Source organism: Nocardia sp. NPDC058518, from assembly GCF_042719655.1.
GTDB lineage: Bacteria > Actinomycetota > Actinomycetes > Mycobacteriales > Mycobacteriaceae > Nocardia.
The window spans coordinates 251051-308721 of record NZ_JBHXNJ010000005.1 but is presented as its reverse complement, the minus strand read 5'-3'; the positions used below and the strand labels follow the sequence as shown (position 1 = coordinate 308721).

Below are 57671 nucleotides of genomic sequence, written 5' to 3'. Positions count from 1 at the left end.
AGCGCCGACTAGACGCCGCAGGCCTACCCTTCTCCGTGCTCAACGCGGGGATATCCGGGAACCGGATCACACGCCATGGCGCCATCCCGCAATACGGTCCGAGCGCACTCGACCGTGTCCAGCGCGACGTTGTCGACAAGCCTGGCGTCAGCGACGTCATCGTCCTCGAAGGTATCAACGACCTCGGGATACCAGTCGGTGTCAGCTACGACGAATTGGTCGACGGCTACACCGCCCTCATCGATCGTTTGCACAGTGCCGGGCTTCGAGTCCACCTCGGCACGATCACGCCGACGAGCAACGCGTTACTCGACGGCGTTCTCACCTTCCCACCAGCAGAGCCGGTGCGACAGCGCGTCAACGAATGGATTCGGGGACAACACCTTTCAGACAGCGTCATCGACTTCGATGCCGCACTACGCGACCCCGGCAATCCTTCGAACCTCAACCCGCGGTACGCCGGCCCCGACAACCTGCATCCGAACACTGCCGGATACCAGGAGATGGCGCAGACAATCGATCTGAACATCTTCCGCCGCAACTGCTGATCGAGAACGTCGACAGCGCGATGAGCGATTGACACCAAGCGCCAAGCGATCGGCCGTCTGTCGCTACGAGAATCGCTGGCTCGCCGGCCCGAGCGCCGCCGTCGGTCAGGCCAGCATTTTGGGCACGAGCTGGGGTGCCGGCTGCGCGAGGCTGGACCGCCGACGTCGGCAGCCTCCAACAGGCAACCGATGCCGCCGCCGCACACTTCGGCCGCATCGACGTGGTCATCGCCAACGCGGGCATCGGGACAATGGCTCCGCTGTCCACCCTCGACCCCGCCGCCTTCGAGCGCGTCATCGACATCAACCTCACCGGTGTCTGGCGCACTTTCCGGGCCGCGCTCCCGTACGTCAAAGCGCAGAAGGGCTACCTACTCGCCGTCTCCTCGATGGCCGCGTTCGTGCACTCTCCACTGCAAGGCCCCTACACCGCGAGCAAAGCTGGTGTGTGGGCGCTGGCCGACTCGACCCGCCTCGAGCTCCGCCATCTCGGCGTCGGTGTCGGCAGTGCGCACCCCACCTTCTTCAAGACCCCGATGATGGACGAGGTCCACTCCGACCCCGCGGGAAACACCCTCTGGAAGGGAAATGCCAGCGGCCTGTGGAAGATGATCACCCTCGACGAAGTTGTCGAGGGCATCGTCGAAGGCATCGAACGCCGCGCCGAGCTGATCATCGTGCCGAAACGACTCGGCCTCCTCGCGCGAATCCCCGGCCTCATCCGACCGCTCGTCGACCGGATCGGGTTCCCCGGCAGCACAATCCCCGACGCCATCGCCCAGGCATCACCCACCGGGTGGAACTGACAGGCGCGGTCCGGGACCTTCGACAGCGCCGCACACGCTGGACACCGAATCCCATGGCTGACCGACAAATGAGATGAAAGCGCACGCTGCATGACCGCAGATAGCCAGCAAGTACCTCCCCGATTCACTGTCCTCGTTGTCGATGACGACGAGGACACCCGGCGTTCGATCGCGGGAGGTCTGCCACCGAACGAGTTCGACGTGCGCACCGCGACCGACGGCGCCGAAGCTATCGCGGCCTATCAATCACACGAGCCCGACATCATCGTCGTGGACTGGCAGATGTCGGCACTCGACGGACTCGGATTCATCACTGCCATGCGCGCATTCGGCAGTACGGTGCCGATCTGTGTCATCAGCGCCCAGACCGATGTCGCCGACAGAGTCGCCGGGCTCGAAGCCGGTGCCGACGACTACCTGTGCAAACCCTTCGCGCTTGCAGAACTCACCGCCCGACTGCGGGCCCTACTGCGGCGCAGCGCATCGAAGAAGCCTGCCCCGAACGCCACCATCGTCTCCGATGGCGTGCGACTCGACAGATTCCAGCGCCGGGTATTCGTCACCGGCACCGAAGTCGAATTGACGCGCCGCGAATTCGATCTACTCAGCGCACTGACAGCCGACCGCGGCACCGTGGTGTCGCGGGAACGTCTGCTCCAGGTGGTCTGGGGACGCAATGCACCACAACCCAATATCGTCGACACGTTCATCTGCCATCTGCGACGAAAGCTGTCTCCACCGGGCAAGCCAGGGTTCATTCACACCGTGCGCGGCATCGGCTATGTCGTGCGATAGACACCAGCTGCGATACCTGCCGCGCCGGGAAGTATCGAGCCTCACACGATCATGAACGCATCCTCAGAATTCCTCGACCGCCGTCTTATCAGCCGCGCATACGGTCTGAACCGAGCACATCCATTTCGCTTGGAACATCGCTCTTTTCGCCTGCGGCCGCCGCGCCGGTCCGATCCCGCTCCACCTCGAGAGGTTCATGATGTTGTCCCCGAGCACGCTCGCTGCCGTCGCCACTGTCCGCCTGCTGCAACGATCGGCGCTGATACTGATCGTCGTCGCGACGATGTCGGCCTCGCTGCTGACCACCGGCACAGGCGCCCGCGCGCACGGCGCCTACGACCCCGCCGGGTTCGACTTCTACGTCGACTCGAGCATGGGCCCGATCAAATCCCGCGTCTTCCGCGCCGCCGACGGCAACACCGACCGCATCGTCTACGCACTCGACGGCATGCGCGCACGCGAAGACCTCAGCGGCTGGGAGATCGAAACCGACGCCGCCCGCAAGCTCACCGAACACAACATCAACGTCGTCATGCCGACCGGCGGACAGTCGAGTTTCTACGCCGACTGGGAGCGCCCCTCCACCTTCTACGGCACCGCGATCGACGCCTATGCCGACTCCGCAGGACTGGGCGAACTTCCGGCGTTCTCCAACGGCCCCGGCAAGTCCTACACCTACGCCTGGGAGACCTTCCTGACCCGGGATCTGCGCAACGCCCTGCGTGATCGGCTCGGGTTCAGTCCGGTGCGCAACGGGATCTTCGGCCTGTCCATGGGTGGCAGCGCCGCGATCACCCTCGCCGCCTATCACCCCGACCAGTTCAGCTTCACCGCGTCGATGTCGGGTTACCTGACCCCGTCGTCGCCGGGCATGCGCTCTGCGATCAGCACCGCGATGGTCGACGCGGGCGGCTACAACCTCGCGTGCATGATCGCCTCGCCCCTGTCGAGGAAATGGCAGCGCATGGACCCCTTCGTCTTCGCACCCCGGCTGATCGCGAACAACACCCGGGTGTGGGTTTCGGCCGCGACCGGCGTCGTCACCGACGAACAGTTCAGCAAGGACACTGTCGCCGGATCGGCGCTCGAGATCCTGGCCTGGGCGAGCACTCGCACTTTCCAGATCAGGATGACCACCCTCGGAGCGAAGAACGTCGCCTACGACTTCCCTACGACGGGACTGCACAACTGGCGACTGTGGCAGGACGAGATCACCCGGATGCTGCCCGATCTGTCGGCCAACATCGGATGAGCCGTCACCGCAGAACACGAACAGCAGGAAAGAAGGAATTCAGATGAGCTCGTCCATGAAGCTGGTCGGAGCGTTTCTGTGGCTGACCTCTCGCCCGTTCATCTCGACCGCAGGACGCGTACGAATGGTCATGAAGTTGCCTGCGCGACAGGCGAAGCCACCCAGGTCACTGCGTCGACGCCAGCGCGTCGTGGTTCGTGAGGCCGAGGGGTTTGCGTACTACAGCGTCCAGCCGCAGAACTCGTCGGTCGATCGCGTGGTGATGTACCTGCACGGAGGTGCCTACATCAGGCCCATTACTCGTCACCACTGGGCACTCATCTCCCGCCTCGCCGATACCGGCGCCCAGGTGGAAGTTCCGATGTACGGCTTGGCCCCACACCACACCTACCGCCAGGCCTACGAGTTCCTGGCGGGCGTCTACCGCCGAATCGTCACCGAGTTTCCCGGCGCGGCAGTGATCATCGCCGGCGACTCGGCGGGCGGAGGACTCGCGTTGGGTTTCACCCAGTCACTCGCGAGCCGGAACCTACCCGAGCCGCACCATCTCATCCTGATGGCACCTTGGCTCGATCTCACCCTCGCCGACCCCGATATCGCCGCGGTCGACGACCCATGGCTCAGCCGCGAAGGACTCATCGAGGCCGGAAAGGCCTGGGCTGGAGGCGATGATCCGACCGATCCCCGCCTCAGCCCACTCAACGGCCCCGTGGCCGACCTCCCACCGACCGACCTGTACATCGGCACCAAGGACTTGTTCCACCCCGACGCTGTACACCTGGCCGAGAAGGCCTCCGGACACGACGCGTTCTCGCTGGTGGTTTGTGCTGATGCCCTCCACGTCTACCCCCTCCTGCCTACGACTGAGGGACGCCTGGCAGCCACAGAGATTGTCGGCACCGTGGCCAACTTTTAGGGCAGGTAATTCCGTCAGGCCAGCGCGTTTCCATCTTTGGATGTGCCTCGCCCGGGGCACGGACCTGCGACCGCCCCTCGCGACGGCGATGGATCCCAGGATTTCTAGCACTCACCCATGCCTCAGGTTGAGACGCTGTGTACAGCAATCCCCCACCCCGGTCACGGGATACCAGCTTCCATCGCCGGTGTTTCTACGATTTTTCTACGATTTACTTAGGATCTACAACACGTGTATCACCTATCTGTATTCCTGTTCGGTGGCGAGAAGACTGGTGAGACGGTCGAGTCGGGGGCCTGAAAGGTGTGCGGATCGAGCGCATGACTGGGCCCAGCGACACCGGAACTGAGCTGGACTCGAGGTTCGGCACAGGGCCGATTGACGTCACCGGCGACCATCGGACAGGCGCGATTGGGTGGCCGACCGAAGAACGTTGCACCGCAGCATGATGTCGTGACGCAGGACCCGCCAGCGGCCGAGGGGTCGACAGGCGCGGTGACCGAGCGGACCTCGCAGGCGATCACCGACTGGCTCGGTCAGAAGTCGGCCCTGTTCCAAGTAGTGGACTACCCGACACCTCGGCTGGACCTGTTCGGATTCACCACCGAACCCGGCTCTCCCAGCGAAGATCGCGTGAAGATCGTCGGCAGCCTCCGCCACTAGCGCCACCCACGATTCGCAGGGCATTGCATCCGTGCTGCCACTTAGGTTCTTCCGTGCCCACCCGGACGATAAAGCTGCTGGTCAACACTACTTTTTAAGAGGTGTTGCCCACTGGTAGCACGCAAATTCCGCCACCATTGCGCGGCACTCTCGAAGGAGAATCAGTCATGGCAAATGTAATCGTCGACGAAATGCGGTGCCTGGCCGAAACCAACGAAGCAGGCTCGGATGACATCTACGTGATGACGTTCCGCGGCCGAATTCCGTCAAACGGCAGCGTCGCCACAGACACCGAGTTCACCGTCCACGGCGGGATCGACTACTGGGTCAATTTCAACAGCGGCGAGAGAGGTCGCCGCGGTGTTGTGCTCGCAGCGTACGACCCGAGGTCCCTCTACATTGTGCAGATGGTCGAGAAGGACAATGGCCGCGATGTCGCCGGCAATGTGCGCGAGCTGTATAAATCCGGTCTCGAGTTGGCGTGGACCGCCGCGTTGGCTCGCACGATCGGGCATTCGGCCAGCGACCGGGTCGCCGTGCTCGTCAGCTCGATCACCAGCGCAATTCGAGGGCTCAACAGCCTCCATATGGAGCTCCCGAAGGGTAATGACGACGAGATCGGAGCGCCAAGGCGCCTGATCCTGCCGGCGGGCAACCCCTCGGCGGTGCTGCACTTCGTTGGAGACGGCGGTCATTACCGGACCGCCGTCAAGGTGGCCTGATCAGACTGCGCTATCGCGCAAAGCGTTCCGGACCCCGGTGAGGCCAGGTTTGCCTCCCCGGGGTTTCCGCGTTTGGGCCTGAAGCTCCCGGCCGACTTCCTCACGCGAGCTTGCTGATGGGGTCCCGTGGCAAGAGGGAGTCGAAGAACCCACACCGACAAGTGTCAAGTAAGGCCGGATCGACCCTCTCTACACGATCTTCGCAGCGGCCGCAGTGTGTTGTTAGGGGGTACCCCAGATGGACGGCGAGCTCAACTGGTCTGGACCTCTGCGAGTTCTGTCCCGACGGGGTCAGGAGCCTGAGACTCCAGATCGATCCAGCCGATGACTTCACCGTCCTCACGTCGGTGCGGGATCCATTGGGCGGGAATGGACTTCATGATCATCAGACTGTCCGGACCGGGCTGGTCCCACTGGGCACGTGCAGACGACTTCGGACATCTGCGCACGACTTCGAACATCGACAACACGTTTGTCCGACACCCTGGTTCGCCCGCTCGACCGCGACAGTGAAGGTGTTGAGGACCGAAACGATTCTCGACAGCAAGGTTCGCGATGCGACCCTGCGACGCACCCGGGTCCAGTCACCCAGCGTTGAGGTCAATTTCATCGAGTAGACCAACAGCGTGCCTTCCGACTCGACCTTGGCGTATGCGGACCATCATGGCGAAGCTGAGATGGTAAGCGGCGGTGTTGAGGGCTACAAGTTCGGCTCTCGCGGCTGCGATCTCATCACTATCGAGGTGTTCTGCCCCAGTTCGCGCCGTCCGCACCAGTAACTCGAGTCGACCGCCTGCTTGTGCAAATGCCGGATACACAGTCGTGTCAACGAAGTCCCGGATATCGCGGCCGAAGTAGGCACCTACCACGGCGAGGCGGCTGTTCAGTTCGTCGTTCCATTCGAGAAGCGTGCTGTCGTACTCGAGGAGGCGGCTCTCGAGCAGCTCCAGGGCGACTCGCCCCTCGGCATACCCGGCGACCGACCACAGCAGTCGCTGCATCCGATACGCGCGTTTGTCCACTAGCGCGGAGGTGGTCCGGCAGACGTCGCTGGCTCTACCCAGATCCTCTTGACGCAGCCGCTCAGCATTCTGATGTCGCCACGCGCGTTGCTGCAGGAAGCTCGCAAACACACCACCGATGATCGTCGTCAGTACGAACCCCAGTGCGATCGGAACCACTTGGTTAGTCAACGAGCCCCCGTGCAGTCGTGTGCTGATGCCCGCAAACGGGGAACACCCCTGCGAGTCTGACGATGATTCTGCCGATTCCGGCTATGCAAGTCGATCGGGACTGCTGCACGAGGACCACTCTGTGTCGCGAATCGATCGATTCTCGATGAGACACGGATGTCGAATGCACTTTCATGGCGACGCCTGCGCACTCCATGGGCTGAGAGGTCAAGACTCGGCGGTCAAAAGCCGCCGATCCCAAAGCTGGTATGAGCACTGACGTGTACCGAACGCCCGCTCGCGGGGCTTGGAGGTCGGGGCGGGTCCGACGGGATCTGGTACGGGGAACGCCATGGGGCGGACGCTACGGTCTGCCACACGGTCTCGAAGTCGACGCCGCATGTATGCGCGAGCGCCGCGCAAGCCTGCTCATCCCAGTGCAGCTTGGACGCTCCGGTGTCGTGGAAGGCCTTGACCAGCTGCTGTGGCAGATCCAGGGTGGTCGAGACCTCGTCGGTGTCGGTGTCGGTGTCGGTGTCGGTGTCGGTGTCGGGGAAGATATGGATTATCCCTTCGGCTTGGTCGACCCGGTAAGACCACCGGACGTCCATGGCGGCGCAAATTATCTTGGCCCGCTGCCGGCTTGCGCGCTGCTCGGCCTCACGTGCGAGTTGCTCGGCCTCACGCACTCGTGCCTGGATCTCCTCCCGCACTGGCCGGTATGCCTCCTCGACTCGTTGGTACCGCTCCTGGTACCGCGCGAGCACCCGCGCTGGCGCCTCTTCGAAAACTCGGCCCCACAGCCGTCGGGCGGATGCTCTCAAACCTGGTGACGGGCGCACCAATCCCTTGTTCCGCATCAGCCCGCAGCCTTGTAGAAACTGCTTCTGGGCTTTGCAGACCTCTGTCTTCGCCCTCGAGTGGGCCTCAATCCAGCGGGCCACCTCATCCTGGTCACCACGAACCGCCGTCGTCTGGGCCTGAATCCAGCGGATGACCCCATCCTCACCACGAATCGACATCCCTCCGGAATCAGAGGGGACATAGCCGACGAAGTACACATCGAGACACATGCCGTCGGCGCTCGTGTTGATCGCGTATTTCCCGGGCTCGAGACGGCGGATTCGGCCGTACCGGTGAGGTGTCACATTTACCATCGGCGCGCTCCATAGCCAGACTGTGCTTTCCACCCTAACCGCCCGGCCGATTGCAGTACCGGCGTTTGTCCTACCTCGGCGGATAGCGGGCGAACTGGCAGCTGTCGAAGAGAATCGATCGTTTTACGACACTCACCCCGCGCCAACCGGGGCCGTCATTGTCCGAACTCGTTTCAGTGATGTTCGAGGTCGTCTTCAATCGCTGGTCACCGACGGGGCGGGCGTACCGATCAGGTGGTTGGGGCGAGCATTTCGAGCACGTCCTCAATGGGGCGCACGTCACCGAATGAGCGATAGATGGTGTGCAGGGCAGCGTTATGGTCCTGGTCGCAGCGGGCATCGGCGACCATGATCACCCGGAAGCCGACAGTGGCAGCGTCGCGCGCCGATGACTCGCAACACACGTTGGTGACGGTGCCGGTGATCAGGACCGTATCGATGTTTCGCTGCGCGAGCAGTTTCGGCAGCACGCATCGGTCGGGGAAGAATGCGCTGAAGGCGGACTTCTCCACGAACAGATCGACGCTGTGGGCGATCATCCCAGGCCATAGTCGCGTATGAATCGGGCCGGAACCACCTGAACTGCTATAGATCTCAGCGATCGAGCGCCCGAAGAACTCGATCTCGCGAGGGGTCGGTGTGGTGGATGCGGGTGTCACCCAGGCCACAACCCCGCCGGCTGCGCGCAAGGCTTCGGCGATGAGGTTGATGTTGGGCACGATCGCGCGACAGTGGGCGCTATCGGATACATGGAATGGCACCATGTCGATCACTACCAGGGCGGTTAGGCGGGGGTCGAGTTCCGGAAAGGCGAACCGGCGGCCGCGGCGTGCTTCGTGGCGCGCGTACTCGCAGGCGTCGATCCGCCACACGTGCGTTTGGAGGCTGTCCTCGCTATCCACAGTGACGCAGTCTGTCACGGCCTGGACGGTTGTCAGCAACGATCGTCTCTAGGGCTCGATCCTCAGAACAGAACTTTGCGCCCCCGCTGAGGGTTGTGGTCGACCTCGAACATCAAGCGGACTTCGACCACGGAGGCTGGGCCAGCCTGAGACGATGGCATCGACTGCGGCCGCACTGATTCGGGTCGAAGCAGGCGGCCGACCACACCATCGGAAGGACCTCATGGCCTGGAATTCTGCAGGAGACACCGTGTTCGGGCCGATAGCCGAGATTCTGCTCAAATGTGATGCACCTCCAGAATTCATCACCTCAACCCTCACCACTGTCATTGACGGGCTCTTCCACAACGATTGGGGCCACGACGGGGCGCTCAGCTCCCTCGCCGAGTTCGCCAAGCACCCCGCGGTCGTCGCGGCCTTCAGGAACAACGACGTCCCCGACCCGGACGACCCCTGAGTACGCCCTCATCGTTGCCGACCTCGAACTCGCCGCAACACCGTCAGCAGGAGCACTCGACAACCCACCCACCTGAGCACGGGCTCGCTCCGGCTGCGGCCAGTACATAGATGCCGAGACCGAGATCTGGGACTGACCCGCTCGGGGTCAAGTGCGAGGGTCGGGATCGGCGCGCTTGATTCGCTGTTGCCCGACTTCGAAGACGACGTGGCGGGTCGGAACTCAGCGTCCCCGGTCGTAGCCGCGTTGATTCTCGCGCTGGACTCTGGCGATGGGGTTCTCGTCTTGTAGTTTCCACTCGGCGAGAGCACCAGTCGCTGACGGTCCGGGCCGGGCCCGACCCTCCTCAACTCGTCCAGCAGGTCCAGGAACTCGTCCTCCATGCCGATCATCTGGCTCCCTCCCCGTGACATCACCGCCCCGTCCACGCTACGCCGAACAGCCCGCCCCGCCCCGGCGCTCCAGGCAACATGAACAGATGACCACCGCCGCGAACCTCGAACCGCCCCTGCCGTTTTCACCAACAGCGCAGCAGGCGCTGCATGACCTGGCAGTCCACGCGGGCACCGGGTTACCATCGTGTGCGGTTTCCCCGCTGCGGGTAAGACCACCGCCACCCAGCTGCTGGCCGAGCTTGTCGACCCGATCGTGCTCGACAAGGACACCTTCGCGCCGCGGCTCGAGGAAGACTGAGGATATTTTTCGAGTTCGCGAAGGCTTACACCACCAGCACGGTGCGACGGTTCCGCTCGGGCGCACGCGATTCCGGTAAGGATGCGGCGATGGCGTCTGTGCTGGGGCGCTACCTGGGGCCTAGCAGATCCCATCGGTTGCCTGCGATGTCCAAGAAAACCGCGACACGGCCGTACGGCTCGGACCGCGGTTGTGTCACGAACTCGACGCCTGCTGAGACCAGTCGCGCATATTCCGGCTGGAAGTCGTCGACCCGCAGGAAGAACCCCACGCGACCCGCAATCTGACCTCCGACGATGTCTGTCTGCCGATCGCCATCTGCCCTCGCCAGCAGGATGCCGGTTTGTGCACCTGGTGGACGTACAACCACCCATCGCTTCGGCCTGCCATCGTTGGTTAGAGACGGCCCGTCCTCGACCAGTTCGAAGCCCAACACCGCGACGAAGAACTCGATCGCTGGGTCGTACTCGTCCACCACGATCGCCACCAGCTCCAGATGCATCGTCTGAGCATAAGGAGCTACAAGAAAGTGTCACCGAGCTCTTCCACCAGAGTGATCAGGTGGCACTGTCCTCGACGACGTAGCGACTCAGAAACGGGCACTGCGGACTGTGACGGCCACGCGTCGGAGCCTGCCTCGTATCCGGCTGTCGGTGTCGGGCACCAGTTTCAAGCCGACCGTGTCCGCGATTCGGTCGGCTACCGCTGACACTGGGGTCGTGTCGGTCCAGATATGGTCGGCGAACTCAGGCTTGCTCAGCTGCTCGAGACAGAAGTCCAGCCTGTCCACAGCGAACTGCTCTGCACGCAGCAACAGATCGCCCTGGCCAACTGCTCGCAGTATGGGAGCGAAGCCGAGCCCACGGTCGCGCAGACGATCCAGAACTGTTTCCCGACGGGCCAACAACGCGAAATGGCGCACATCGTGGCCCGATTCGCGCAACCTTCCGACCGTCTCGTCGAAGTATCGGGGGTCGGCGACAGTCATCGGGGCGACCACCACACCCTCGTGCTCGCGAAGCACATGGTCCAGAACTTCGAACACGCCTTGCCGCCAGCTCGGATAGTCCTGAAAGTCGGCCCGGAGCCTGCGCGGCATCATCCGGTGCAGCCCGTATCCCACCATTTCCGGATCGCACACGACACTGCCGGGAAGCCGGCGATGCAGCTCGAATGCGGTCTGTGTCTTTCCCCCGCCAAAGGGCCCGTTGATCCAAAGCAGCATGGCTACAACCCTATCCACACCCGGTGGTCGGGGCTGTGAACAGACGCCGCGGCGTTCGTGGGTGAGATGAGTAGTGTCTTGGCAGTGATCGTTGCTGTAGAGGGGCCGAGCGCTGCCGGGAAAACGACGTGGTGCCGGGCTAACGGGCGGCAGTTCGTCGCCGAATACGCTCCCACGGGTATGGAACCGGACGGATCCGACTTGGCCGAGCAGGCGGCGTACTGGGTGAGCGTGAACTCGCAGAGGTGGGCGCAGGCGCGGAAGCTGGAAGACGCCACCGGCGCCGCGGTGTGTGACAGTGACCCGCTGAAGCTGCACTACAGCTGGTGTCTTGCGGCTGTCGGCGCAGCCCCGTTCTCACGGTTCGAACACATGATCAGGTTTCTGTCTAGGTCGATCGCCGACGTGTCAGGGATGGGAGCTCGTCGACCAGGCTGTCGAGCAGGTCCACGTCATGGCGATCCGGGCGCGGGGACGCCACCGTGTCGAGGTCGAGGGCAGACGGAAAGCTGTCGAGGATACGGCCGCCGTCAAGCCGTTCCAAGGCTGCGTACAGAGATGGTGGTCAGCCACAGTTCGGCGATTGGTTCAGATGCCGTCAGGATTCACCAATGAAGGACGTCACGGTTCACCGTTGGAGCCAACTGGATTGCAAACGGTAGCGGGTCCCGCAGCCATCAGTGGTTCTCGTAGCGCGCTCAGCGCCGATTTCCATGGAAGCGGTCCAGTGTCGGTGTCCTCGGTAATGCGAACGAATCGCACGCCCCACTCCGCAAGACGTTCGCGTGCTTGGCGTACGGCCGGGAAGTTCATCTGCTCCTGCTTCGCGTGCGGGATCGCCACAACGGGCAGCCCAGCGCCGACCGCCTCGACCAGTAGGGCGAGCGGCAGCGTGTCGCCTATGCCGGTCGCCCATTTGGCCAGCGAGTTCGTGGTCAATGGTGCGACGATGATCGCGTCGGCGGGAGGCAGCAGGTCGTCGGTTCCCGGTTCCTTGAACACCGAGCGCACCGGGTGACCGGTCTGCGCTGCCAGCGCTTCGACGTCGAGAAAGCGGACACCGTTTGGCGAGGCGACGACGCACACGTCCCAGCCGTCAGCTTGCGCGAGTTCGACCAGTTCGCCGACCGTGTCAGCTGGTGACGCGCCGGTCACGATCGCATACAGCACCCGAGTTCGCTCAGTCATGAGCCCATCATGGCAGCCTGACCAGGCGCTGTCCGGGCTAGACCACCGCTACGCCTACACGGTGGGCGAGGTTGCCCAGGTCGCCCGCGGTGAGACTGCGCCTGGCTTCTCGCATCATCTGAGCGACTACCTCCTGCACGGTATCCATGTTCCGGACATGTTCTGGCGCAGTGCTTTCAGCTCGAAGTAACGCATCGAGGGCGATCGCGTGGGCACGACGCGATGCCGCTGCACGCCCGACCTCGACCCAGTACTGAGCGGCCCTGCCCGGGGTCGGCAATGTCTGCGGTTTCAGCTTCCTCGCCAGATCGAGCACGGTATCTGGCTCACGTGCTTCCATGGCGACCGACATCTTCCACAGCGCCACGTTCGATGAGCCGAAAGTGGTGTTGGCGATGATGGTGGAATGATCGGCCGGGACAGAGCGGTCAAGCCGTGCGGCGTACTCGGCCGCGTGTTCCAGGTGATCGCGGGGATCGCCGCCGGTGGTCGCTGTCGCCAACGATGCCTGCAAGTGCAGCATCCCGACTGTCTGCACATCGTTGGCGGTCTGCGCTCGTGATCCGACCACGGCCGCAGTGCTTTCCGCACGATCCAGGGCGGCCTTCGACGAGGTCGGTCGAGCCAGTAGGACCTGGCTGCTGACAAACGCTGCCGCCGCGATCCCCGGTCTACTCTCGATGGTGCGAGCAGCGTCTTCGGCGGCCCGCGCGGCTGACCATGCGACCGCGAGCTGTCCTCGGGCGCGCATCACCACGGATGTGTCGAAAGCGACCTGTGTCAATGCGTCCCAGGCGATGCGCTGGTCACCACCACGGCTTTCGTGTGCGTGCCGGTAGAGGTCGGTGATCAACGGCCCCACCAGCAACGCGAAAGTGGTGTACTCGCCGGCCATGTTGAGTCGCGTGACCGACCGGGTGGCGGCGAGGAGCGCGGAGATCGAGCGCAACGGCCCGTTATCGGTGATGTTGCCTGCGGTCCAGAACGCGGTTTCGATGTCGCTCACCAGAGCGGTGAAGTCGTCGGCCTCGGCCAGCGGTACGCCGGCTCCGGCGGATTCTTGATCAGGCGAGCCCGCGACGGGCATCGCGTTTCGTTCCAGGCTCAGTTCGCTATTGGTCGCCACACCATCGGTGTGCGAGGCAGCACCGCGTCGACGTGCATCTTTCGAGTGTCTAGCCCTCCAGGCGACTTCGCCTTCGGCGACGATCTGCTCGAATCGTTCGCGGTCTTCTGGCGTCGTACGTTTCGCGTAGGTGGTGTCCAGGATCTCCTGCTTTTCGGAGCGGGGTTTGACCGCGCTCAGGCCCGACCGCCAGTTGTTGATCGTGGTGGTCTCGACGCCGAGCATCGCGGCGAACTGCCGGATCGGCTGTCTCATCGCCTCTTGCAGCGCGGCAGCTTCGAAGCCGGTCCACTCCCGCCCTCGTATCATGCGACCCCCTACTTCCAGCTCCTGAACTGGGAAATGCCTACGGTACGCCCACGCTACGCCACCACTGTGCGGTTCCTGCCAATGCTGTTGGCGGGCAACGATTGAAACCAGAACCCGCTCGGACAATCGGTGGCGAAACTGCCGAACGGATGGACCTCGTTGTTTGGAAGCGTCACAGAAGGGCCCGCGCATGAAACATTCGGACGAGCTGAACTCACAGCCCGCGGTGAGGCGTGACCAGTCCTCGGGCGCTAGCACGATCTCTTCCGCCGACACCGTCACTGCAGCCGAGGCCACCCACAACCAATCTCGGGCCGAACTTGTCAGAACGCTCGAGGCGATGGCGCAAGACGGGTGGATCAAGACAGCGCCCGATGTACCCATAGCCAAGGCCACCGACGCTGCGACGGCGTTGTCTGGAGAGTTCCAATGATCCAGACCGGCGCACCCAGGGCATGGACCGAATCGCCCCGCTCACGCTGCCAGTTCTACCGGAGCGTGTGCTCGCTGCCCACCGTGATCGACCCGGAAACGGGGCGGATCACGATGCGGGCCGGTTTTGTCGGGACGGTGATGATGCCGACCGAACTCGCTCAGCAGGTCAAAACCAGTCTCGATCTTCGCGGTGTCGCGCCGTTGTCGATCGTCGGTCACCCACGCGCGGAAATGTGGACATTCCTTGTCCGGGCAGATATTCGGCCGATCGGGGACCCCGCCGAGGTAGCGCGCTTGTGGAAGGCGCGGGTGGTGGTGATCCGAGACGGCGACATCGCGTTGCCGTCCCCGGTGGCGGACCCGCTGATGGTTCGCACGTGGGTGTCCCCGGCCACCAGTGCTTTTCGTCCCTCGGGGCTGTGGTGATCGAATGCGCGCTATCGATCTTGAGACAGACCCGGCAGTGAACAGCGGCTGCCGATCGCCTCGCCCTGACGAACCAGATATTCGCCTTTCGGTCGAATTGGCCGGTGTGCGCGTGCATTTCGCCGCGTGCCTGACGGCCGCGCTGGTGTTCGTCTGTGATGTGGCTGCCCGCCGTCCCGGCACCGTCGCTGTCTATCCCGGTCACTGCACCGGATTGCCCCGCCTTCCAAACGAGAGATTGTTCCTACAGCCCTGACCTTGCGCACAGCACGCGCCCCTCCGACCGCCCGAATGACCTTGGCACGACTGCCCGGTGAGACCGAGCGACACCTCACTCGGGCTGTGCCCCGCGCCAAGGCAACCCCCGGAGTCGTCCCCAGCGACTACCAGGGCCACCCCAGCCCCGCGAACTGCACCGAAGCCGCCGATGGATTGCTGCTGCCGTGCTGGCCGGGCTCGCAGCACTGTCAGTGGTGACGGTGGTGACGGCCCCGGTGTGAGTGCTCGTTCGACACCAGAGTGCCAACTGACCTCCTCCGATTGAAGCCAGACTGCGGCCGCGGGCAAGTGGTCGCTGCGTTCCCACCGCCGCGACTTCGCCACGCGCAGTGCATCTTCAGTCATCCTCTTGCCTTTCGTACCACTCGATCCTATATTTGTTTTTCGCCTTAACAAATCATCTCGACCGTCCGGAGCGAACCTGTGAGTCGATTTACGCCAACCCCCGCCGACAAGTTCAGCTTCGGTCTCTGGACGGTCGGATGGCAGGGGCGCGACCCGTTCGGAGATGCCACGCGTCCGCCGCTCGATCCGGTCGAGGTCGTGGGGCGACTGGCCGAACTCGGCGCCTACGGGGTGACCTTCCACGACGATGACCTGATCCCGTTCGGGGCTTCGGAGGCAGAGCGAGCAGCGATGATCAGCCGCTTCCGCGCTGCGTTGGATGCCCATTCCCTCGCGGTGCCGATGGCAACGACGAATCTGTTCACTCATCCGGTGTTCAAGGACGGCGCTTTCACCGCCAACGACCGGGATGTGCGCCGCTACGCGCTGCGCAAGACCATCCGGAACATCGATCTGGCGGTGGAACTCGGCGCGTCGGTGTATGTGGCCTGGGGTGGCCGCGAAGGCGCGGAGTCCGGTGCCGCCAAGGATGTTCGCGTGGCGCTGGATCGCCTCGCGGAGGCTTTCGACCTGCTCGGACAGTACGTGACCGAGCAGCGGTATCCGATCCGCTTCGCGATCGAACCGAAACCGAACGAGCCGCGCGGGGACATCCTGCTGCCGACGATCGGGCACGCACTCGCCTTCATCGGCAAGCTCGAGTATCCCGACCTGGTCGGGGTGAATCCCGAGGTCGGTCACGAACAGATGGCCGGGCTCAACTTCGCGCACGGTATCGCCCAGGCGCTGTGGCACGACAAACTGTTCCACATCGATCTCAATGGTCAGCACGGGCCGCGATTCGACCAAGACCTGCGCTTCGGCGGCGGGGACCTGCGCCAGGCGTTCTGGCTCGTGGATGTACTCGAACACGGCGGCTATCAGGGACCACGCCACTTCGACTTCAAGCCCGCGCGCACCGAGAACGCGGCGGGCGTGTGGGAAGCGGCAGCGGCCTGCATGCGTAACTACCTGATCCTCGCCGAGCGGGCTCGCGCGTTCCGCGCCGACGAGCAGGTGCGACAAGCGCTGCGCGACTCCCGACTCGACGAGCTCGCGAAACCGACCGCGGAGGACGGCTTGGCCGCGTTGCTCACGGATCGTTCGAGTTTCGAGGACTTCGATGTCGAGGCCGCGGGTGCGCGGGGCATGGCCTTCGAACGGCTCGACCAATTGGCCCTCGAGCATCTGCTGGGCACCCGCTGATGGCCGAGGAGAAACCGACGACAGACGCCGTGTACGAACCCGGCACCGCCTTCGCCGACGCCGTCGACACAGTGGCCGCCGGAGAATTCGGCGCGCGCGAGGCCGCCGCTGCCCTGCTCGCACGCCTGTCCGAAGCCGAGAAGTTGTTCCTGCTCGACGGGGATCTGTCGATGTCGCGGGGACTTCTTTCGGCGGCCAAGGGGTACAACAGGATTCCGTACGAGGCCGGGCGGATCGATCGGCTCGGCATTCCCGGTATCCGGTTCAGTGACGGCCCCCGCGGAGTCGTCATGGGGTCCTCGACCGCGTTCCCGGCCGCCATCTCCCGAGCCGCGTCCTGGGATGTGGATCTGGAACGCAGGATCGGCGCGGCGATCGGCGCCGAGGCACGCGCCCAGGGCGCCAACCTCTTCGCCGGTGTCTGCGTCAACCTCGCGCCCGCGCCGGGATGGGGACGATCCCAGGAATCCTACGGCGAGGACCCGGTCCTGCTGGGTGCCATGGGCGCGGCGCTGGTTCACGGGGCGCGGCCGTGGGTGATGACCTGCGTCAAGCATTTCGCGCTCAACTCCATGGAGGAGGCCCGCTTCCAGGTCGACGTCCGGGTCGCCGAGGATGTCCTGAGAGAGGTCTACCTCCCCCACTTCCGCACCGTGATCGAGGCGGGCGCGGACGCGGTGATGAGTGCCTACAACTCGGTCAACGGCGAGTGGGCCGGTCAGAACCGGCATCTGCTCACCGAAATCCTGCGCGAGGACTGGGGTTTCACCGGTTTCGTGATGACCGACTTCGTCTGGGGCCTCCGAGATCCGATCGGATCGGTGGCCGCCGGGCAGGACCTCGAGATGCCGTTCCGTCAACAGCGGGCCGCCGCGCTGCCGCGAGCGTTGCGCGAGGGCCGACTACGGACGGACGATGTCGAGCAGGCCGGTATCCGATTGATCGCGGCGCAGGTCGCGCTCGCACTGCGGGCCGAACCGACACCCGACCTCGATGTGGTCGCCTGTGCCGAGCATCGCGCCCTCGCGCGAGAGGCCGCACGCCGCGGATCGGTCCTGCTCCGCAACGAACACGTCGCGGGTGAGCCCGCGCTGCCGTTGACCGGTGATGCTGTGGACCGGGTCGCGGTACTCGGCAGACGCGCCGCGACAACCAATCTCGGTGACAACGGTTCATCCAAGGTCCATCCCCCGGTGACGACCAGCGTCCTCGAGGGGATGCGAGCCAGACTGGGCGACCGGGTCGTGCATGCCGATGAGCACACCGCCGCAGTCGCGGCGGCACAGTCCGCGAGCGCCGCCGTTGTGGTCGTCGGTCTCGGCGCCGAGGACGAGGGCGAGGCGCTGGTGGCCATGGACGCCGATGCCGTCCGGTTGTTCGGCGGTATCACCCGCTGGCGACCGGTGGCCGGTGTACTCAGCAAGCTGACGACCACGCTGCTCGGGCGAGCGAAAATGGGCGGTGACCGACGTGATCTGCGACTGCATCCGGACGATATCCGGCTCATCGAGGACGTGCGCGCGGTCAACGACCGCACGATCGTCGTGATCGTCGGCGGTGGCACCGTCGTCCTCGACCCCTGGGATCGCGACGTCGCGGCGGTACTCCTCGCGTGGTATCCGGGTATGGAAGGCGGTCACGCCATCACCGACATACTGCTCGGTGACAGCGAACCGGGCGGCAGGTTGCCAGTCGTCATTCCACGTCGGCAGGCAGATCTTCCCGCCCCGGATTGGGCGGCACGCACCATCGAATACGGTCGGTGGTGGGGTCAGCGCACACTCGATCGCGACGGGATCGAGCCCGCTTACCCGCTCGGTTTCGGTCTCGGCTACACGACATTCGCGTTCGACGACCTCCAGATCGGACCGGTGAACGGCGATCGCTTCGGCGCCCGAGTCACCGTGGCCAATACCGGTGACCGACCGGGCCGTCATGTCGTCCAGATCTACGCGGTCAGCGGTACCGACCTCCTCACGGTCCGGGAACTGGTCGGATTCCGAGCTGTTCAACTGGACCCGGGCCGGCGCCTCACCATCGAGATCGATTGCACGACAAGGCCATTACAGCGATGGGTCGGAAACGACATGGTGACGCCGACAGCGGAGTTCGCCATCGAGGCCGCGGCCTACTGCGGGGATCCACATGGCTCGACGGCAACCTTGTCGCTCACGAGGTGAGCGAATACCCGCGGTACCCGCGAATGAACCACCGGATCGGTCAGGAGCGAACGACGACATGTCTCATCCCCGCATCGTGATCGGCGTCGACAGTTCGACGCAAGCCACCAAGGCATTGGCGGTCGATATCGACACCGGAAGGATTCTCGGCACGGGCCGAGCCGCACACACCGTCAGCACCGGCACCGCCCGCGAATCCGGCCCGGACCGCTGGTGGGACGCCTACTGCGAGGCGGTCGCGGCAACCGGCCACGCCGCCCGAGCCCACGCGGTGGCCGTCGCGGCTCAACAGCACGGGCTGGTCACCCTGGACTCTTCAGGCAAACCGGTGCGTCCGGCCCTGCTCTGGAACGATGTCCGTTCCGCACCACAAGCCCGGGCGATGATCGAAAGGTTCGGTGCCGAGTGGCTGGCCGCTCGAATCGGTTCGGTACCGACCGCATCGTTCACGGCGACCAAGTGGGCCTGGCTGCGAGCCAACGAACCCCGCAACGCCGATCGCACGGTGGCCGTGCGTCTGCCCCACGACTATCTGACCGAGCGACTCACCGGCGCGGCGGTCACCGACCGCGGCGACGCGTCGGGGACCGGCTGGTGGAACGCCGACGGCTACGACCGCGAGATACTCGACCACATCGCACTGGACCCGGCCGCACTGCCCACCGTTCTACGGCCCGGTGCCCATGCCGGTGTCACCAGATCCGACGGTCCGACACCCGCGGGTATCGCGGTCGCGGCCGGTACCGGAGACAATATGGCCGCGGCGCTCGGGCTCGGTCTGGAACCCGGCGTACCCGTACTGAGCCTGGGCACTTCGGGCACCGCCTACACCGTGGCTCGAACCCGCCCGAACGACCCGACCGGCGTCGTCGCCGGATTCGCCGATGCCACCGGCAGATGGTTGCCGCTGGCCTGCACACTCAACTGCACCCGCGCCGTCGACCACGTCGCCGGGCTCCTCAACCGCAGCCGAGAGGATGTCGAATCCGGCGGTTCGGTCACCGTGCTGCCGTACTTCGACGGGGAACGCACCCCCGACCTTCCGGCCGCCACGGGCTCGATCCACGGGATGCGCCACGACACCACCGCGGGCCAACTGCTCCAGGCCGCCTACGACGGTGCGGTCTTCTCCCTGCTGACCGCACTCGACCGGGTACTGATCTGCGACGGCGACACCATGGATCCGAGCCTGCCGCTGCTGGTGATCGGCGGCGGCGCGCAAGGCATTGCGTGGCAGAACACGGTGCGACGCCTGTCCGGTCGGCCGCTGATACTGCCCGCCACCGCGGAGGTGGTCGCCATGGGCGCGGCCGCCCAGGCCGCGAGCCTGCTGACCGGCGAACGCGCAGACGCCGTCGCCCGCCGGTGGCGGACCCGACACGGCACGACCCTCGACCCGCTGCCCCGTGACACGGCGACCGTCGAGCGGCTGTCCGCGACCCTGCGCGCGTCCGGGGCCCTGCTGGCCCCCGACCGATACCAGGTGCACACCGCCACCGCGAGAATGCCCGAATGAGCGACACGACACCCATACCGGCCTCGCAGCTCGGGATGCGACGACAGAACCTGGCACTCGTCCTGCGCCTGATCGCCGCACACACACCGATTTCACGTGCCACCGTCGCCGCACGTAGCGGACTGACCAGGGCCGCGGTCTCGAGCCTCGTCGACGAACTGATCACGACCGGCCTCGTGCGAGAAGGCTCGGCCACCACCAGCGGCCGCGCCGGACGCCCCGGCCGAATACTCGCCATGAACGACCGTGGACCGGCCGGACTGGGCATCGAAGTCGGTGTCGGCCACCTCGCCGTCTGCGTGGTCGACCTGCGCGGAGATATTCGCGTCCGGCGCAGGGTCGAGGTCGCCAACGCGCGACGCGAGCCCGCCTCCGCCCTCACCGCGCTCGCCGAGCTGACCGACGAGGCGTGTACCGAGGCCGCCACCCTCGATCTGCGGCCCCTTCCCCCCGTCCTGGCGGTACCCGGACTACTCGCCGACCGATCGGGAACGGTGGCCCACGCCCCCAATCTCGGCTGGCACAACGTGCCCACGACACGATTGTGGCCCGGAACCGCGCTGGCCCGGGTGGACAACGAAGCCAATCTCGGCGCCATGGCCGAACTCTGGACCGGACACGCCACCGCCGACTTCCTGCACATCTCAGCCGAGATGGGTATCGGTGCGGCACTGGTCGTCGACGGCCACCTGCACACCGGATCTCGCGGCTATGCGGGCGAACTCGGCCACGTTCCCATCCACCCCGAAGGACCACCGTGCACCTGCGGTGCCCACGGCTGCCTCGAGCAGTACGCCAGCCAGGACGCCGTCCTGCGCGCGGCCGAGTTGACCGAACGAGCGCGCGATGCCGATCCGATCACCCTTCTCACCGAACGCGCCGCCGCGGGCGACACCGCGACCCTGCGCGCGATCCAACGCGCCGGTGACGCCCTCGGCATCGCACTGGTCACCGCGATCAGCCTCGTCGACCCAGCAGCAGTCGTCCTCGGCGGCGCCTACGCCGAATTGGCGCCATGGCTGCTGCCCCACATCCGCAACCAGCTACGGTCCCGGCTCACTGTGCGTCCCTTCGACACCGAAGCCATCACCGCGTCCGCACTCGGACGTGGCGGTCCCGTACTCGGCGCGGCCCTGACCGGAATACAACGAATTCTCGCCGCCCCCGGCACTTTCGACGCAGAACAGCCTCCACCCGAAACGATGCCGTAGCCAAGCGGTGACGGCGCCTCGACGGACTCGGCGTGAAGGACCGGCTGCCGTGCCTGCTGCCCGAATTCCCCGCGCAGGTCACCCACACCTCCAACACCCGGCTCCGACCTGCAACTCGGCACCGGGTCCACCACATCCGAACCGGTCAATCCCCCACCGGCGGCAGCCAGCGTTCGAACACTAGCTGTGAGTGTTGATTTCACTCTCCTCGAGAGATGCTCACTGCGGTATCAGAACCGAATCGATCAGGTAGACAGTGGCGTTGGCGGTATCGACGCCACCGCAGATCACTGCGGCGTCGTTGACTTTCAGGTCGTCACCGGAGCCGGTGACAGTCACCGTGCCACCCTGCACCGTCGTTTGTGTGCCCGCGATGGCGTTCGGCGCGATCCGGCCGGGCACTACGTGATAGGTGAGAATCTTCTCCAGTGTGGGGGTGTCGGTCTTCAAGCTCTCGATGGTGGCCGGGTCGATCTCGGCGAAGGCTTCGTCCACCGGCGCGAAGATCGTGAACTCGCCACCGTTGAGGGTGTCGACCAAGTTGACCTGCGGATTCAGCTTGCCCGACACCGCGGCGGTGAGGGTGGTGAGGAGCGGATTGTTCGAAGCCGCCACTGCCACCGGTTCTTGGGCCATGCCTTCCACCGACCCCGGACCGGTCGGGACTTGCGCTGCATACTCAGCGCAGCCCGGGCCCACCAAGTTCGCCCCCACACCGGCACCCGTTGTCGGCGACATCGGTTCCGTCGACATCGATCGCGTTGTCGTCATCGCCGCCGAGTCCGACGACGAATCATCTGACGTACAGGCCGTCAGGCCGAACAACGCCAACGCCGCCACCCCGGCTCCTGCGACACTCACTCGTACGTTGATACTCATCGCGTTCACTCTCTTCTCTTCCGACGAGGCGGCGGTCGCCACCACGATTTCCGACGGTCATCGAACTTTGTCCGTGTCACGCCAGCGGCCGAGGGGAAGGCCCGCCCGGACTCATGCGGGCTTGTGCGAGTGCAATCCGTGAGCTGATCAGAGTCGCTGAGTGGTCGCCGACATCCGGTTTGTCACTTCCAGTGATGCTAGAAGCGAAACGGACGGTATCGAGCAAACGATGCATAATTGATGCATGAAGCAGGTTCGTCCGACTATCGCGTCTCCGCAGCCTTCGAGCTCGTCGCGGCATTCGGATAGAGGACCTCGCGGCTCTGCGCCGCGGCTCGCAGGATGCTTTCGCTGATGAAGTCGCTGAAGCGGGCCATGTTCGCGAGACGGGTGGCGGTCGGGGTGCCGCGGCCGAAGATCTCGACACCCTGCCGGGTGATCTCGGCGACCTCGGCCATGCCGCGGGCACTGTCGATGGTCGCCTGATACCAGACGTTGTCGTCGACGATGTAGCGCACGCGGCGGCGTTCATCGGTTTCGCGGCGGACGAGGCCCTGTAGTTCGAGGAGTTTGATCGCCTTGGAGACCGACGGCGGGCTGATCTGGAGCCGGCCGACGACTTCCGATGCGGTGAGACTGCCGGTGTCGGCGGTGAAAAGACAGGTGAGCACCCGGGCTGTCGTTCTGGGCATGCCCTGTTGCATGAGCATGGTGGTGAACGTTTCCTCGTAGTCGCGCACGGATTCGACGTCGCGTCCGTGGCCGGGTGCTGGGGACGGCCGCTCTCGAGGTCCTGGCTGCGCGCGCCGCAGGGCGCGACGTTCGGTGGCGCGTTGGGCGAGGTCGGAACGATAGGCGGTTGGGCCGCCGTTGCGCATTACCTCTCGCGTGATGGTCGAGGTCGGACGATTCAGGCGCCGGGCGATCGCCGCGTAGGGGAGGTTGTCGGCCAGTCCCAGGGCGATCTGCCTGCGTTCGGCCTGGGTGAGCCTGCCTCCCGACATGATGATCTCCTTCGTTCGCGATGCCGTCACTGTAGTGACTCGGGGTTACTCATCGCAACGCAACGGCCGCCTGTCGTTGCGTTATCTTCAAATCTATCGCAACAATATCTAGGCATCTAGCTGCAATTATTCGGATCGATCGCCGTCCTATTGATTGCTCAATATTGGAAAGCTACGTAGCGTTTCCAGTGTCAGGAAAGAGAGATTCACCCAGCAAGACCAGGAGAAACAGATGCGGAACAACAGCAGTGCCTCGACCGATTCGACCTGGACCGGAATGGTGCCGGTCGATGACACGGCGCTGGCCGTGACCGACACCGGCGGACCCGGCATCCCGGTGCTCTATGTCAACGGCCACGTCGCCAGCCAGCGGAACTGGCGGCCGGTGATCGCCGAGCTCGGGCCGGGCTGGCGCCACATCACCTACGACATGCGGGGCCGCGGCAGGTCGAAGACCTCGGCGGACTATTCGTTCGAGACCAATGTCGCCGACGTCGACGCGGTCCTCGCGGCCCGAGATGTGCGGCAGGCGTTGGTGATCGGCTGGTCCTACGGTGCCTTCGTCGCGGCGCACTGGGCCAGTCGCAACCCCGAACGGACCGTGGGCGCGGTGCTGGTCGAGGGCGCGCAGCCGCACGACTGGATCGACGAGATCGACATCGAGGGCATGCGCAAACTGTGGCGGCGGATGAGCTGGGTGATGCCCCTGCTGCGCCCGATCGGGATGGCTCCGCGCATGACCGCCGAACAGATGGCCGATAGCAACATCGAGGCAGGCGAGATCGCCCGCGAGCGTGCGCTCGGCCCGGTCATGGACGACATCAGCGTCCCGACCCGCTATGTGAACGCTTCGGGGGCCTCGTTCGGCAGCAAAGGCGACGAGCAGGAACGCATCCGCGCCAGCCTGCACAAGGTGGTCGAACGCAACCCGAACATCGAGATCCACGCCAAGGTCGCCAGCAACCACGGCAGCATCCTGCGCAAGGACTTCCGAACTGTCGCCGAGGCTGTCCGCGTGGTCGCCGAGATCGCCCGCGAGCCGCGGTGAAGATCGAACTCGGCGGCCACGTGACGAGTCAGTTCGCCGCCGAGTGCGCCGACGGGACTACGCCGAGTTGCTGCATCATCCCGAGGGTGTCCCAGGATGCCCAGCTCTCGATGATCTTGCCGTCCCGGAAGCGATTGATGGTAATTCCCTGAACAACTGCCGATTTGCCGGTGGCGGGCATTCCCATCATCTCGCCTTCATTGGTTCCTGTTCCCGTCCATCGGGTCGTGACGAAGTCGCCTTCAGCGATCTGTTCGTTGATCAGGAACCGTTGATCCGGGAAAGCCGTGAGATACATCTGCACGAGCCGCTTGAGTCCGTCGGGGCCGTGGATCTCCGCGAACGGGTTCTGCGGATCGTGGTTGATGGAGTCGTCGGCGATCAGCTCGTCGAATGCATCGAGGTCTCGCGCGTTCCACGCGTCGAAGACGCGCTTCGCTGAAGCCTTGTTCTGCTCTGACATGGCGTTTCCTATCCAGTAGTTACGCCGAACCGGCGAAGAGGCTCGTAGTCGCTACAGTCAGGATTCGCCGCGCCCGGCGTTCGGCATGGTGTGACGCGGCCGCGCTGCCGACGGTGAATCCAGTCGTCACAACCCGATATCAGGACGCTGCCATCACGGAGGATGCCCGCCCGAATGTTGCCCGGCATGCATTCAGCTGCCCGCCGGTCGCAAACCTTGAAGCCGGTATACGCAAATAATTGTGCGCCTTTTTCGTGAGCAAGGTAAGGGGCGACAGCGAGAAAGCGCAGCCGGATACAGCGCGGGCGACGAGTGTTCAGCGGAGGAGGTCGGCTGCCTTCTCGCCGATGACCACCGCCGGGGCGTGGGTGTGGCCGCGGATGATGGCCGGCATCACCGAGGCGTCGGCCACGCGCAGGCCGTCGAGGCCGCGGACCTTCAGATCGGGGGTGACGACGCCGGCGGCGTCGGTGCCCATCCGGCAGGTGCCGGTCGGGTGGTAGAGGGTGTGGGAGTGCCAGGTGAGGGCGTCCTCGAGGGTTTCCTCGACCGTCGGCTGTTCCCGTTTCGGCTGCAGGAATCGGCCGATTCGGGAGCCGAGCGGCTCGGCGGTGACGATGCGGTGGGCGATGCGCAGTCCGGCGAGCAGCGCGGCACGGTCGGCGCCGTCGGCGTCGGACAGGTACCGGGGATCGACCAGCGCCTTGGCCATCGGGTCGGCAGAGGCGAGGGTCACCGTGCCGCGACTGCGCGGCTGGAGCAGGATCGGGCCGATGGCGATGCCGTGACCGGGCGCGATGCCGATCCCCTCGTCGTAGAACGGGGCAGGCCCGAAGATGATCTCGAGATCCGGCAGTTCGAGTTCGGGCCTGCTGCGCACGAAGCCGTACGCCTCACCCACATTGGACGTGAGCATGCCCTGGCGCCGCGCGAGGTAGTTGAGCAGCTCCAACGGCTTCTCCGCGGCGAACAGCGTGTCGGAGTCGACCTCGAAACCGAGCAGCGAGATCAGGTGATCGGTGAGGTTGCGGCCGACCTCTGGCAGGTGGTGCACGACCGGAATGCCGTGGCGGCGAAGCTCTTCCCGGTCACCGATGCCGGACAGCTGCAGCAACTGCGGGCTGTTGATCGCCCCACCGCACAGCACCACCTCCTTGCGGGCGCGCACGATCTGGGTGGTGCCGTCCTTGCGGTATTCGACACCGACTGCCCTGGTGCCTTCGAACAGGATCCGAGTCGCCTGCGCACCGGTGAGCACGGTCAGATTCGAACGCTTGCGCGCGGGCTTCAGATAGGCGTCCGCGGTGCTCCACCTGGCGCCGCGCTTCTGGCACACCATGGTGTGCGTGAAGCCTTCGGGCTGCGGCAGATTCGCGCGCTCCCGCTTGAAACCGGCGTGTTCGGCCGCGGCGAGGAAGTCGTCGGTCCAGCGGCGAGCGCTGCGCTGGTGCGAGATCCGGAGCGGTCCGGAACGGCCCTCGTCGGGTTCGGCGGCGTCCTCGACGGACTCGATGCGCCGGAAGTACTCGACCACGTTCGCGAACGACCAATCCGGCCCGGCGAGGCGGGCCCATTCGTCGTAGTCGGCCGCGAAGCCGCGGACCCACATCATCGCGTTCATCGACGACGACCCACCGAGCATCTTGCCGCGCGGCCAGAAGATCTGGCGGTCACCGAGTTCAGCCTGTGGGGTGGTCAGGTAGTTCCAGTCGAGCTCGGTCTGGAACAGCTTCGAGAAGGCCGCCGGAATGTGGACGGCCTGATTCTTGTCCTCGGGTCCGGCTTCCAGGGCGATAACGCTCGTGGCAGAGCGCTCAGTGAGCCGTGCGGCGAGCACCGCGCCCGAGGATCCGGTGCCGACGACGACGTAATCGGCGATGGTGTTGTTCATCTGATTCTCCCGGGGAGTAGGGCTCAGCCGCGCAGGGCGGAAGCGAAGATCTGGGGCAGGCGAAGCCAGCCCGGGTCGGCGCCGAATTCGGCGAGGAGCCTGCCGGTGCTCGCGGCGGTCTTGTTGCCGACGAACCACGGCGGCTTCGGCGAGATCGCGAACTCGCCGCGCAACAGCGACCGCGGCGCCGGGCGGAACGGGCCACGCACGACGGTGCGCTCCACGCGGTCGATCAGCCAGGCGTTGTGCACCACGCCGATGCCGCTCTGCACGTCGTCGATGGTGTGACCGGGGAAAGCGCCCCAGGACGCGGTCGGCGTCAGGTAACCGACGCCGGTCCACGCGTTGATCGCCACCGTGCCGTAGCGCAGGTCCTCGATCAGCTCGTCGAATGCCGCACCGAGCTCGGAGATCGTGGCAGGCGCGGCGATGATGTTGACGCCGAGTGTTCCGACGAACGCCTCGTTCGCGGTTCGAGCCGCCAAATGGGTGAATTCCGCTCGGGTTCCCGGCAATTCGACCACGCCGAGCACCGGCGCGAAGTACTCCTCGGCCAGCAGCGGCTCGGCCGGGGACGGCGCGACCCCGGTCACCAGCAGCCGGCCACCGCCCGGTCCGAGCCGCTCTGCTCGGGGATAGGACTCACCGGCCCGCGCGACACGATCGTCGCTGCCCGGGTAGTACGCGCGGCGAGCCGGTGCCTTCGCGAGCGCGTCGCGCACCGCGGCGAGGAATTGATCCTTCTGCGCCCAGTCGGCCGAGATGATCAGCGCCTGGGCGGCGACACAGTTGTAGCCGCCGTTGTGCAGACGCTGGGTCGCCACATGCTCGGCTTGGAAAGCGATGTCGGCCGCGCTCCAGTCACCCGGCAGCACGATCGTCGGTGACACGCCGCCGAGCTCGCTGGTGACCGGCTTGGTCAGCTTCGGCGTGCCCGCCGATTTCCGCTCGTCCGCTTCGGGTCCGGTGCCCCAGACGATCGCGTCGTGGGTGCGCGCGCTGCCGGTCATGTGCACGTGGTCGACGAGGTCGTGTTCGATCAGGTAGCCGCCCACCTCGGCGCCACCGGTCAGCAGCCGCACCGCGCCGAGCTCGATCAGCGGAGCCAGGATCTTGGCGAACACCGGCAGCATCGGGTCGGTGATCGGGTTGAGCTTGAGCGCGACGACCCGATTGTGCGCGATCAGCTCGTAGAGCACGTCCAGCGGCGCGATCGAGGTGATGTTGCCCGCGCCGAGTACCGCGCCGATCCCTTGTGTCCGGCTCGGATCCAACTGGGCCAGACCGGCATTCGCTTTCGCGGCGGCACTGCTGACGCCCCGCTGCAACCACACCTGCGCGCTGAACCCGTTGAGCAGCAACGCGTCGAACGGGCTCGCGGGCAGCACATCCACGGTGACCCGGTCGCCCGCGATGCCGAAAGCGGCCTTGTCGAGCGGGCTCTCGCCGCGTGCCAGGACATCGAGCGTCTTCGACAGCGCACCGAGCCCTGCGGCCATCACATACGGTCCCGAGATCCACTCCTCACCGACCAACGGCGAGGACGCCGCGAGACCCTTGATGCCGACGGCCGCGTCGACCCACTCCTGAGCGTGCCGCCCGGTGAGCTCGCGCACCCGGTCCAGCAGCGCACGCCTGCCGGACAACGAGGTGGCCGCCCACTTCTTCTCGCCTTCGGCGAGCTCGGACAACGCCACATCAACAGCGGCACGGGCGGGCTCTGCCTTCTTGGTGACCACTTGCGATCCTCCACGACTCTTGGGACGGTCCGCGGCGCGCGGCGGACGAGATGACTCGATTCTGTCGCGGCCGACCAGGCGGGCACCATGTGCGCCCGTTGCGGATCGACCCCCCTCCCGATTGTGCTCGAGCACAACAGCGGCGTGACGTGGCTCATGCCGGTTCTCGAATGATCCGGTCATCGATACCGGATATCGACCACAGTCACCAGAAGGCACGGTGTGCTCGTGCACAACATCGAGGTGGCGTCGATCACGTCGGATCCCCTAGCCTGTAGGGGTGACCGCACCACCGCCCACCACCGACGCGCCGCCCCTCGGGCTGGCCGGGCTACTGCTCGACTCGGTCGAGACGATGGCCGAGGAACTCGTTCATCGCATCGCGGGCGCGGACCGTTCCTATGCCGATCCGGGACTGCTGACGGCCGAGGAACTCCAGCAGGCGTGCCTGGCGAACCTCACCGCGATCATCAGCGCCCTGGCCGGAATCGGGCCGACGCGGCTGCACTCGGCGCGCGCGGTCGGTCGGCTCAAGGCCGAGCGCGGGGTCCCGATCGCCGCGCTGCTGCACGCCTACCGGCTCGGTGGCCGACTGACGTGGGAGGAACTCACCGCCCGATCCGCCGGTCCGGGCGACCCGCGGCTGCACGATCTCGCCACCGACCTGTGGGAACTCATCGACACCTTCTCCGACGCGGCGGTCGAGGCCTATCGCGAGACCGAGATCATGCTCGCGCACGTCGATGCGCAGGCCCAGAGCCGTTTGATCCGTACGCTTTTCGACGATCACTCCGACAATCCGGCCCACACGCTGAGCGCGCTGCGCACGTTGGGCCTGTCCGAGAACGGCACGTTCGCTGTCGTGGCGATCGAGACCACCGACCCCGGCGCCACCCTCCCCGGCCGCCTGATCGGCGCGTTGCGAGATCTCGGCGCCGGGTCGGTGTGGGATTCACAGATCGACTCACACACCGGGTTGCTGTCCTCGACGACAGCGGCGGCGGTCGAACGTGCGGCCGCGGCGCTGGCCGAGCTCGTCGAGGGACGGATCGGCCTCAGCGCCATCTTCACCAGCCCGACCGCCATCCCCGGCGCGCTGACCGAAGCCCGCCTCGCCGCTCGCAGCGCGCGCCCTGGCGCGCACACCGTCGTCCGGTTCGGCAGCGAGCCCGTCGCGCACCTGCTCGTCACCGTGCCCGAGGCCAGTCGGCGCGCCACCGCCCAGATCCTCGGGCCCGTGCTCCGGCTGCGCGCGCCCGAGCGAGACGATCTGATCGCCGCGCTCGACGCGTGGTACCGATGCCGCGGGTCGACCGCCGCGGCCGCCGAGCAGCTGCATTGTCACCGCAATACGGTGCGCTATCGCCTGCGCAAGATTCGCGACCTCACCGGACGCGACACCGCCGACCCGGTGCATTCGGCGGAGCTGCACCTCGCGTTGCAAGCAGTCACACTCCTGGGGCCGTAGCGGGCGGATGCAGATCGCGGCCCTTCGTCTCCGCGGTGAGGGCGAGCGCGCCGAGGGCCAGGGCGGCGGTCCCGGCGACGATGACGCTCAGCGGCACACTCGAGCCGTCGAAGGTCGCCAGCAGGCTCGCGGCGATCATCGGGGTGAAGCCCGCGCCGATCAGGGCCGCGCTCTGGTACGCGATGGACACTCCGCTGTATCTGATCCGGGTGGGGAACATTTCCGACAGCAGCGGTGTCAACGGCGCGTACATCGCATTCTGCAGCAGCTGGGCGAACATCAGGGCGGCCGTCATGATCCACAGCGAGTGGGTGTTGATCAGGGCATAGAGCGGGAACGCGAACAGGATCGCCCCGACCGCGCCCGCCATCATCACCCGACGCCTGCCCAGCCGGTCCGACAGTGCCGCGCACAAGGGAATGGCGACGATCGAGACCCCGACCACGAACAGCAGACACCGCATGACATCGCCTACCGCGTAACCGATTCCGGTGGCGTAGGCGATGATGTGCGAACTCGTCAGGGCGGTCAGCGCGAACGGCGCGATCCCGGCGATCACGGCGAGAGCGACGGGTCGTGGCTGCCGCAGCACCTCCAGCGCGGGGGTCGACGGACGACGCTCCTGCGCGGCCTCGAACACCGGACTCTCCGCCACCCGCCGCCGCACATACAGGCCGAGCACCAGCAGGGCCGCACTCAACAGGAACGGCACCCGCCAGCCCCACGTCGTGAACACGGACTCGGGCAGCTGGGTCACCACGGCGACGGCGGCCGTCGACAGCAGGAACCCGAAAGGCGTGCCCAACTGCATGATTCCCGCCCAGCGACCGCGACTGCCCGCCTCCGCGTGCTCGACCACCATGAGCGCGGCACCGCCCCATTCGCCACCGACAGCGATGCCCTGCACCACCCGCAGCAGCACCAGCAGCACCGGCGCGGCCGCTCCGATCGTGTGATAGGTGGGCAGCAGGCCGATCAGCGCGCTCGAGGTGCCCATCATGACCATCGTGATCATCAGCATCGATTTGCGGCCGAGCCGATCGCCGAAGTGACCGAAGATCACCCCGCCGAGCGGGCGGGCGACGTAGCCGGCGGCCAGGGTGCCGAACGACGCGATGGTGCTCAGCGCCGGATCGGATCCGGGGAAGAACAGCGGCCCGAACACCACCGCGGCCATCGTCCCGTAGAGAATGAAATCGTAGTACTCGATCGTCGTCCCCAGCAGACTCGACAACGCCGCGCGCCGCCGTAGGCTTGCGTCGATGCCCTGCGGGACAACGGGATTCGTACTCTCGGGTGCTGGCATACTCAAGGAGTCGCTCCTTCACGGTCGCATCGCGGAACCCGCCGAGATTCCCAGCGCGACAGCACCGTCGGCAATGCCCGCAGCCACTGAGCGGGAGCCATGTGAGAATGCGGCCATGACCATCAAGTTCGATGCGCTCGATGCCGCGTTGCTGGCCGAACTGGCCAGTGACCCGCGGCGGCCGATTCTCGAACTGGCGCAGCGGCTCGGGGTTGCCCGCAATACCGTGCAGGCGCGGATGCGGCGGCTCGAGTCCTCGGGCGCCGTGCGGGGTTATCCGCCCGATATCGATGTGCAGGCGATCGGGTTCGCGGTGCACGCGTTCCTCGGCATCGAACTCGATCAGAACAAGATGGATCCGATCATCGAGACGCTGCGTGGGTTCCCGCACGTGCTCGAGGTGCACGCCACCACCGGCCGCGCCGATCTGCTGGTCCGCATCGCCGCGCGATCCCAGCAGGACCTGCTGGAGATCATCCAGCGGGTGCACGCCATCGACGGCGTGAAACACACCGAGACGATGCTCGCGCTGGCCACCCCGATCGGGTACCGGAGCCTGCCGCTGGTCGAGCATCTGACGAATGCGCCCGATGTGACCTAGATCTCCACATCTCGAGCAGATTGACGCAATCTACTCAGTGGCGTAGGTCACTTTTGAGCAGTCTGATCAACTTTTCGGCCGACTGTTGACACAGATCACCATGCCCGGCACATTTCGCTGCACCGAGAGCACATTCCTTCGCGCAGTGAGGTGACCATGACCAGCGTCGTCTGTTCCACCGCCCGACCGCTGGCCGACCCGGCCGCTCCCTACGACCTCGCCGATCGCTACCGCTCCGGCGCGGGCCCGGTGCTGCTGACCGGGGTCCAGGCCATCGCCCGGCTGCTGGTGGAACAGCACGTGCGCGATATCCGTGCCGGTCGCCGCGTCGCGACGTTCGTCTCCGGCTACCAGGGCAGCCCGCTGGGCGGGGTGGACAAGATGCTGCTCGGCATGCCGGAGGTGCTCACCGAGCACGACATCACCTTCGTCCCCGGATTCAACGAGGAGCTGGCCGCCACCTCGGTCTGGGGCAGCCAGGCCGACCTGCCCGCAGGGCAGTCGACCCACGACGGTGTGGTCGGTGTCTGGTACGGCAAGGGCCCCGGCGTCGACCGCGCGACCGACGCCGTCCGGCACGCCAATATGTACGGCGTGAACCCGCGCGGCGGTGTGCTGCTGCTGGTGGGCGATGATCCGGCCTCGAAGTCGTCGACGGTGCCCGCGGTGAGCGAACGTTCCCTGGCCGCCATGGGTGTGCCGGTGCTGTTCCCGCGCAATGCCGAGGAGATCATCACCCTCGGCATGCAGGGCATCGCGATGTCGCGGGCCTCGGGTTGCGTGGTGGCGTTGAAGATCGTCGCCGATGTCGCCGACGGGGCGTGGACGGTCGACGCCGCGGTCGCGGATCTCGCCGTGACCGTTCCCGAAGTGCAGTGGGAGGGAAAGCCTTTCGTCTACCGGCAGCGGCCGATGGCGGCGCCGACCGACAGCGTGCTCGCCGAGGCGGACCTGTACGGGCCCCGCTGGGCGACGGTGCAGGCCTACGGCGCCGCCAATGCCCTCGACGTGATCGAGGTGGACCCGGCCGAGGCGAAGGTGGGGATCGCGGCCACGGGCACCACCTTCGACGCGGTCCGGCAGGCTCTGCTCGACCTCGGTGTCGACGAGGCGACCATGCATCAGGCCGGAATCCGCTTGCTGCGCATCGGCATGCCGTATCCCCTGGGCACGGCCGCGCTCACCGAGTTCGCGCGGGGGCTCGAGCAGTTGATCGTCGTCGAGGACAAGACCGCGTTCATCGAGACGCAGGTCCGCGAGATCCTCTACGGCACCCCGGACGCGCCGCGCGTGCTCGGCAAGCAGGACGAACGCGGCGCGCGACTGATGCCGGTCGACGGCGAACTCACCGCCGGGCGGCTGCTGGCGCCGCTGCGCCGGGTGCTGCGCGGGCGGGTGGAGCTGAAACGAGCTGCGCCGCCCGCACTTCCGCTGGAAGTTCTCTCCGCCAAGCGCACGCCCTACTTCTGCAGCGGCTGCCCGCACAACCGCTCCACCGCACTGCCCGAGGGCTCGATCGGCGGCGGCGGCATCGGCTGCCACACCCTGGTCACCATGTCCGGGCGCACCGACAGCGCGGTCACCGGGCTCACCCAGATGGGCGGTGAGGGCAGCCAGTGGATCGGGCAGGCACCGTTCACCGACGTGCCGCACCTGTTCCAGAACATCGGCGACGGCACCTTCTTCCATTCCGGGCAGCTGGCGATCCAGGCCTGTGTCGCAGCCGGAGTGAACATCACCTACAAGCTGCTCTGGAACGAGGTCGTCGCGATGACCGGCGCCCAGGACGTGGAGGGCGGACTCACCGTCGCGCAGCTGACCCACAAGCTCACCACCGAAGGCGTGAAGCAGATCATCATCTGCGCCGACGAACCGAAACGCCACACCAAGCGCGCACTGGCCAAGGGTACTCTGCTGTGGCATCGTGACCGGCTCGACGAGGCGCAGAAACTGCTGCGCGAGGTCGAGGGCGTCACCGTGCTGATCTACGACCAGCACTGCGCCGCCGACGCGCGCAGGCAGCGCAAGCGCGGCACGCTGCCGACCCGCAACACCCGGGTGGTGATCAACGAGGCCGTCTGTGAGGGCTGCGGTGATTGCGGCGCCAAGTCGAATTGCCTGTCGGTGCAGCCGGTCGAGACCGAGTTCGGGCGCAAGACCCGCATCGATCAGACCTCGTGCAATACCGACTACAGCTGCTTGGACGGCGACTGCCCCTCGTTCGTGACGGTGGAGGTGGTCCCGGACAAGGGAAAGACCGAGCCGCGCAAGACCGTTGAGCCGCCCGCCGTGGCCGACCCGGGCGTGGACGCACCGCAGCGCACCCAGAACGTGCTGATCGCCGGGATCGGCGGTACCGGCATTGTGACAGTGAACCAGGTGCTGGCCACCGCGGCCCTGCGCGCCGGGTACGAGGTGGAGAGCCTGGACCAGATCGGCCTGAGCCAGAAGGCCGGTCCGGTGCTGTCCCACTTGCGGTTCTCCGCAACGGAATTGGAGCCCGCCAACCGACTCACCCCGGGCAGCGCGGACTGCTTGCTCGCCGTCGACCTGCTCACCGCGACCGATCCGCGCTACCTCCAGTACGGCGATGCGGCGAGCACCGTGGCCGTGGCCTCGACGAGCCAGACCCCGACCGGCGACATGGTCTTCGACAAGTCGGTGGCCTACCCGGAGACGGACACGCTGCTGGATCGGCTTGCCACGGTGACGAATTCGATCAGCTGTTTCGACGCACTCGCGGCGTCGCTGACCCTGTTCGGGAACACGGCGGCGGCCAACTTCCTGATCGTGGGCGCGGCCGTGCAGACCGGCGGACTGCGACTGCCCGTCGCAGCGATCGAGGAGGCCATCGGGATCAACGGTGTCGCGGTGAACGCCACCATCGCGGCGTTCCGGTGGGGGCGAGTCGCCGTCGCCGATCCGGCCGCGTTCGCCGCGGCGGTCGATACGGGGCGGCCACAGCGCACGCAGCCGGTGGCACCCGCGGAGTTGCTGGCGCACACCAGCTTCGAGGGCGAGGTGCGGCGGCTCGTGGAACTGCGAGCGGCTCAGCTGATCGGCTACCAGAACGCGAAGGTGGCACATCGCTACATCGAGACGGTCGAATCCGTGTGGGCGGCAGAGCGTTCTGTCACCGAGCGGACCGATTTCAGCGAGGCGGTCGCGCGCGGGCTGTTCAAGTTCACGGCCTACAAGGACGAGTACGAAGTGGCCCGGCTACTCGTGGACCCGGACTTCCTCGCCGACGTGCAAGCCCAGGTGCCCGGCGGTGAGAAGCTCACCTACAAGTTGCACCCGCCGATGCTGCGCGCACTGGGCCGCGACAAGAAGATCGGGCTCCGTCCGAAATCGCATGTGGCGCTGAAGGTGCTGGCCAAAGGCAAGTTCCTGCGCGGCACCAAGCTCGACCCCTTCGGCTACGCCCACGTCCGCAAGGTCGAGCGGGAACTGCTGGTCCACTACACCGAACTCGTGCGCCGACTGGCCGACGATCTGACCACAGACAACTACGAAACAGCCACGGCGGCAGCCGCACTGACCGATGTGGTGCGCGGCTACGAGGACATCAAACTCGGCAACGTCGAGCTGTACCGCGCCGGGCTACGCGAGCTCGGCATCGAGTCCTGACCGGCACACCGCCGCACGACACCGGACACTCCGCCGCGACTCCCGCGGCTGAGCACATCGCCGCGCCCCGTGGCACCACCACGTCGCCGCACCAGCGGCACAACTGAACCGCCGCTGACCCGCGGCACCACTACCCCGCGCCCCAGGGCACAACCCTGGTCGCGGCAACCGGAAAGGAAATCGACAGTGACCGTTGTGCACACCGAGGCAGGAGTCTTCGGCCGATCGCACGAGTTGAGCGCCCGCGCCCACGAGCAAGTGGTGTTCTGCGAGGACGACAGGTCCGGGCTGAAGGCGATCATCGCCATCCACTCGACCGCGCTCGGCCCCGCCCTCGGCGGTACCCGCTTCTTCCCGTACGCCGACGAATCCGCGGCACTCCAGGACGTGCTGCGCCTGTCATGGGGCATGACCTACAAGGCCGCGGCGGCGGGGGTGGACCTCGGTGGCGGCAAAGCCGTGATCATCGGTGATCCGGCCGTCCACAAGAGCGAGGAATTGCTCGCCGCCTACGCGCGTTTCGTCGAAACCCTGGGCGGGCGCTACATCACCGCCGGTGACGTGGGTACCAACACCGATGATCTGGATGTGATCGGCAGGCACACCCGCCATGTCACCGGCCGCAGTGTCGGCGCGGGCGGCAGCGGTGACAGTGCTCGGCTGACCGCGCTCGGCGTGTTCCACGCGATGCGGGCCGGTGCAGAATTCGCCTGGGGTGCACCGACACTTGCCGGTCGAACGGTCGGCGTGGAGGGCGTCGGCAAGGTCGGCCGCGAACTCACCGCCCTGCTGCTCGCCGACGGCGCCGAGGTCTGTGTGACCGATGTCGACGAGGCGGCGCTGCGGCGGATCGCCGACGAACTGCCCGCCGTACGGCTGCTGTCGGCAGTGTCCACCGCGCCGGTCGACGTCTACGCCCCGTGCGCCATGGGAGCCACGCTCACCGCGGCCGGCGTCGCCACCATCGAGGCGAAGCTGATCTGCGGCGCGGCCAACAACCAACTCGCGACACCCGAGGTCGAGCAGGCGCTCACCGACCGTGGCATCACCTGGGTGCCCGATTTCGTCGCCAATGCCGGTGGCCTCATCCAGGTGGCCGGTGAACTGCGCGCCGCCGCGCCTGCCGAGGTCGAAGCAGAGGTCGCCGACATCTACCCGCGCTGCCGGGAGATCATCGCCGACGCCATCACCGAGGGGATCGGCACCGGTGCCGCCGCCAACCGGTTCGCCGAGCGCCGTCTCGATGCCATTCCGAGGTCGCTCTGATGATGAACAAGAGCGGCCTGTTCCGCACCAAGTCCGTCGAACAGTCGATCCGCGACACCGATGATCCCGATGCCAAGCTCCGCAAGGATCTGACGGCCAAAGACCTGACGATCTTCGGTGTCGCGGTGGTGATCGGCGCCGGCATCTTCACCCTCACCGCGCGCACCGCGGGCACGGTGGCGGGACCGGCGGTCTCGCTGGCCTTCGTCTTCGCCGCGATCGCGTGCGGGCTCACGGCCCTGTGCTACGCGGAGTTCGCCTCGACCGTGCCGGTGGCGGGCAGCGCCTACACCTTCGCCTACGCCACCTTCGGCGAGGTGATCGCCTGGATCATCGGCTGGGATCTGATCCTGGAGTTCGCGCTCGCGGTGTCGGTGGTCGCCAAGGGCTGGTCGCAATACCTCGGCGAAGTGCTCGGATCGTCGGCGCCGGTGGTCCACCTCGGGTCGGTGACCTTCGACTGGGGCGCGGTGCTGATCATCGCGGTGGTCGGCGTGCTGCTCGCTACCGGGACCAAGTTGTCGTCGCGGGTCTCGGCCATCGCCGTCGCGATCAAACTGGGCGTGATCGCCCTGGTACTGGTGGTGGGCGCGACCTACTTCAAGCCGTCGAACCTCACGCCCTACATTCCGCCCGCGCAACCGTCGGAGAAGGCCGAGGGGATGCACCAGTCGCTGTTCGCCTTCCTCACCGGATCCGGTGGCACCAGCTACGGCTGGTACGGCCTGCTCGCCGCGGCCAGCCTGGTGTTCTTCGCCTTCATCGGCTTCGACGTGGTCGCCACCACCGCCGAGGAGACGCGCAACCCGCAGCGCGACGTCCCGCGCGGCATCCTGGCCTCACTGGCGATCGTGACGGTGCTCTACATCGCGGTCTCGGTGGTCCTCACCGGCATGGTGTCCTACACCGAACTCGCCGACGGCAACGCCACGCTCGCCACCGCCTTCGCCATCCACGGCGCGACCTGGGTGAAGAACATCATCGCCATCGGCGCGCTGGCCGGGCTCTCGACCGTGGTGATGGTGATGTTCCTCGGCCAGACCCGGGTGCTGTTCGCCATGGCCCGCGACGGGCTGCTGCCCCGCGGTCTGGCCAAGACCGGCAAGAAGGGCACCCCGGTTCGGCTGACCGTGCTCGTCGGTGTGGTGTGCGCCCTGCTGGCCGGCTTCGTCGATTTCGGCACGCTGGAGGAAATGGTCAATATCGGCACGCTGGTCGCCTTCGTGATGGTGTCGATCGGGGTGCTGGTGCTGCGCCGGACCCGTCCGGAGCTGCCGCGTGGCTTCCGCGTCCCGTTCGTGCCGGTGGTTCCCGTCCTCGGCGCACTGGCCTGCCTGTGGCTGATGGTCAACCTCTCGATCGAGACCTGGCTGCGCTTCGTGATCTGGATGGCCCTCGGTGTCATCGTCTACTTCGCGTACGGCCGCAGACACTCGATCCTCGGCCGGGAACGACCACAGCCCGAGCAACCGGAGTTGACACCGGTCCGCTAGCCCGAAACACGCTGGGCCGTCACCTGCTCGACCAGCGAGCAGGTGACGGCCCAGCGTGCGTCCGCCCCCGCGAGCAGTCACTTTTCACAGCCTGTGGCACTCAGTGCCAGGTCAGGTGAAATAATCCCCTGGACAACCAGGGCAATGCGATGTTGGGAGTACGGCAGTGGAGTTGATCGGTGTAATCGGTGGCGGCACGATGGGCGCGGGGATCGCGGAGGTGTGTGCCAAGGCGGGCAGCTCGGTGCTCGTGCTGGAGACCAAGCCGGAGTTCGCGGAGGCGGCCCAGAACCGGATCGCCACCTCGATCGCCCGTGGCGTCGCCAAGGGCAAGATCACCCAGGACGACGCCGACGCGGTGCTCGCGCGGGTGCGCGTCACCCTGGACATGAACGAGTTCGCCGATCGCGACCTGGTGATCGAGGCCGCACCGGAGATCGAGGCGCTGAAGTACGAGATCTTCGGCAAGCTGGACAAGATCGTCAAGCCCGAGGGCATCCTCGCCACCAACACCTCCTCGATCCCCGTGATCAAGGTGGCCGGGGCGACCGAGCGGCCCGAGCGGGTCGTCGGTGTGCACTTCTTCAACCCCGTCCCGGTGATGCCGCTGGTCGAGATCATCTCGACCCTGGTGACCGCGCCGGAGGCGGCTGTGGCCGTCACCGACTATGTGAAGAACACCCTCGGCAAGATGGCCGTGCAGGCCGGTGACCGCTCCGGGTTCATCGTCAACGCGCTGCTCATCCCCTACCTCTGTTCCGCGATCCGGATGCTCGAGTCGGGCTACGCCACCGCCGAGGACATCGACGCGGCGATGAAGGGCGGCTGCGGCTACCCGATGGGCCCGCTGACGCTGCTCGACACCGTCGGCCTCGACATCGCCCTCGCGGCGTCGGAGTCGCTGTACGCGGAGTTCGCCGAGCCGCACCTCGCCCCGCCCGCGCTGCTGCGCCGGATGGTCGACGCGGGCCGGCTGGGCCGCAAGACCGGGCGTGGGTTCTACGACTACGCGAAGTGATGCTCTGTCCCGCAGGAGCTCGTGCTCCTGCGGGACGGCACGCCCGACCTCACGCGGACGTCAGGTTCTCCGCTTCGGGCTCCGGGAAGAAGCCGATGTCGATGTAGTGGTCGAAGTAGCGGGTGATGACCGTGGCGTCGACCGCGGGGAACTCGATCGGCAGGCCGCGGAACGGTTCGGCGGGAGCCGATTCCACGACGGTCAGCACCGCGGCCGGGTTCGCCTGGGCGATGGCGGCCGCGTAGTTGCCGCTCAGCGCGGATGCCCGAGCCAGGATGGGGTCGGCGTCCGGGCGTTCGGCGGCGGTGGACAGCTGGAGGCCGAATTCCATCGGGTCGATGAAGTCGAACCGGTAACCGCGACCGCGGATCTCCTCGTAGACGACCTGCAGCGGCACCTGCGCACCGGCGGCCCGGAAGATGTTGCCGATGGCCGCGGTCTCGCGTGACCGGCTGACGATCCCCGCCGCGACATGGTCGACCGGGGCCATCTCGATGCCGATCGCTCGCACATCCACGGCCACACCGAGCACCAGCATGGCACGCAACATCGTCCACCAGGCGTCTTCGGCGGGAGCGACGCCCGTGCGGGAATCGCCGGTGATCAAGCCGGGACGGTAGACGGCGATGGGAATGCCACGCTCGATCGCGGTGTGCACGAGCTGCTCGGCGACCCACTTGGTCATCGCGTAACCGGGCAGACCGGCGGGCACACCGTTGTCCTGCGGGATCCCGGCCAGCACCGACAGTGTCGACACATAGTGGATCGGCTTGACCCGGGTGGTGGTCGCCAGCCGCAGCACCTCGGTGGTGCCACCCACATTGGCCGCCCGCATCCGGGCATACGGCTCGAGGTGGTTCACCAGCGCGCCGTTGTGATAGATCGCGTCGGCTCTTGCGGCGAGTTCGGCGAAGCGCAGCGGGTCCATGCCGAGGTTCGGTTGCGCGAGATCGCCTGGGACGCCGACGATTCGGTCGAGGTAGGGCCGCAGGTCGATGCGATACTTCGCGGCCGTCGAGACCACGCGATCCACGGCGCCCGGATCATCGGTAGCGCGGACAAGGCAATGGATGGTCGCGGTGGTCTGCTCGAGCAGTTCGCGCAGCAGGAAGCTGCCGAGGAACCCGGTGGCGCCGGTGAGCAGCAGTGTGGCCGGTTCGCCGGTGCGCTGGGGTGCGCAGCCGGTGAGGTCGATCGACGGATCGAGGACGGCGTCGATCGCCGGATCGGGGCCTGCGGCCGAGGCCGACGACTCGTCGCGCAGGGCCAGTGCCAGGTCGCTGACCAGCGGATAGCTGAACAGCAGGCGCAGCGGCACCTCGATGCCCAGCTGCTCGGCGATGGTGGCGCGCACCCGGATCGCCGCGAGCGAGGTGCCGCCGAGGACGAAGAAGTCGTCGTCGCGGCCGACCCGTGCGAGGTCGAGTACCTCGGCGATGGCCGTGGCGACGATCTGCTCATCGGCGGTGGCCGGTGCCTGGTACTCGCGGATCTCCACGGCGGGCGCGGGCAGCGCCTTGCGGTCGAGCTTGCCGGTCGCGCCGAGCGGGAATTCGTCGAGCACCAGCAGGCGGTGCGGAATCATGTACGGGGGCAACAGGGTTCGGATGGTCGCGAGCACCTCGGCGGTGTCCACGGAAGTATCAAGGGGTGTCACGTAGCCGACGAGCTGTTCGTGGTGCACCGCGACCGCCGCACCAGCGACCGCCGGATGCGTGCGCAGCGCCGCCTCGATCTCACCGGGTTCGATGCGCAGACCGTGCAGTTTGAGCTGAACGTCGGTGCGGCCCAGGTAGGTCAGGTCACCGGACGGGAGTCTGCGCACCAGATCGCCTGTGCGGTACATGCGTTCGCCGACGGGACCGTACGGGTCGGCGACGAATCGTTCCATCGTCTTGTCCGGGCTGCCGAGGTAGCCGCGGGCCAGCTGCGCACCGGCCAGGTACAGCTCGCCGGGCGTGCCGACGGGCACCGGCCGCAGCCGCGCATCGAGGACGTAGGCGCGAGAGTTCCAGTGCGGCACGCCGATCGGGACGGTACCGGCACCCACGTCGGTCACGTCGGCGCCGGTGATCGACACGGTGGCCTCGGTAGGGCCGTACAGGTTGTGCAGTCGGCCCGCGGTGACAGTGGTGAAGCGGTCGATGGTGGCGTTCGGCAGTGCTTCACCGCCGACCCACACCGCCCGCAGCGAACGCAGGGCGCCCGTCGGGGCGGAATCCAGGAGCATCTGCAGTACCGAGGGCACGATGGTGGTGCCGGTAACGCGGTGGCGGGCAATGAGTTCGGCGAGGTAGGCCGGATCGGTGAGTCGCTGCGAGGCGGCGACGATCATGTGCGCGCCTGCCCGCAATGGGGTGGCGAAACCGATCATCGAGGCGTCGAAGGTGAACGGAATCGACTGCAGGACAGTGTCGGACTCCCCCACGCTGTACTCGCCGACCATGAACGCGGCCTGGTTGACGATCGCCGAATGCGGCACGCCGACACCCTTCGGCTTGCCCGTCGAGCCGGACGTGAAGATCACATACGCCAGGTCGAGGGTGTGCAGCGGGCGCAGCCGGTCGGCGTCGGTGAGCCAGGCGTCCGAGAAGGCCGACAGCGCGACCCGGTCCACCGAGACGACCGGCAGCCCATCGGCTTCGATCGCATCGCCGGTGGTGGTCAGCAGGCACACCGGCTGTGCGGCGGCAAGGATGTCGGCACGACGTTCGGCGGGCGAATCGGGATCGAGTGGCACGTAGGCACCACCGGCCGCGAAGACCGCGTACATGGCGACGACGAGATCGATCGAGGGCCGAATCGCCACGCCCACCGTGCTTCCGGGGCCGACACCGTCGGCGACGAGCAGCCGGGCCAGTCGGTTGACGCGGCGGGCCAGCTCGCCGTAGCTCAGCGTGACCTCGCCGAAGGTGACCGCGGGCGCGTCCGGTCGATGCTGCGCGCGGGCTTGGAATTCGTCGAGCAACGTCGAGTCCGCGACCAGGCGGAGCTCGCCCGACGGCTCGGTCAGCTCGTCCGCGGTGAGCAACGGCAGGTCACCGACGGGCCGGTGCGGTGCGGCGACGGCCGCGGTCAGCAGCCCGGCCAGGCGCGCGCCGAGCGTCGCCATGGTCGAGGCGTCGAACAGGTCGGTGGCGTAGCGCCAGGAGCAGCGCAGACCGGCGGGCCCGTCGCCGTCCTCGAGCGGAACGACGGTGAGCTGCAGGTCGACGGGCGCGGCTTCCTCGCCCAGATCGACCGCCGACAGCGTCAACTCGGGCAGTTCGAGGCGCGTGGCGCCGAAGTTCTGGAACGACAACGCCACCTGGTACAGCGGGTGGTGGGCCTGGGTGCGCGGCGGATCCAGTTCGGCGACAAGACGTTCGAACGGCACATCGGCATGGGCGAAGGCGGCCAGATCGATATCGCGGACCCGATCCAGCAGGGCCGCGAAGGATTCGGCGGCGTCGACGCGGGTGCGCAGGACGACGGTGTTGACGAACATGCCGACGAGATCGTCGAGCTCGGGTTCACCGCGGCCGGCGACGGGAGCGCCGACGGTGACATCGTCGGTGCCTGCGACCCGCGCCAGCAGCACCGACAGCGCGGCCCGCACCACCATGAACAGTGAGGCGTTGTGTTCGCGTGCGAGGGCTTCCAGTGCGGTGTGCACCTGCGCGGAGACAGCGAAGTCCTGTGCGGCACCCCGGGTGCCCGCGACCGGTGGGCGCGGCCGGTCGGTGGGAAGCTCGAGCAGGGCGGGGGCACCGGCGAGCGCGGTGCGCCAGAACGCGAGCTGCTCGGCCAGCAGCGAGCCGGGATCGTCTGCCGCGCCGAGCATTTCCTGCTGCCAGAGCGTGTAGTCCGCGTACTGCACGGGCAACGGTGCCCAGCCCGGCGCCGCACCGGCGGCACGAGCGGCGTAGGCGGTCATCAGATCGCGAGTCAGCGGGCCGAGCGAGAAGCCGTCGGTGGCGATGTGGTGCACGACCACCGCGAGCACGTGGTCGGTCGCGGAGAGCTGGAACACGGCCGCGCGCACGGGAACCCGCCGGCACACATCGAACCCGCCGAGCGTCAGCCGGGCCAGTTCGCGCGGCAGGTCGGATTCGGTGATCGGGTCGACCATCACGTCGAGACCCGCCTGGGCCACGGGCAGGACCTGCTGGAAGCCCGCGCCGCCGTGCTCGGGGTACACCGTGCGCAGCACCTCGTGCCGTTCGAGCACGTCATCGAGGGCGGCGGTGAGCGCGGCGGTGTCGAGCGGGCCGGACAGACGCAGCGCGACCGGGATGTTGTAGGCACTGGATTCGGGATCGAGTCGCGCCATGAACCACATGCGCTGCTGGGCGAGCGAAAGCGGAACGTGCGCACCACGTTCGCGCCGGGTCAGCGGCACGCGCACCGACGCGGCACCGACCAGCGCGTCGAGGGCGATCGCCAGCTCTGCCACCGTGCCGTGCTCGAACACGGTGCGTGCGGGTACCCGCACACCGGCCGCGGCACCGAGGCGACCGGCCAGCTGAGTGGCCAGCAGCGAGTTGCCACCGAGGGCGAAGAAGTCGTCGCCGCGCCCGATCAGGTCCGCGCCGAGCAGCTCGGCGAAGACCGCCGCCACCGTGCGTTCGGTGTCACCGCGAGGTTCCTCGAACTCGCGCGCGACGAGTTCCGGCGCGGGCAGCGCCCGGTGATCGAGCTTGCCGACCGGCGTCAACGGCACCTCGTCGAGCCCGACGATCGCGGCGGGCACCGCGTGCTGGGGCAGATGCCGCTCGGCCAGCCGGGTCAGCGCCGCGGTGTCGATCGTGGCACCCGCGGCCGCGACGACATAGGAGACGAGCGCGCTCTCGCCGCTGGGCAGCGTCCGGATGAGCGTGGCGGAGAAACGGACCGTGTCGTCGGCGGCGAACAGTGCGTCGATCTCGCCGAGTTCGATGCGGAAGCCACGCAGTTTCACCTGCGCGTCGGTGCGGCCGAGGAATTTCAGGCCGAACCCGCCGGGCACCGGCACCCATTGCACCAGGTCACCGGTGCGGTAGAGCCTGCCGCGGCCGAGCGGGTCGGCGACGAACCGGCTCGCGGTGAGCCCGGCCCGGTCGTGATAGCCGCGGGCCAGACCCTCGCCGGCGAGGTAGAGCTCGCCGGGCACGCGGTCCGGAACCGGACGCAGCCGGGCATCGAGGACCAGCGCCGTCATCCCGGGGATCGTGTCGCCCATGGTGATCACGTCGTCGGCGGTCAGTCGATCGCTCATCGCGCAGACGATGGTGGTCTCGGTCGGGCCGTACACGTTGAAGAACGCGCGGCCCGGCGCCCACTGGGCGATCAGCTCGGGCGGATAGGCCTCGCCACCGACTGCGAGTGCGGCCAGTTCGGGCAGCGCCGCCGCGTCGAGTCCGGCCAGCGCCGCGGGCGTGATGAAGGCATGGGTCACGCGTTCGGCGCGCAGCAGTCCGGTCAGTTCGTCGCCGCCGTAGACATCGGGCGGCGCGATGACCATGGTCGCGCTCGCCCCGATCGCGAGCAGCATTTCCAGCATGCTGGCGTCGAAGCTGGGCGAGGCGAAGTGCAGCGTGCGCGAATCGGCGGTGATGCCGAAGCGGCGGACCTGCTCGGCACACAGACCGGCCAGGCCGGTGTGGGTGACCGCGACGCCCTTGGGGACGCCGGTCGAGCCGGAGGTGTAGATGATGTAGGCGAGATCGTCCGGGGAGAGCCTGCGAACACGTTCGCCCGCGGTCACGGGTTCGTCCGACATCGCGGCCGACTCGGCACCGAACTCGTCGGAATCGATGCGGAGCCACTGGATCCCAGCGTCGAGCCGGGCGGCGTCCGCCACCTTGGCCAGCCCGAACGCGGCACCGGAATCGGCGAGCATATGGGCGACACGTTCGGCCGGGTAGCGCGGATCGACGGGCACGAAGGTGACGCCCGCCTTGGCCGATGCCCAGACCGCGACCACGGACTCGATCGAACGGGTGAGCGCGAGGACGAAACGGTCACCGGGACCGAGGCCGCGCGCGATCAGCACCCTGGCCAGGCGCGAGGACCACTGGTCGAGTTCGGTGTAGGTGAGGGTCTGCCCGTCGAATCGCAGCGCGGGCGCCTCTGGAGCACGCTCGACGGCGGCCAGCAGGAGCCGCGGCAGCGTGGACGACACGGGCGCACGACGATGTCGGCGTGCGGCGCGTCGGCGGACGCCAGAAGCTTGCTCTGTCACCGGAATGGCTTCCCTTCACCATGGATCACCCATGCGATCGCACATCTAAAACGTCGCCTGGACTCTCGGCTACACGGGGTATCGGAAAAATCCTGCGTGACGGTACCGCAAATATCTCATCAATTTCGGCGCAGTGGCAATTTCACAGTTTCACCGCACACACCACTGGGTATAGCCGACTGGCCAGTTTGTTACACAGCTCATACGCAGGTCATACGCAGGGCGAACAACATTCGAGCGGACGCGAGATTTTCACATTCACCCGACACGCCTCCGCGACACCGAACTTCGCATCCGTGACGTTTCGCCCGGCGCATACGAAAGAACCGGAGACCGCGAACGCGGCCTCCGGTTCTCGACGATTGCGCCCGAGGGCGGTTACCAGGCAGTAGCCCTTGCCGGGCGGCGAACCTGCTCCTGCTCCCCCATCGAGGGGTCCTGCACGCGGGTGTTGCCCGCTTCGATCCACTGGGTGTCGGCCACGCCGTGGCGGGAACGGTCGGTGCCGCGCACCGCCGACTCGCAGCGCCGGGCAAGGTCCCGGCGATCCGGGCCGGGCTGTTCGAGCGGCTCGAGCACGATCTCGGCGATCATGCCCTTACTGCGCAGCACCCGCTTCGCGGAATCGGCGAAGGTGTCGGTGCCGACGAAACCCGGTACGGTGCACGGCATTCCGTCGCTGTCCAGGTAGCGCAGACGCACCGGCTGGACTGGGGTGGCGGTATCGACGGCGGCCTGGAACATGGCGGGCCGCATCGAGCCGTAGGCCCGGCCACACCATGTGGTGCCCTCGGGGAAGACCACGATCCGGTTACCGGAGGACAGCCGATCCGCCACCTGCCCGACCACGCCGGGCAGTTCGCGCAGTCGCGCCCGCTCGATCGGGATGACGCGAGTGAGCTTCGCGAGTTTGCCCAGCAGCGGCCATTCGACCATGTCGGCACGGGCGACGAAGCTGACCGGCTGCACCGCGGCCAGCGTCACCACATCCGCCCAGCCGATGTGCCCGGCCACGATCATCACCGCGGTGCCCGTGTCGGCGAAGCCCTCCGCCGAGGCGCCCTGTTCGGGCGAGCGGTTGTCGATGATGCGCAACCGCATCCCGAGGCAACCCAGTGCCGCCCTGGCGTAGCGGCGCTGCACCTGCTCACGCCGCGACTTCGGGGTGGCCATGGTCAGCACCGGGAAGCTGAGCACCAGTCCGGCGATGCCGGCCAGGCGAGCGAACATCCTGGCGGTGCCGACCTCGTCGATCGGCTCGATGCAGCCGGACCCACAGGGGCTCGACGGCATCCACGAATGAGAGTGAGTTGCGAGCGGCGCGTCGAACACCATGGGTTTACTTCCCGTCGAAATTGGCGGCCGCGCTCTGCAGCCGCTCCAGGTACCGGGTGTTGATGGTTTCCATGCCGAGCAGCGCGACGAAGTCGGCGACGGCGAAATCGGGGTCGTGGGCAGGCTCGCCGCAGATCTCGGCGCCGAGGCGCAGGTAGCCGCGCAGCAGCGGCGGCATCTTGGGACGGCTCGGCGGGGTCATCTGATCGAGGGAGAGCCCGTCGACGACGACCGGGTTGTGCGGGTGCACGCGACGCTCCGGGTCGCAGGCGTGGCGGCCGAGGAGCTGGTCGCGCACGCCGCGCACGTTCACCCCGGCCGGATCGGTGGGCGAATCTTGCATCGGCACCGACACGCAGCCCATCACCCAGTCGTAGCCGGTGAGCTGGATGTAGTGCAGGATGCCCGCCCACATGAGGGTGAGCACCGAGCCGTTGCGGTGATCTGGCACCACGCAGGCGCGGCCCATCTCGACGATCCGGTGACCGGTGGGATCGAGCTGGGTCAGATCGAACTCGGTGGCGGTGTAGTAGCCACCCGCCGCGTTGACCTTGTCCGGCGGCAGCATGCGGTAGCAGCCGACGAACTGTTCGGAGAACTCGTCGCGAACCAGCAGGTGGTCGCAGTGCACGTCGAACTTGTCGGCATCGAGGCCGGTGGCGTTCTCGGGCATCTGAAAACCGGGTTCGGAGGCGAACACCTGGTAGCGCAGACGCTGCGCGGCTTCTCGGTGCTCGGCATCAGACGCGACGACCAAGGAGTACCGAGATTTCCCCACCCCGGAGTCCGGCGCCGGGGCGGTCAACACGGACGAAATTGTCATACTGCTGATGAAGCCAGTCCGAGCTGGCATCGGAGCGACGCTCCAGTGTCGTGTCGATGCCCGTTCGGTGAACGAGATGGGAGTCACACCGGACGTTCACCGAGCCGCTGCCAATCGTTCGCCCACCTGCGGGTTTCTAGCCGAACACAAGCGATTTCGGCGCTGAACCCGGTTCGCGATCGTGTATTTCGGGCGTTGCGAGACGCAAGATCGGCCCGCCGATTCCTCGGTGGGCCGATCTGTCGACACGCTCAGGCGGCGGTGCGTTCCTCGCCGGTCGACTCGGCGTCGGCGCGCTGGGCCTTCGCGGCCTGGGTCCGCGGGATCTCGGCGCGGTCGGCGTCGTCGAAGCCGGGCCGCGCCGTCCCGATGAACGCGACCAGCCACCCCGCCACCGCGGCGAAGCGGTTGCGGAAGCCGACCAGGTACATCAGGTGCACGGCCAGCCACATCGCCCAGGCGATGGTGCCCTTGAAGGTGATGCGTTCGTTGAGCTTCACCACCGCGCTGAAGCGGCTGATCACAGCCATGCTGCCCTTGTCCCAATAGACGAACGGCGTGCCCGCGTCCTTCTTGCGACGGATGATGTCGGCGGCGTGGCGGCCCTCCTGCATGGCGACCGGCGACTGGCCGGGGTAGCCGTTGAGCGAGGTCATGTCGCCGATGGCGTAGATGTCGGCGTGGCCGCCGACGGTGAGGTCGGGGTTGATCAGGATCCGGCCCGCGCGGTCGGTCTCGGCGCCGGTGGCCTCGGCCAGCAGGGTCGCGAAACCGCCGACCTGCACGCCCGCCGACCAGACCACGGTCTCGGCGGCGATCCGGCGCTCCATGCCCTCTTTGTCCTTGACCGTCACCTTGCCCTCTTCGATATCGGTGACGAAGGTGCCGAGCAGCACCTCTACGCCGCTGTCGGTGAGCGAGCGCTTCGCGTATTCCGAGAGCCCACCGCCGAAGGGCGGTAGCACCTCACCGGCGCCCTCGACCAGGGTCACCGAAACCTGCTGGTGGAAGTGCCTCTTCGCGAGTTCCTTGATCTGGCCGGCCACCTCGACGCCGGTCGCGCCCGCGCCGACCACCACGAAGCTGAGCAGCTTGTGCCTGGTGACCTCGTCGGCGCCATCGGCCAGGGCGAACACGTGGGCGATCTGATCGCGCAGGCGCTGGGCGTCGTCGATGGTCTTGAGCGAGTAGGTCTTCTCGGCGAAGTCGTCGCGGCCGAAGTAGCTCTGGCTGGCGCCGGTGGCGGCGATCAGCGAGGCGTAGGCGATCTGCCGGGGGCCGTCGGCGGTCTCGTAGGTGAGGACCGCGTTGTCGGCGTCGATTCCGGTGACCTTGCCGAGGCGGACGTCGATCTCGGGGTGGCGGCGCAGTACGTTCTTGATCGGCGGCGCGATCTCCTCGGGCGCGAGCACGCCGGTCGCCACCTGGTAGAGCAGCGGCTGGAACAAGTGTTCGGGCGTGCTCGAGATCAGCACGACACCGACTCGTGACTTGGCCAGTTGCTTGGCTGCGGCCAGGCCACCGAAGCCCGAGCCGACGATGACGACATCTGTGTGTTCCATGATCACTCGCTCCAAGATCGCGTTCCAGATCGGTAATAAGTCCTTTCCTATGAGTAAACGCGATGCGGAACGTAGATGTTTCCACTGCCTGGGCGCATAATAAAGATGACTCTTATCTGTATGACTAATAAATGGGAGGTACCTGGTGGAACTTCGACAGTTGGCCTACTTCGTGGCCGTCTGCGAGGAGCTCAGTTTCAGCCGCGCGGCCAACCGCTGCTTCATCTCCCAATCCGCGATCAGCCATCAGATCGCGAGACTGGAACGTGACCTCGGCGCGCAACTGTTCGAGCGCACCACTCGCGCCGTCGTCCCCACCGACGCGACCCTGCGGCTGCTGCCACTGGCCAAGCAGATGCTGAGTCTGGAGTCGGCGATCCGCGCCGCCGTGCGTACCACCGGACCGCGCATTCGCCTGGCCGCCAATATGTCGTTCGCCGCGCCTGCGCTGTCGGCGATCGCCACCGCCCGGTCCGCGCACCCCGACGCCGAGATCGAGTACGTGATCAAACCGTTCCGGCAGCGGATCACGGCGGTGGCCGACGGTGACTGCGATCTGGCGCTGATCCGCGGCAGCGTCGACCAGCCCGGTCTCGCGGTGGAACAGCTGTGGGTCGAGGACCTGGTGATCGCCATCTCGAGCAGTCATCCGCTGGCCGAACGCGGCGCGGTCACCCTCGCCGATCTGAGCCCCTATCCCCTGCTGCTCCCACCCGAACAGGAACAGGTGTTATTGCACACACTGATCCGCTCGGCCTTCGCCGACCTCCCGACCGGCCCCACCTTCGGCCCGCCGATCCCGCCCGACCACACCGCCACGATGGAGCTGCTCAACCGCCCCGAGTCCTGGACCATCCTCTACGAGGGACCGACCAAGGGCCTGCTCACCCTCGACCTCACCGACCATCGTCTGCGCATCCCGGTGTCGGCCGTCCTGCGCGAGGACGCCCGCGAGAATCCGATCGTGCGGACTCTGCTGGATGCCCTGCACCACTGAAGCCGCGACGCTACGGCTGGCCCGTCATCGCCAGCGGTGCGCGCGCAATGCCTTGCGGTATCGGATCCAGTGCCCGGTCGACGAGGAGGCCGCGCAGCCGACCATCGCCGCCGCGAGGATGAACACCGCGCTCGCCGCCGCGGTCCCGCCGTAGACCCCGCCTATCGCGGAGCCGATGACCGCGAACAGCGCGAAGAGCCCGACGAGCACCGCCGTGATGATCGAGATGACACGACCGGCGGTGCGCGCGCAGAGCAGCAAGATGCCGCCGCTGCCGGTGAAAGCGACGACGACGGTGAGAATCGCGATCGCGATGAACGACCCGGTCGGGTCGTCGCCCTTGCTGATCTCCTCGAGCGTTTCGGTGATGCCGTAGATCAGGAAGGCCAAGATCGAGAGACTGAGCAGCAGCGTCACACCGCCTGCGAAGATCGCGGCGCCCTTGGACGGCTCGGGGCCACCCACCGGCTGATACCACGGACTTCCGACCGCCATCTGCCTGAGCGGATCACTGACCGGCGCACCGTATTCCGCTCGCCCCCAGACCTGCTGCTGCACGTGGCCACCGGAGCCGTGCGCCTGCTGCGCAGGATCGACCCACGCCTGTTGCGGGTGCCCACCGGAGCCGTGCCCCTGTCGTGCGGGATCGGTCCACGGTCGCTGCGCGTGTTCGCCGGATCCCGCCCCTTGGCGCACGGGGTCGGTCCACGGCCTGCGCACGGTGGGCGCGGCGACATGCCTGCCCTCGAGCGCGTCCCGGACCGCATCGGTGAATTCTGTCGCGCTGCCGAACCTCTCGTCGCGGCGCTTGGCCATCGCATGGGCGATGACGCCGTCGAGCGCGGGCGGCAGATCGGTTCGGACCGTGGTGAGTCGCGGCACCGGTTGCGACAGGTGTCCGGCGACCACCTGGCCGGGGTTGGTCGCGGTGTAGGGCGGGTGCCCGGCGTACATGGCGAACAGCGTGCAGGCCAGCGAGTACTGGTCGCTGCGGTGGTCGACGATCTCGCCGGAGAGCTGTTCGGGTGAGGCGTAGGCGAGGGTGGCGGTGAACGTGCCCGTCGCCGTGAGCTGGGTGTTGGCGGTGGCGACCCGCGCGATCCCGAAATCGGTGAGTACCGCACGGATCTCGCGGCCGTGTTCGGGATCGGCGATCAGGATATTGCCCGGCTTCACGTCGCGGTGCAGGACGCCGTGCCGGTTGGCGTAGTCGAGTGCCGATGCCGTCTCGCCGATCAGGCGCGCGGTGATTGCAGGCTCGTGCGCGTGCGAATCCCAAGTCGCGGCGTCGGTTCCGCGGATGACCTGCATCGCGATCCACAGGTACCCGTCGTCGCTGCCGCGGTCGTACACCCCGACGATGCTCGGATGGTCCAGCTGCGCAACGACATCGGCTTCCCGTTCGAACCGCCGCTGCAATTCCTGATCAGCCGTGAACTCCCGGTTCAGCAGCTTGAGCGCGACACTGCGCGGCAGCCGCGGATGCCTGGCGAGGTAGACGGTCCCCATCCCGCCATGTCCCAGCACACCTTCCACCTGGTACCCAGCGAAATCCGCCCCCGCCTGCAGCACAACCACTCCTCACTGTCCCCACTCGCAGATCGCACGCTACTCGTGTCCCCCTCGTTCGACCATAGCCCGCGGCCGGGGACAGCGTCAGGGGCGAACGGGCCGATCCAGCGGTGCGTCGACCAAGGCATGCGCCACGGCGGTATGCAACGTGAGCATGTCGTCGTCCTCGTCGTCGATCGCCCACCCCATCTCGTCCACGGCTCGCACCATGGCCCAGCCACGGGCTCGATCGGGGTCCACACCCAGTTCCGCGGCGGTGGCGGTCACGACAGCGTTCGCGTGTTCTCGCGTCGGATTCGACTGGATCTGGATCATGAGCAGGAAGCCCGCGTCGAAGGCGGCCTCACCGAGGCAGGGTTTGGGGTCGATCAGCAACCATGGTTCACGTTCGGCGGCAACGATATTGCCGAGATGGGTGTCGCGGTTGACGATCAGCAAGGGTCCGTCCGGCTCCGCCAGCGCGCTGCACCAGTGGTCGACACGACTGCGCAGCTGGTCCGAAAGCAGTTCGGCCAATTCCGAATCCGGCTCATCGAGCCGCTCACGAAGTCCGGCGACGATCTCGGTGGCCGAGGGAAACGGCGGAAAGCCCTCGGGCACCGTGGTGAGCGGTCGCCGCAGCCGGCGGTACAGCCCACACGCGAACGCGACCTTCTCCGCGTTCTCCGGTCGCCCCTCTAGACTCGGAAACCCCGGCTGGTTCAGCAATTCCGTACCGGGACGCGCCCATTCGAGCAGCATCGCACCGCTGGCATGGTCGAAGTCGAGCAGCCGGACAGCCCCGTCACCCGCGTAGACGTGCAGCGCGGTGGCCTCGGCAAGGTTCTCCTCGTCCACCATCGGCACCTTCAACACCGCCCACGACCCATCCGCACGTTGCGCGGCCGCCACATAGGCATGAGTGCCGCCCCGAAACGGCGCGGAAAACCCCGACAACCCCCAGCGCGCCGCCAAACCCGCCACCACGCCGGGCAATCCATCGATCCACCGCGCCCCGGCCTGCCCGAACACCTCCCGGACCGTCTCCTCGACCTCGTCCGGCAACACCACAGTTCCCAACGACATCAGCCCAGCCTGCCGACCCCGACCACACAGGTCAAACACCAGGGCAATCGGATGTCGCCGAGCTCGCGGAAGACCGCTAGACAAACCCCTTCTCGACGAGCTCGAACCCGTCCGGACGCACGCGATGTCGCTCGCCCGAGCCGCCTGCCACCCGACACCAGCTTTCGACGATCAGTTCATCGGCGTCGGGAGCGAAGGTGATCGAGAAGCCGCCGTACATCCCGGGGATCGGACACCACATGACCGCCGCTGGGTATTCGAGGAGAGGGCCGACCTGCGGCGTGCGGATGCGATGTTCCCGGCACAGGTCGAGCACGCGACCGTAGATCACCGCTTGCAGTTGGGATTCGAGCTGGGCGACAGTGGTTTCGGAGGTCTCGCGCACCAACTCGGGTACCAACAGCGCCGAGAGATGATCGTTGCCGCGAGCTGCCGCGATATCCGCAGGCGTCTGATCATCGGCAGTCCGGAGTGTGCGCCATGCGCCGAAAGCCAACAGCCGCTTCACCACCGACTCAGGCGCGCCCAACCAGGCCGCCTGATGTAGTGGAGCGAACAGCGAAGAACCCCCTACCCTGACCGCGTTGACACGGTTGTCACCCGCGACCAGGCCGAAGACCGCCTCCCAATCACCGACCTTCGCCGCATCGGCCAGCCTGTCGCGGAGATCCAACCCGTTCTCGTTGTGGGACTTACGGTTGTTCAGTCCCAGCCACATCAACTGCACGGCGTCAGTCTAGTGAGCAGGCTCCTGCACCGCGATGCCGTTACGTGCACCTCGCCGACAGCGCTGCGCACATCAGAGGGTCCATGCAGACCAGCGGATCTCGATCGTCGGCACAAACACCAACGGCCCGCGAAACCGGTCTGCGCTGGCGCAGGAACAGGTTTCGCGGGCCGAGATCAACTCAACCGGGTGGCGATCAGCCCTTGTGGGACTTCACGGCTTCGGTCAGCTGCGGGGAGACGTTGAACAGGTCGCCCACGATGCCGTAGTCGGCGATCTCGAAGATGGGTGCTTCTTCGTCCTTGTTGACAGCGACGATCGTCTTCGAGGTCTGCATGCCGGCGCGGTGCTGGATGGCGCCGGAGATGCCGAGGGCGATGTAGAGCTGGGGGGAGACGGTCTTGCCGGTCTGACCCACCTGGAACTGGCCCGGGTAGTAGCCCGAGTCGACGGCGGCGCGCGAGGCGCCGACAGCGGCACCCAGCGAGTCGGCCAGCGCCTCGACGACCGAGAAGTTGTCGGCGGAACCGACACCGCGGCCACCGGAGACGACAATGCTCGCCTCGGTGAGTTCGGGGCGGTCGCCACCGACGATCGGGTCACGCGAGACGACCTTCACGACGCCGTCTTCCTGCGCCGGAACCTCGACGACGACCTGCTCGCCCGCACCGGCCTGCGGAGCGGCCTCGATGGCACCCGGACGGATCGAGATCACCGGCAGGTCGCCGGTGGCCTTGGCCTCGACGGTGAACGCGCCACCGAAGATGGAGTGCACGACCGAACCGTCGGCGTTGACGCCGATGACGTCGACGAGCAGACCGGAGCCGATGCGCGCGGCAAGGCGGCCCGACACCTCCTTGCCCTCGGCGGTGGCGGCGACCAGCACGGCGGCCGGTGCGGCGGACTCGGCCAGACCGGCGAGCACGTCGACCTTCGGGGTGACCAGGAAGCCTTCGATGTCGTCGGACTCGGCGACATAGATCTTCTCGGCGCCACCGGCGGCCAGCGCGGCGGCCAGCTTGTCGGCGGTACCGGCCGGGCCGGTGACGACGGCGGCAGGCTCGCCCAGCGTGCGGGCGGCGGTGAGCAGTTCGGTGCTGACCTTCTTCACGGCACCGTCGGCGTGCTCGATGAGCACAAGTACTTCAGCCATTAGTTCTTTCTCCTTGGAAGTCTCGGACGGCGCCGGATCAGATGATCTTCTGACCGATGAGGTAGGACGCGATCTGGTTGCCGCCCTCGCCCTCGTCCGCGATCTTCTCGCCCGCGGTGCGAGCCGGCTTCGGGGTGGCACCGGTGACCTGGGTGCCCGCGTTGGCGACACCGACGGTCTCCGGGTCGACGCCCAGATCAGCCAGGGTGAAGACCAGAACTTCCTTCTTCTTCGCGGCCATGATGCCCTTGAAGGAGGGGAAGCGAGGCTCGTTGATCTTCTCGGTGACCGAGACGATCGCAGGCAGGGACGCCTCGAGCTTGAAGACACCTTCGTCGGTCTCCCGCTCGCCGGTGATCTTGTCGCCGTCGACGGTGAGCTTGCGCAGGTGCGTCAGCTGCGGGATGCCGATGTACTCCGCGATGATCGCGGGCACGGCACCTGCGCGGCCGTCGGTGGCCTCGTTACCGGCGATGACCAGCTCGACACCCTCGACCTGGCCGAGCGCGGCGGCCAGCACGTAGGCGGTCTGCACGGCGTCGGAGCCGTGGATCGCCGGGTCGTTGATGTGGATGGCCTTGTCGGCGCCCATGGACAGCGCCTTGCGGATGGCCTCGTTGGCGCGGTCGGGACCGGCGGCCAGCACGGTGACCTCGCCGCCCTGGGCCTCCTTGATCAGCAGCGCTTCCTCGACGGCGCGCTCGTTGATCTCGTCGAGGACCGCGTCGGCAGCCTCGCGATCGAGGGTGTAGTCACCATCGGTCAGCTTGCGCTCGGACCAGGTGTCGGGGACCTGCTTGATGAGTACGACGATGTTCGGCATCGGTCTTCGTCGACCTCCTTCTGGGGACACGTGTGTGGTGGGGCCGCACGAGCTCAGCCGTACGTCCGTGTGAGATATCTAGCTCAGATCGGAACACTACCCTACGCTAAGTTACTCGTGGGTAACCTACCTGCGCAAGAGGTCCCTGACTCCTGCGTGAACCGGCGGTACCAGTAACCTCGGAGCAATGAGCGAGGCTGTGATCCCTGCCGCACCCGTGGCCGCAACACATGAACCACTGCCGTTGACCGGCGAGCGGACGGTGCCCGGCATCGCCGAGGAGAACTACTGGTTCCGCCGGCACGAGATCGCCTATGCCCGCCTGCTCGACCGATGCACCGACAAGATCGTGCTGGAGGCGGGTTCGGGCGAAGGCTACGGCGCCGACATGATCGCGGGCGTCGCCCGGCGTGTCACCGGTGTGGACTACGACGACGGCGCCGTCGCGCATGTGCGCGCGCGCTACCCCCGCGTGGAGATGATCCAGGGCAACCTCGCCGCCCTGCCCCTCGATGACGAATCCGTCGACGTCGTGGTGAACTTCCAGGTCATCGAACACCTCTGGGACCAGGCACAATTCCTGCGCGAATGCCTGCGCGTGCTCCGCCCCGGCGGGGTGCTGCTGATCAGCACGCCGAACCGGATCACCTTCTCCCCCGGTCGCGATACCCCCCTCAATCCGTTCCACACCCGCGAGCTCAACGCGGCCGAGCTGACCGAACTGCTCGTCGATGCCGGGTTCACCGTCGCCGAGATGCTCGGCGTGCACCACGGCGCGAACCTGAAAGCGTTGGACGCCAAGCACGGTGGATCGTTCATCGACGCCCAGATCGAGCGCGCGCTGGCCGGTGAGCCGTGGCCCGCCGACCTCACCGCCGACGTCGCCGCCGTCACCATCGACGATTTCGACCTGCGCGAAGGCGATATCGACGCGAGCCTGGACCTGGTCGCGATCGCCGAAAAGGCACCACGTTGACCGATTCCCGCTCCGCCGTGCCGGGCCAGTTCACGCTGGTCCTGCACTCCCACTTGCCGTGGCTCGCCCATCACGGGCGCTGGCCGGTCGGCGAGGAATGGCTCTACCAGTCCTGGGCCGCGTCGTACCTGCCGCTGGTTCGGGCACTGAAAAATCTTGCCGCCGAAGGACGTTCGCACCTGCTGAGCCTCGGCATCACGCCCGTGCTCGCCGCGCAGCTCGACGATCCGCACTGCCTCGCGGGCATGCATCACTGGCTGGGCAACTGGCAGTTGCGCGCCGACGAGGCGTCGATGTCGGGAAATGTGGCGCTGGGCCGTCACGAACATCGGCTCGCCGCAACAGCTCTGGCCGATTTCGAACAGAACTGGCAGCACGGCGGTTCGCCGGTATGGCGTTCGCTGATCGACGCCGATGCGATCGAACTGCTCGGCGGACCGCTGGCGCACCCGTTCCAGCCGCTGCTCGACCCACGCCTGCGCCAGTTCCAGCTCACCGAAGGCCTGGCCGACGCGGGACTGCGCTGGGGCACCACGCCGACGGGCATCTGGGCACCCGAATGCGGCTACACCCCCGGCATGGAACGGGGTTACGACGCCGCGGGCATCACCCACTTCATGGTCGACGGTCCGTCACTGCGCGGTGACACCTCGCTCGGCAGGCCGGTGCGCGATTCCGAGGTTGTCGCCTTCGGGCGCGACCTGGCCGTGAGTTACCGGGTCTGGTCGCCGAAACAGGGCTACCCCGGCCAGAGCGCCTACCGTGATTTCCACCACTACGACCACGCGACCGGGCTCAAACCCTCACGTGTCACCGGCAAAACCGTCGACGGTCCTGACAAGGCCCCTTACGATCCGGAATTGGCGGCCGAGGCGGTCACCCGCGACGTCGCCGACTTCGTCGAAACGGTCCGCACCCGGCTGATCGAGGAGTCCGCGCGAATCGGCAGGCCCGCCCTCGTGGTGGCCGCGTTCGACACCGAACTGTTCGGGCACTGGTGGCACGAAGGGCCGCAGTGGCTGGAGCAGGTCCTGCGTGCGCTGCCCGAAGCGGGCGTGAACG

46 protein-coding genes (2 of these 46 running past the window's edge) are annotated in these 57671 nt (G+C 66.9%); 23 read left to right on the top strand and 23 right to left on the bottom strand.

All coding sequences use genetic code 11. The features are described 5' to 3' along the window. The 7 genes from ACFWPX_RS12235 to ACFWPX_RS12205 all read left to right on the top strand — a co-directional run. On the top strand, nucleotides 1–548 hold the final stretch of the coding sequence (locus tag ACFWPX_RS12235; protein WP_378927484.1) for a GDSL-type esterase/lipase family protein. The gene continues 760 nt to the left of window position 1, outside the view; 548 of the gene's 1308 nt are visible here — the last part of the coding sequence; its start codon lies off the left edge, out of view; it ends in the stop codon at nucleotides 546–548. A 134-nt stretch (nucleotides 549–682) separates the two neighbouring features. Next, nucleotides 683–1354, top strand: a complete 672-nt coding sequence (locus tag ACFWPX_RS12230; protein WP_378927483.1) for an SDR family NAD(P)-dependent oxidoreductase — start codon at nucleotides 683–685, stop codon at nucleotides 1352–1354. Between the two features lie 90 nt (nucleotides 1355–1444). Then, nucleotides 1445–2149 (top strand): response regulator transcription factor, encoded by a 705-nt coding sequence (locus ACFWPX_RS12225; protein ID WP_378927482.1) that lies wholly within the window; start codon nucleotides 1445–1447, stop codon nucleotides 2147–2149. 199 nt (nucleotides 2150–2348) lie between these two features. Next, entirely contained in the window at nucleotides 2349–3401 is a 1053-nt protein-coding gene (locus tag ACFWPX_RS12220) for an alpha/beta hydrolase (RefSeq protein ID WP_378927481.1), read from the top strand. A gap of 43 nt (nucleotides 3402–3444) precedes the next feature. Continuing rightward, entirely contained in the window at nucleotides 3445–4317 is an 873-nt protein-coding gene (locus ACFWPX_RS12215; RefSeq protein ID WP_378927480.1) for an alpha/beta hydrolase fold domain-containing protein, read from the top strand. Nucleotides 4318–4770: 453 nt separating this feature from the next. Next, nucleotides 4771–4980: a hypothetical protein gene (locus tag ACFWPX_RS12210; RefSeq protein ID WP_378927479.1), complete on the top strand. Its 210-nt coding sequence runs from the start codon at nucleotides 4771–4773 to the stop codon at nucleotides 4978–4980. 101 nt (nucleotides 4981–5081) lie between these two features. Then, nucleotides 5082–5702, top strand: a complete 621-nt coding sequence (locus tag ACFWPX_RS12205) for a hypothetical protein (RefSeq protein ID WP_378927478.1) — start codon at nucleotides 5082–5084, stop codon at nucleotides 5700–5702. Between the two features lie 251 nt (nucleotides 5703–5953). Here ACFWPX_RS12205 and ACFWPX_RS12200 read toward each other — a convergent pair whose 3' ends face one another. From ACFWPX_RS12200 to ACFWPX_RS12185, 4 genes are all read right to left on the bottom strand, one after another. Beyond that, a complete protein-coding gene (locus ACFWPX_RS12200; protein WP_378927477.1) occupies nucleotides 5954–6082 on the bottom strand; it encodes a hypothetical protein in 129 nt (42 codons plus the stop codon). A 204-nt stretch (nucleotides 6083–6286) separates the two neighbouring features. Further along, nucleotides 6287–6883, bottom strand: coding sequence for a hypothetical protein (locus ACFWPX_RS12195; protein WP_378927476.1), 597 nt, complete (start codon nucleotides 6881–6883; stop codon nucleotides 6287–6289). Nucleotides 6884–7116: 233 nt separating this feature from the next. Further along, nucleotides 7117–8031, bottom strand: coding sequence for a hypothetical protein (locus tag ACFWPX_RS12190; protein ID WP_378927475.1), 915 nt, complete (start codon nucleotides 8029–8031; stop codon nucleotides 7117–7119). Nucleotides 8032–8261: 230 nt separating this feature from the next. Beyond that, entirely contained in the window at nucleotides 8262–8933 is a 672-nt protein-coding gene (locus ACFWPX_RS12185; protein WP_378927474.1) for an isochorismatase family protein, read from the bottom strand. A gap of 154 nt (nucleotides 8934–9087) precedes the next feature. On the opposite strand from ACFWPX_RS12185, the gene ACFWPX_RS12180 reads away from it, so the two are divergent. Next, a complete protein-coding gene (locus ACFWPX_RS12180) occupies nucleotides 9088–9390 on the top strand; it encodes a hypothetical protein (protein ID WP_378927473.1) in 303 nt (100 codons plus the stop codon). Between the two features lie 802 nt (nucleotides 9391–10192). Here ACFWPX_RS12180 and ACFWPX_RS12175 read toward each other — a convergent pair. The 4 genes from ACFWPX_RS12175 to ACFWPX_RS12160 form a co-directional block, all read right to left on the bottom strand. After that, the gene (locus ACFWPX_RS12175) at nucleotides 10193–10585 is read right to left on the bottom strand and encodes a VOC family protein (RefSeq protein ID WP_378927472.1); all 393 of its coding nucleotides are present in this window, start codon (nucleotides 10583–10585) and stop codon (nucleotides 10193–10195) included. An 87-nt stretch (nucleotides 10586–10672) separates the two neighbouring features. Further along, nucleotides 10673–11308 (bottom strand): AAA family ATPase, encoded by a 636-nt coding sequence (locus ACFWPX_RS12170; RefSeq protein ID WP_378927471.1) that lies wholly within the window; start codon nucleotides 11306–11308, stop codon nucleotides 10673–10675. A 621-nt stretch (nucleotides 11309–11929) separates the two neighbouring features. Next, nucleotides 11930–12496: a flavoprotein gene (locus ACFWPX_RS12165; protein WP_378927470.1), complete on the bottom strand. Its 567-nt coding sequence runs from the start codon at nucleotides 12494–12496 to the stop codon at nucleotides 11930–11932. A gap of 37 nt (nucleotides 12497–12533) precedes the next feature. After that, nucleotides 12534–14213, bottom strand: a complete 1680-nt coding sequence (locus ACFWPX_RS12160) for a hypothetical protein (RefSeq protein WP_378927469.1) — start codon at nucleotides 14211–14213, stop codon at nucleotides 12534–12536. 147 nt (nucleotides 14214–14360) lie between these two features. On the opposite strand from ACFWPX_RS12160, the gene ACFWPX_RS12155 reads away from it, so the two are divergent. The 5 genes from ACFWPX_RS12155 (at nucleotide 14361) to ACFWPX_RS12135 (ending at nucleotide 21568) form a co-directional block, all read left to right on the top strand. Further along, nucleotides 14361–14792, top strand: coding sequence for a DNA-directed RNA polymerase subunit beta (locus ACFWPX_RS12155; RefSeq protein WP_378927468.1), 432 nt, complete (start codon nucleotides 14361–14363; stop codon nucleotides 14790–14792). A 702-nt stretch (nucleotides 14793–15494) separates the two neighbouring features. Then, nucleotides 15495–16661, top strand: coding sequence for a xylose isomerase (gene xylA / locus ACFWPX_RS12150; protein ID WP_378927467.1), 1167 nt, complete (start codon nucleotides 15495–15497; stop codon nucleotides 16659–16661). After that, on the top strand, nucleotides 16661–18841 hold the full coding sequence (locus tag ACFWPX_RS12145) for a glycoside hydrolase family 3 C-terminal domain-containing protein (RefSeq protein ID WP_378927466.1): 2181 nt from the start codon (nucleotides 16661–16663) through the stop codon (nucleotides 18839–18841). The genes xylA and ACFWPX_RS12145 overlap by 1 nt, the downstream gene beginning before the upstream one ends. Before the next feature lie 58 nt (nucleotides 18842–18899). Further along, nucleotides 18900–20357 (top strand): xylulokinase, encoded by a 1458-nt coding sequence (xylB, locus tag ACFWPX_RS12140; RefSeq protein WP_378927465.1) that lies wholly within the window; start codon nucleotides 18900–18902, stop codon nucleotides 20355–20357. After that, a complete protein-coding gene (locus ACFWPX_RS12135; RefSeq protein ID WP_378927464.1) occupies nucleotides 20354–21568 on the top strand; it encodes an ROK family protein in 1215 nt (404 codons plus the stop codon). Before xylB ends, ACFWPX_RS12135 begins: the two co-directional genes overlap by 4 nt. A 219-nt stretch (nucleotides 21569–21787) precedes the next feature. On the opposite strand, the gene ACFWPX_RS12130 is transcribed toward ACFWPX_RS12135, so the two are convergent. After that, on the bottom strand, nucleotides 21788–22447 hold the full coding sequence (locus ACFWPX_RS12130) for a fasciclin domain-containing protein (RefSeq protein WP_378927463.1): 660 nt from the start codon (nucleotides 22445–22447) through the stop codon (nucleotides 21788–21790). Between the two features lie 263 nt (nucleotides 22448–22710). After that, complete coding sequence (locus ACFWPX_RS12125; RefSeq protein ID WP_378927462.1) at nucleotides 22711–23451, bottom strand: helix-turn-helix domain-containing protein; 741 nt, start codon at nucleotides 23449–23451, stop codon at nucleotides 22711–22713. A 232-nt stretch (nucleotides 23452–23683) separates the two neighbouring features. On the opposite strand from ACFWPX_RS12125, the gene ACFWPX_RS12120 reads away from it, so the two are divergent. Further along, nucleotides 23684–24499 carry an alpha/beta fold hydrolase gene (locus ACFWPX_RS12120; RefSeq protein WP_378927461.1) on the top strand — a complete coding sequence of 272 codons (816 nt, stop codon included), beginning with the start codon at nucleotides 23684–23686 and terminating at the stop codon, nucleotides 24497–24499. Nucleotides 24500–24527: 28 nt separating this feature from the next. Here ACFWPX_RS12120 and ACFWPX_RS12115 read toward each other — a convergent pair whose 3' ends face one another. From ACFWPX_RS12115 to ACFWPX_RS12105, 3 genes are all read right to left on the bottom strand, one after another. Next, a complete protein-coding gene (locus ACFWPX_RS12115; RefSeq protein ID WP_378927460.1) occupies nucleotides 24528–24962 on the bottom strand; it encodes an ester cyclase in 435 nt (144 codons plus the stop codon). A 316-nt stretch (nucleotides 24963–25278) separates the two neighbouring features. After that, entirely contained in the window at nucleotides 25279–26853 is a 1575-nt protein-coding gene (locus ACFWPX_RS12110; RefSeq protein WP_378927459.1) for a GMC family oxidoreductase, read from the bottom strand. Between the two features lie 23 nt (nucleotides 26854–26876). Then, nucleotides 26877–28592, bottom strand: coding sequence for an aldehyde dehydrogenase family protein (locus ACFWPX_RS12105; RefSeq protein WP_378927458.1), 1716 nt, complete (start codon nucleotides 28590–28592; stop codon nucleotides 26877–26879). 280 nt (nucleotides 28593–28872) lie between these two features. On the opposite strand from ACFWPX_RS12105, the gene ACFWPX_RS12100 reads away from it, so the two are divergent. Continuing rightward, on the top strand, nucleotides 28873–30060 hold the full coding sequence (locus ACFWPX_RS12100) for a PucR family transcriptional regulator (protein ID WP_378927457.1): 1188 nt from the start codon (nucleotides 28873–28875) through the stop codon (nucleotides 30058–30060). Here ACFWPX_RS12100 and ACFWPX_RS12095 read toward each other — a convergent pair. Then, the gene (locus ACFWPX_RS12095; RefSeq protein WP_378927456.1) at nucleotides 30041–31366 is read right to left on the bottom strand and encodes an MFS transporter; all 1326 of its coding nucleotides are present in this window, start codon (nucleotides 31364–31366) and stop codon (nucleotides 30041–30043) included. The genes ACFWPX_RS12100 and ACFWPX_RS12095 overlap by 20 nt on opposite strands. A gap of 115 nt (nucleotides 31367–31481) precedes the next feature. On the opposite strand from ACFWPX_RS12095, the gene ACFWPX_RS12090 reads away from it, so the two are divergent. The 5 genes from ACFWPX_RS12090 to ACFWPX_RS12070 all read left to right on the top strand — a co-directional run bounded on the left by ACFWPX_RS12090 (nucleotide 31482) and on the right by ACFWPX_RS12070 (nucleotide 39374). Then, nucleotides 31482–31967 (top strand): Lrp/AsnC family transcriptional regulator, encoded by a 486-nt coding sequence (locus ACFWPX_RS12090; RefSeq protein WP_378912578.1) that lies wholly within the window; start codon nucleotides 31482–31484, stop codon nucleotides 31965–31967. 156 nt (nucleotides 31968–32123) lie between these two features. After that, nucleotides 32124–35597, top strand: coding sequence for an indolepyruvate ferredoxin oxidoreductase family protein (locus tag ACFWPX_RS12085; RefSeq protein WP_378927455.1), 3474 nt, complete (start codon nucleotides 32124–32126; stop codon nucleotides 35595–35597). Nucleotides 35598–35783: 186 nt separating this feature from the next. Then, nucleotides 35784–36863 carry a Glu/Leu/Phe/Val dehydrogenase dimerization domain-containing protein gene (locus ACFWPX_RS12080; RefSeq protein WP_378927454.1) on the top strand — a complete coding sequence of 360 codons (1080 nt, stop codon included), beginning with the start codon at nucleotides 35784–35786 and terminating at the stop codon, nucleotides 36861–36863. Then, a complete protein-coding gene (locus tag ACFWPX_RS12075) occupies nucleotides 36863–38356 on the top strand; it encodes an APC family permease (protein ID WP_378927453.1) in 1494 nt (497 codons plus the stop codon). The genes ACFWPX_RS12080 and ACFWPX_RS12075 overlap by 1 nt, the downstream gene beginning before the upstream one ends. 166 nt (nucleotides 38357–38522) lie before the next feature. Beyond that, nucleotides 38523–39374 carry a 3-hydroxybutyryl-CoA dehydrogenase gene (locus ACFWPX_RS12070; RefSeq protein ID WP_378927452.1) on the top strand — a complete coding sequence of 284 codons (852 nt, stop codon included), beginning with the start codon at nucleotides 38523–38525 and terminating at the stop codon, nucleotides 39372–39374. Nucleotides 39375–39423: 49 nt separating this feature from the next. Here the strand turns inward: ACFWPX_RS12070 and ACFWPX_RS12065 are convergent, their stop codons facing one another. The 4 genes from ACFWPX_RS12065 to ACFWPX_RS12050 form a co-directional block, all read right to left on the bottom strand. After that, a complete protein-coding gene (locus ACFWPX_RS12065) occupies nucleotides 39424–45516 on the bottom strand; it encodes an amino acid adenylation domain-containing protein (RefSeq protein WP_378927451.1) in 6093 nt (2030 codons plus the stop codon). A 438-nt stretch (nucleotides 45517–45954) separates the two neighbouring features. After that, complete coding sequence (locus tag ACFWPX_RS12060; RefSeq protein WP_378912586.1) at nucleotides 45955–46869, bottom strand: lysophospholipid acyltransferase family protein; 915 nt, start codon at nucleotides 46867–46869, stop codon at nucleotides 45955–45957. 46 nt (nucleotides 46870–46915) lie between these two features. Then, complete coding sequence (locus tag ACFWPX_RS12055; RefSeq protein WP_378927450.1) at nucleotides 46916–47734, bottom strand: GNAT family N-acetyltransferase; 819 nt, start codon at nucleotides 47732–47734, stop codon at nucleotides 46916–46918. Nucleotides 47735–47985: 251 nt separating this feature from the next. Beyond that, nucleotides 47986–49296 carry an NAD(P)/FAD-dependent oxidoreductase gene (locus ACFWPX_RS12050; protein WP_378927449.1) on the bottom strand — a complete coding sequence of 437 codons (1311 nt, stop codon included), beginning with the start codon at nucleotides 49294–49296 and terminating at the stop codon, nucleotides 47986–47988. A 145-nt stretch (nucleotides 49297–49441) separates the two neighbouring features. Between ACFWPX_RS12050 and ACFWPX_RS12045 the strand changes: the two genes are divergently transcribed. Then, entirely contained in the window at nucleotides 49442–50293 is an 852-nt protein-coding gene (locus ACFWPX_RS12045) for a LysR family transcriptional regulator (protein ID WP_378912590.1), read from the top strand. A 24-nt stretch (nucleotides 50294–50317) separates the two neighbouring features. Here ACFWPX_RS12045 and ACFWPX_RS12040 read toward each other — a convergent pair whose 3' ends face one another. The 5 genes from ACFWPX_RS12040 to ACFWPX_RS12020 all read right to left on the bottom strand — a co-directional run bounded on the left by ACFWPX_RS12040 (nucleotide 50318) and on the right by ACFWPX_RS12020 (nucleotide 55633). Further along, nucleotides 50318–51865 (bottom strand): serine/threonine-protein kinase, encoded by a 1548-nt coding sequence (locus ACFWPX_RS12040; protein WP_378927448.1) that lies wholly within the window; start codon nucleotides 51863–51865, stop codon nucleotides 50318–50320. A gap of 84 nt (nucleotides 51866–51949) precedes the next feature. Continuing rightward, nucleotides 51950–52930, bottom strand: coding sequence for an aminoglycoside phosphotransferase family protein (locus ACFWPX_RS12035; protein ID WP_378927447.1), 981 nt, complete (start codon nucleotides 52928–52930; stop codon nucleotides 51950–51952). A 76-nt stretch (nucleotides 52931–53006) separates the two neighbouring features. After that, complete coding sequence (locus tag ACFWPX_RS12030) at nucleotides 53007–53657, bottom strand: hypothetical protein (RefSeq protein ID WP_378927446.1); 651 nt, start codon at nucleotides 53655–53657, stop codon at nucleotides 53007–53009. A gap of 196 nt (nucleotides 53658–53853) precedes the next feature. Then, the gene (locus ACFWPX_RS12025; protein WP_378927445.1) at nucleotides 53854–54810 is read right to left on the bottom strand and encodes an electron transfer flavoprotein subunit alpha/FixB family protein; all 957 of its coding nucleotides are present in this window, start codon (nucleotides 54808–54810) and stop codon (nucleotides 53854–53856) included. 37 nt (nucleotides 54811–54847) lie between these two features. Then, a complete protein-coding gene (locus ACFWPX_RS12020) occupies nucleotides 54848–55633 on the bottom strand; it encodes an electron transfer flavoprotein subunit beta/FixA family protein (RefSeq protein WP_067449214.1) in 786 nt (261 codons plus the stop codon). 187 nt (nucleotides 55634–55820) lie between these two features. Here ACFWPX_RS12020 and ACFWPX_RS12015 point away from each other — a divergent pair, with 187 nt between their 5' ends. Together ACFWPX_RS12015 and ACFWPX_RS12010 are read left to right on the top strand one after the other, a co-directional pair. Continuing rightward, complete coding sequence (locus tag ACFWPX_RS12015) at nucleotides 55821–56609, top strand: class I SAM-dependent methyltransferase (protein ID WP_378927444.1); 789 nt, start codon at nucleotides 55821–55823, stop codon at nucleotides 56607–56609. Continuing rightward, nucleotides 56606–57671 carry the 5' portion of a 1,4-alpha-glucan branching protein domain-containing protein gene (locus ACFWPX_RS12010; RefSeq protein ID WP_378927443.1) on the top strand. The gene runs 479 nt beyond the window's last position, so 1066 of the gene's 1545 nt are visible here — the first part of the coding sequence; the start codon lies at nucleotides 56606–56608; its stop codon lies beyond the right edge, outside the window. The genes ACFWPX_RS12015 and ACFWPX_RS12010 overlap by 4 nt, the downstream gene beginning before the upstream one ends.

Bases quoted from the DNA above. Each gene is read 5' to 3' on its own strand.
- ACFWPX_RS12225 (WP_378927482.1), top strand. From the start codon at position 1,445: ATGACCGCAGATAGCCAGCAAGTACCTCCCCGATTCACTGTCCTCGTT.
- ACFWPX_RS12220 (WP_378927481.1), top strand. From the start codon at position 2,349: ATGTTGTCCCCGAGCACGCTCGCTGCCGTCGCCACTGTCCGCCTGCTG.
- ACFWPX_RS12215 (WP_378927480.1), top strand. From the start codon at position 3,445: ATGAGCTCGTCCATGAAGCTGGTCGGAGCGTTTCTGTGGCTGACCTCT.
- ACFWPX_RS12200 (WP_378927477.1), bottom strand. From the start codon at position 6,082: ATGAAGTCCATTCCCGCCCAATGGATCCCGCACCGACGTGAGGACGGT.
- ACFWPX_RS12190 (WP_378927475.1), bottom strand. From the start codon at position 8,031: ATGGTAAATGTGACACCTCACCGGTACGGCCGAATCCGCCGTCTCGAG.
- ACFWPX_RS12180 (WP_378927473.1), top strand. From the start codon at position 9,088: ATGGCATCGACTGCGGCCGCACTGATTCGGGTCGAAGCAGGCGGCCGA.
- ACFWPX_RS12175 (WP_378927472.1), bottom strand. From the start codon at position 10,585: ATGCATCTGGAGCTGGTGGCGATCGTGGTGGACGAGTACGACCCAGCG.
- ACFWPX_RS12170 (WP_378927471.1), bottom strand. From the start codon at position 11,308: ATGCTGCTTTGGATCAACGGGCCCTTTGGCGGGGGAAAGACACAGACC.
- ACFWPX_RS12165 (WP_378927470.1), bottom strand. From the start codon at position 12,496: ATGACTGAGCGAACTCGGGTGCTGTATGCGATCGTGACCGGCGCGTCA.
- ACFWPX_RS12155 (WP_378927468.1), top strand. From the start codon at position 14,361: ATGATCCAGACCGGCGCACCCAGGGCATGGACCGAATCGCCCCGCTCA.
- ACFWPX_RS12145 (WP_378927466.1), top strand. From the start codon at position 16,661: ATGGCCGAGGAGAAACCGACGACAGACGCCGTGTACGAACCCGGCACC.
- xylB (WP_378927465.1), top strand. From the start codon at position 18,900: ATGTCTCATCCCCGCATCGTGATCGGCGTCGACAGTTCGACGCAAGCC.
- ACFWPX_RS12135 (WP_378927464.1), top strand. From the start codon at position 20,354: ATGAGCGACACGACACCCATACCGGCCTCGCAGCTCGGGATGCGACGA.
- ACFWPX_RS12130 (WP_378927463.1), bottom strand. From the start codon at position 22,447: ATGAGTATCAACGTACGAGTGAGTGTCGCAGGAGCCGGGGTGGCGGCG.
- ACFWPX_RS12125 (WP_378927462.1), bottom strand. From the start codon at position 23,451: ATGTCGGGAGGCAGGCTCACCCAGGCCGAACGCAGGCAGATCGCCCTG.
- ACFWPX_RS12120 (WP_378927461.1), top strand. From the start codon at position 23,684: ATGCGGAACAACAGCAGTGCCTCGACCGATTCGACCTGGACCGGAATG.
- ACFWPX_RS12115 (WP_378927460.1), bottom strand. From the start codon at position 24,962: ATGTCAGAGCAGAACAAGGCTTCAGCGAAGCGCGTCTTCGACGCGTGG.
- ACFWPX_RS12110 (WP_378927459.1), bottom strand. From the start codon at position 26,853: ATGAACAACACCATCGCCGATTACGTCGTCGTCGGCACCGGATCCTCG.
- ACFWPX_RS12095 (WP_378927456.1), bottom strand. From the start codon at position 31,366: ATGCCAGCACCCGAGAGTACGAATCCCGTTGTCCCGCAGGGCATCGAC.
- ACFWPX_RS12090 (WP_378912578.1), top strand. From the start codon at position 31,482: ATGACCATCAAGTTCGATGCGCTCGATGCCGCGTTGCTGGCCGAACTG.
- ACFWPX_RS12085 (WP_378927455.1), top strand. From the start codon at position 32,124: ATGACCAGCGTCGTCTGTTCCACCGCCCGACCGCTGGCCGACCCGGCC.
- ACFWPX_RS12075 (WP_378927453.1), top strand. From the start codon at position 36,863: ATGATGAACAAGAGCGGCCTGTTCCGCACCAAGTCCGTCGAACAGTCG.
- ACFWPX_RS12060 (WP_378912586.1), bottom strand. From the start codon at position 46,869: ATGCCGTCGAGCCCCTGTGGGTCCGGCTGCATCGAGCCGATCGACGAG.
- ACFWPX_RS12055 (WP_378927450.1), bottom strand. From the start codon at position 47,734: ATGACAATTTCGTCCGTGTTGACCGCCCCGGCGCCGGACTCCGGGGTG.
- ACFWPX_RS12050 (WP_378927449.1), bottom strand. From the start codon at position 49,296: ATGGAACACACAGATGTCGTCATCGTCGGCTCGGGCTTCGGTGGCCTG.
- ACFWPX_RS12035 (WP_378927447.1), bottom strand. From the start codon at position 52,930: ATGTCGTTGGGAACTGTGGTGTTGCCGGACGAGGTCGAGGAGACGGTC.
- ACFWPX_RS12025 (WP_378927445.1), bottom strand. From the start codon at position 54,810: ATGGCTGAAGTACTTGTGCTCATCGAGCACGCCGACGGTGCCGTGAAG.
- ACFWPX_RS12020 (WP_067449214.1), bottom strand. From the start codon at position 55,633: ATGCCGAACATCGTCGTACTCATCAAGCAGGTCCCCGACACCTGGTCC.
- ACFWPX_RS12015 (WP_378927444.1), top strand. From the start codon at position 55,821: ATGAGCGAGGCTGTGATCCCTGCCGCACCCGTGGCCGCAACACATGAA.